58 protein-coding genes and 1 pseudogene (1 of these 59 running past the window's edge) are annotated in these 57,671 nt (G+C 38.1%); 29 read left to right on the top strand and 30 right to left on the bottom strand.

The genetic code is table 11. From position 1 onward, the window contains the following. Window positions 1-322: 322 nt before the first annotated feature. Window positions 323-1,258 (bottom strand): PHP domain-containing protein, encoded by a 936-nt coding sequence (locus tag DK846_RS05950; RefSeq protein WP_245926482.1) that lies wholly within the window; start codon window positions 1,256-1,258, stop codon window positions 323-325. A gap of 320 nt (window positions 1,259-1,578) precedes the next feature. Continuing rightward, the gene (locus DK846_RS05955) at window positions 1,579-2,208 is read right to left on the bottom strand and encodes a hypothetical protein (protein WP_146201152.1); all 630 of its coding nucleotides are present in this window, start codon (window positions 2,206-2,208) and stop codon (window positions 1,579-1,581) included. A gap of 415 nt (window positions 2,209-2,623) precedes the next feature. On the opposite strand from DK846_RS05955, the gene DK846_RS05960 reads away from it, so the two are divergent. Continuing rightward, entirely contained in the window at window positions 2,624-2,965 is a 342-nt protein-coding gene (locus DK846_RS05960; protein WP_109968025.1) for a hypothetical protein, read from the top strand. Between the two features lie 326 nt (window positions 2,966-3,291). Here DK846_RS05960 and DK846_RS05965 read toward each other — a convergent pair whose 3' ends face one another. The 6 genes from DK846_RS05965 to DK846_RS05995 form a co-directional block, all read right to left on the bottom strand. Beyond that, complete coding sequence (locus DK846_RS05965; RefSeq protein ID WP_109968026.1) at window positions 3,292-4,026, bottom strand: alpha/beta fold hydrolase; 735 nt, start codon at window positions 4,024-4,026, stop codon at window positions 3,292-3,294. A 20-nt stretch (window positions 4,027-4,046) separates the two neighbouring features. After that, window positions 4,047-4,256 carry a hypothetical protein gene (locus DK846_RS05970; protein ID WP_109968027.1) on the bottom strand — a complete coding sequence of 70 codons (210 nt, stop codon included), beginning with the start codon at window positions 4,254-4,256 and terminating at the stop codon, window positions 4,047-4,049. After that, window positions 4,256-5,125: a class I SAM-dependent methyltransferase gene (locus DK846_RS05975; protein ID WP_109968028.1), complete on the bottom strand. Its 870-nt coding sequence runs from the start codon at window positions 5,123-5,125 to the stop codon at window positions 4,256-4,258. Before DK846_RS05975 ends, DK846_RS05970 begins: the two co-directional genes overlap by 1 nt. A gap of 2 nt (window positions 5,126-5,127) precedes the next feature. Next, on the bottom strand, window positions 5,128-5,832 hold the full coding sequence (locus DK846_RS05980) for a methyltransferase family protein (protein WP_109968029.1): 705 nt from the start codon (window positions 5,830-5,832) through the stop codon (window positions 5,128-5,130). A gap of 786 nt (window positions 5,833-6,618) precedes the next feature. Beyond that, entirely contained in the window at window positions 6,619-7,245 is a 627-nt protein-coding gene (locus DK846_RS05990; RefSeq protein WP_109968031.1) for a TetR/AcrR family transcriptional regulator, read from the bottom strand. Between the two features lie 445 nt (window positions 7,246-7,690). After that, entirely contained in the window at window positions 7,691-7,990 is a 300-nt protein-coding gene (locus tag DK846_RS05995; protein ID WP_109968032.1) for a hypothetical protein, read from the bottom strand. Window positions 7,991-8,438: 448 nt separating this feature from the next. Between DK846_RS05995 and DK846_RS06000 the strand changes: the two genes are divergently transcribed. Both DK846_RS06000 and DK846_RS06005 read left to right on the top strand, forming a co-directional pair. Further along, entirely contained in the window at window positions 8,439-9,224 is a 786-nt protein-coding gene (locus DK846_RS06000) for a flavodoxin family protein (RefSeq protein ID WP_109968033.1), read from the top strand. Window positions 9,225-9,333: 109 nt separating this feature from the next. After that, window positions 9,334-10,020 carry a TetR/AcrR family transcriptional regulator gene (locus DK846_RS06005; RefSeq protein WP_109968034.1) on the top strand — a complete coding sequence of 229 codons (687 nt, stop codon included), beginning with the start codon at window positions 9,334-9,336 and terminating at the stop codon, window positions 10,018-10,020. A 283-nt stretch (window positions 10,021-10,303) separates the two neighbouring features. On the opposite strand, the gene DK846_RS06010 is transcribed toward DK846_RS06005, so the two are convergent. From DK846_RS06010 to DK846_RS06020, 3 genes are all read right to left on the bottom strand, one after another. Continuing rightward, window positions 10,304-10,846, bottom strand: coding sequence for a dihydrofolate reductase family protein (locus DK846_RS06010; RefSeq protein WP_109968035.1), 543 nt, complete (start codon window positions 10,844-10,846; stop codon window positions 10,304-10,306). 125 nt (window positions 10,847-10,971) lie between these two features. Beyond that, on the bottom strand, window positions 10,972-12,300 hold the full coding sequence (locus DK846_RS06015; RefSeq protein ID WP_109968036.1) for a serpin family protein: 1,329 nt from the start codon (window positions 12,298-12,300) through the stop codon (window positions 10,972-10,974). A 107-nt stretch (window positions 12,301-12,407) separates the two neighbouring features. Beyond that, complete coding sequence (locus tag DK846_RS06020; protein WP_245926483.1) at window positions 12,408-14,336, bottom strand: alkyl/aryl-sulfatase; 1,929 nt, start codon at window positions 14,334-14,336, stop codon at window positions 12,408-12,410. A gap of 357 nt (window positions 14,337-14,693) precedes the next feature. On the opposite strand from DK846_RS06020, the gene DK846_RS06025 reads away from it, so the two are divergent. From DK846_RS06025 to DK846_RS06070, 11 genes are all read left to right on the top strand, one after another. Continuing rightward, window positions 14,694-15,233 (top strand): RDD family protein, encoded by a 540-nt coding sequence (locus DK846_RS06025; protein ID WP_181391648.1) that lies wholly within the window; start codon window positions 14,694-14,696, stop codon window positions 15,231-15,233. A 328-nt stretch (window positions 15,234-15,561) separates the two neighbouring features. Continuing rightward, the gene (locus DK846_RS18130; RefSeq protein WP_281269817.1) at window positions 15,562-15,693 is read left to right on the top strand and encodes a hypothetical protein; all 132 of its coding nucleotides are present in this window, start codon (window positions 15,562-15,564) and stop codon (window positions 15,691-15,693) included. Between the two features lie 9 nt (window positions 15,694-15,702). Then, window positions 15,703-16,464, top strand: coding sequence for a class I SAM-dependent methyltransferase (locus DK846_RS06030; protein ID WP_109968038.1), 762 nt, complete (start codon window positions 15,703-15,705; stop codon window positions 16,462-16,464). Between the two features lie 208 nt (window positions 16,465-16,672). Further along, window positions 16,673-17,464 carry an alpha/beta fold hydrolase gene (locus DK846_RS06035; RefSeq protein WP_109968039.1) on the top strand — a complete coding sequence of 264 codons (792 nt, stop codon included), beginning with the start codon at window positions 16,673-16,675 and terminating at the stop codon, window positions 17,462-17,464. A gap of 485 nt (window positions 17,465-17,949) precedes the next feature. Continuing rightward, window positions 17,950-18,816: an alpha/beta fold hydrolase gene (locus DK846_RS06040; RefSeq protein ID WP_109968386.1), complete on the top strand. Its 867-nt coding sequence runs from the start codon at window positions 17,950-17,952 to the stop codon at window positions 18,814-18,816. A gap of 770 nt (window positions 18,817-19,586) precedes the next feature. Then, entirely contained in the window at window positions 19,587-20,345 is a 759-nt protein-coding gene (locus tag DK846_RS06045) for a class I SAM-dependent methyltransferase (RefSeq protein WP_109968040.1), read from the top strand. A 170-nt stretch (window positions 20,346-20,515) separates the two neighbouring features. After that, complete coding sequence (locus tag DK846_RS06050; RefSeq protein ID WP_109968041.1) at window positions 20,516-21,478, top strand: ABC transporter ATP-binding protein; 963 nt, start codon at window positions 20,516-20,518, stop codon at window positions 21,476-21,478. Beyond that, window positions 21,426-22,340, top strand: a complete 915-nt coding sequence (locus DK846_RS06055; protein WP_109968042.1) for an ATP-binding cassette domain-containing protein — start codon at window positions 21,426-21,428, stop codon at window positions 22,338-22,340. Before DK846_RS06050 ends, DK846_RS06055 begins: the two co-directional genes overlap by 53 nt. Before the next feature lie 82 nt (window positions 22,341-22,422). After that, window positions 22,423-23,955: an ABC transporter substrate-binding protein gene (locus DK846_RS06060; RefSeq protein ID WP_245926484.1), complete on the top strand. Its 1,533-nt coding sequence runs from the start codon at window positions 22,423-22,425 to the stop codon at window positions 23,953-23,955. 17 nt (window positions 23,956-23,972) lie between these two features. After that, window positions 23,973-24,914: an ABC transporter permease gene (locus DK846_RS06065; RefSeq protein WP_109968044.1), complete on the top strand. Its 942-nt coding sequence runs from the start codon at window positions 23,973-23,975 to the stop codon at window positions 24,912-24,914. Next, on the top strand, window positions 24,907-25,782 hold the full coding sequence (locus DK846_RS06070) for an ABC transporter permease (RefSeq protein ID WP_109968045.1): 876 nt from the start codon (window positions 24,907-24,909) through the stop codon (window positions 25,780-25,782). Before DK846_RS06065 ends, DK846_RS06070 begins: the two co-directional genes overlap by 8 nt. Before the next feature lie 244 nt (window positions 25,783-26,026). Here DK846_RS06070 and DK846_RS06075 read toward each other — a convergent pair whose 3' ends face one another. The 3 genes from DK846_RS06075 to DK846_RS18135 all read right to left on the bottom strand — a co-directional run bounded on the left by DK846_RS06075 (window position 26,027) and on the right by DK846_RS18135 (window position 28,894). Continuing rightward, on the bottom strand, window positions 26,027-26,764 hold the full coding sequence (locus DK846_RS06075) for a hypothetical protein (RefSeq protein ID WP_109968046.1): 738 nt from the start codon (window positions 26,762-26,764) through the stop codon (window positions 26,027-26,029). A gap of 561 nt (window positions 26,765-27,325) precedes the next feature. Next, window positions 27,326-27,502: a DUF1016 N-terminal domain-containing protein gene (locus tag DK846_RS18300; protein ID WP_109968047.1), complete on the bottom strand. Its 177-nt coding sequence runs from the start codon at window positions 27,500-27,502 to the stop codon at window positions 27,326-27,328. A 1,257-nt stretch (window positions 27,503-28,759) separates the two neighbouring features. After that, window positions 28,760-28,894 carry a hypothetical protein gene (locus DK846_RS18135; RefSeq protein WP_281269818.1) on the bottom strand — a complete coding sequence of 45 codons (135 nt, stop codon included), beginning with the start codon at window positions 28,892-28,894 and terminating at the stop codon, window positions 28,760-28,762. 55 nt (window positions 28,895-28,949) lie between these two features. Between DK846_RS18135 and DK846_RS17445 the strand changes: the two genes are divergently transcribed. Then, a complete protein-coding gene (locus DK846_RS17445; RefSeq protein ID WP_146201154.1) occupies window positions 28,950-30,455 on the top strand; it encodes a hypothetical protein in 1,506 nt (501 codons plus the stop codon). A gap of 330 nt (window positions 30,456-30,785) precedes the next feature. On the opposite strand, the gene DK846_RS06090 is transcribed toward DK846_RS17445, so the two are convergent. Then, window positions 30,786-31,766: a FecCD family ABC transporter permease gene (locus DK846_RS06090; RefSeq protein ID WP_109968049.1), complete on the bottom strand. Its 981-nt coding sequence runs from the start codon at window positions 31,764-31,766 to the stop codon at window positions 30,786-30,788. A gap of 47 nt (window positions 31,767-31,813) precedes the next feature. Then, complete coding sequence (locus DK846_RS06095; RefSeq protein ID WP_109968050.1) at window positions 31,814-32,935, bottom strand: ABC transporter substrate-binding protein; 1,122 nt, start codon at window positions 32,933-32,935, stop codon at window positions 31,814-31,816. A gap of 71 nt (window positions 32,936-33,006) precedes the next feature. Between DK846_RS06095 and DK846_RS06100 the strand changes: the two genes are divergently transcribed. Genes DK846_RS06100 through DK846_RS06110 form a run of 3 tightly spaced genes read left to right on the top strand, consistent with a single transcriptional unit; the run spans window position 33,007 to window position 35,549 of the window. Continuing rightward, window positions 33,007-33,705 carry an ABC transporter substrate-binding protein gene (locus tag DK846_RS06100; RefSeq protein WP_109968051.1) on the top strand — a complete coding sequence of 233 codons (699 nt, stop codon included), beginning with the start codon at window positions 33,007-33,009 and terminating at the stop codon, window positions 33,703-33,705. Between the two features lie 7 nt (window positions 33,706-33,712). Next, window positions 33,713-34,765: a FecCD family ABC transporter permease gene (locus DK846_RS06105; RefSeq protein WP_109968052.1), complete on the top strand. Its 1,053-nt coding sequence runs from the start codon at window positions 33,713-33,715 to the stop codon at window positions 34,763-34,765. Next, window positions 34,755-35,549: an ABC transporter ATP-binding protein gene (locus DK846_RS06110; protein WP_109968053.1), complete on the top strand. Its 795-nt coding sequence runs from the start codon at window positions 34,755-34,757 to the stop codon at window positions 35,547-35,549. The genes DK846_RS06105 and DK846_RS06110 overlap by 11 nt, the downstream gene beginning before the upstream one ends. 7 nt (window positions 35,550-35,556) lie before the next feature. Here the strand turns inward: DK846_RS06110 and DK846_RS06115 are convergent, their stop codons facing one another. Beyond that, entirely contained in the window at window positions 35,557-36,108 is a 552-nt protein-coding gene (locus DK846_RS06115; RefSeq protein ID WP_109968054.1) for a hypothetical protein, read from the bottom strand. A gap of 476 nt (window positions 36,109-36,584) precedes the next feature. On the opposite strand from DK846_RS06115, the gene DK846_RS18305 reads away from it, so the two are divergent. The 3 genes from DK846_RS18305 (at window position 36,585) to DK846_RS06130 (ending at window position 39,687) form a co-directional block, all read left to right on the top strand. Further along, window positions 36,585-36,749, top strand: a complete 165-nt coding sequence (locus DK846_RS18305) for a DUF6444 domain-containing protein (RefSeq protein ID WP_219970649.1) — start codon at window positions 36,585-36,587, stop codon at window positions 36,747-36,749. A gap of 118 nt (window positions 36,750-36,867) precedes the next feature. Further along, window positions 36,868-38,142 carry a PAS domain S-box protein gene (locus DK846_RS06125; protein ID WP_109968056.1) on the top strand — a complete coding sequence of 425 codons (1,275 nt, stop codon included), beginning with the start codon at window positions 36,868-36,870 and terminating at the stop codon, window positions 38,140-38,142. Window positions 38,143-38,370: 228 nt separating this feature from the next. Beyond that, window positions 38,371-39,687, top strand: coding sequence for an NHL repeat-containing protein (locus tag DK846_RS06130; RefSeq protein WP_109968057.1), 1,317 nt, complete (start codon window positions 38,371-38,373; stop codon window positions 39,685-39,687). A gap of 195 nt (window positions 39,688-39,882) precedes the next feature. Here DK846_RS06130 and DK846_RS06135 read toward each other — a convergent pair whose 3' ends face one another. Both DK846_RS06135 and DK846_RS06140 read right to left on the bottom strand, forming a co-directional pair. Further along, window positions 39,883-40,152 (bottom strand): type II toxin-antitoxin system RelE family toxin, encoded by a 270-nt coding sequence (locus tag DK846_RS06135; protein WP_109968387.1) that lies wholly within the window; start codon window positions 40,150-40,152, stop codon window positions 39,883-39,885. 1 nt (window position 40,153) lies between these two features. After that, the gene (locus DK846_RS06140; RefSeq protein ID WP_109968058.1) at window positions 40,154-40,387 is read right to left on the bottom strand and encodes a DUF7557 family protein; all 234 of its coding nucleotides are present in this window, start codon (window positions 40,385-40,387) and stop codon (window positions 40,154-40,156) included. Between the two features lie 788 nt (window positions 40,388-41,175). Between DK846_RS06140 and DK846_RS17620 the strand changes: the two genes are divergently transcribed. Together DK846_RS17620 and DK846_RS06150 are read left to right on the top strand one after the other, a co-directional pair. After that, the gene (locus DK846_RS17620) at window positions 41,176-41,349 is read left to right on the top strand and encodes a hypothetical protein (protein ID WP_181391651.1); all 174 of its coding nucleotides are present in this window, start codon (window positions 41,176-41,178) and stop codon (window positions 41,347-41,349) included. A 1,314-nt stretch (window positions 41,350-42,663) separates the two neighbouring features. After that, complete coding sequence (locus DK846_RS06150; protein ID WP_146201155.1) at window positions 42,664-43,482, top strand: hypothetical protein; 819 nt, start codon at window positions 42,664-42,666, stop codon at window positions 43,480-43,482. 197 nt (window positions 43,483-43,679) lie between these two features. Here DK846_RS06150 and DK846_RS17875 read toward each other — a convergent pair whose 3' ends face one another. Then, window positions 43,680-44,141 (bottom strand): hypothetical protein, encoded by a 462-nt coding sequence (locus tag DK846_RS17875; RefSeq protein ID WP_219970651.1) that lies wholly within the window; start codon window positions 44,139-44,141, stop codon window positions 43,680-43,682. Window positions 44,142-44,158: 17 nt separating this feature from the next. Continuing rightward, on the bottom strand, window positions 44,159-44,638 hold the full coding sequence (locus tag DK846_RS17880) for a transposase (protein ID WP_219970653.1): 480 nt from the start codon (window positions 44,636-44,638) through the stop codon (window positions 44,159-44,161). Window positions 44,639-44,663: 25 nt separating this feature from the next. Here DK846_RS17880 and DK846_RS17885 point away from each other — a divergent pair, with 25 nt between their 5' ends. Continuing rightward, entirely contained in the window at window positions 44,664-45,050 is a 387-nt protein-coding gene (locus tag DK846_RS17885; protein WP_219970655.1) for a hypothetical protein, read from the top strand. On the opposite strand, the pseudogene DK846_RS18310 reads toward DK846_RS17885, so the two are convergent. The 5 genes and pseudogenes from DK846_RS18310 to DK846_RS06180 all read right to left on the bottom strand — a co-directional run. Next, window positions 45,009-45,602 (bottom strand): annotated as a pseudogene (locus tag DK846_RS18310) (transposase); the annotation flags it as partial. The gene DK846_RS17885 and the pseudogene DK846_RS18310 overlap by 42 nt on opposite strands. A 48-nt stretch (window positions 45,603-45,650) precedes the next feature. Continuing rightward, entirely contained in the window at window positions 45,651-46,067 is a 417-nt protein-coding gene (locus DK846_RS06165) for a hypothetical protein (protein WP_109968062.1), read from the bottom strand. A gap of 520 nt (window positions 46,068-46,587) precedes the next feature. After that, window positions 46,588-48,210, bottom strand: coding sequence for a DUF2326 domain-containing protein (locus DK846_RS06170; RefSeq protein ID WP_109968063.1), 1,623 nt, complete (start codon window positions 48,208-48,210; stop codon window positions 46,588-46,590). Beyond that, the gene (locus DK846_RS17625; RefSeq protein ID WP_181391652.1) at window positions 48,200-48,400 is read right to left on the bottom strand and encodes an ABC-three component system middle component 7; all 201 of its coding nucleotides are present in this window, start codon (window positions 48,398-48,400) and stop codon (window positions 48,200-48,202) included. The genes DK846_RS06170 and DK846_RS17625 overlap by 11 nt, the downstream gene beginning before the upstream one ends. A 10-nt stretch (window positions 48,401-48,410) precedes the next feature. Next, window positions 48,411-49,217: an ABC-three component system protein gene (locus DK846_RS06180; RefSeq protein ID WP_109968065.1), complete on the bottom strand. Its 807-nt coding sequence runs from the start codon at window positions 49,215-49,217 to the stop codon at window positions 48,411-48,413. 759 nt (window positions 49,218-49,976) lie between these two features. Between DK846_RS06180 and DK846_RS06185 the strand changes: the two genes are divergently transcribed. After that, on the top strand, window positions 49,977-50,162 hold the full coding sequence (locus DK846_RS06185; RefSeq protein ID WP_109968066.1) for a hypothetical protein: 186 nt from the start codon (window positions 49,977-49,979) through the stop codon (window positions 50,160-50,162). On the opposite strand, the gene DK846_RS18140 is transcribed toward DK846_RS06185, so the two are convergent. Next, window positions 50,150-50,281 (bottom strand): hypothetical protein, encoded by a 132-nt coding sequence (locus DK846_RS18140; protein WP_281269819.1) that lies wholly within the window; start codon window positions 50,279-50,281, stop codon window positions 50,150-50,152. The two genes, DK846_RS06185 and DK846_RS18140, sit on opposite strands and share 13 nt — an antisense overlap. A gap of 34 nt (window positions 50,282-50,315) precedes the next feature. Here DK846_RS18140 and DK846_RS18315 point away from each other — a divergent pair, with 34 nt between their 5' ends. The 4 genes from DK846_RS18315 (at window position 50,316) to DK846_RS06205 (ending at window position 53,161) form a co-directional block, all read left to right on the top strand. Next, window positions 50,316-50,558, top strand: coding sequence for a methyltransferase family protein (locus DK846_RS18315; RefSeq protein ID WP_109968067.1), 243 nt, complete (start codon window positions 50,316-50,318; stop codon window positions 50,556-50,558). 681 nt (window positions 50,559-51,239) lie between these two features. Beyond that, window positions 51,240-51,635, top strand: a complete 396-nt coding sequence (locus tag DK846_RS06195; protein ID WP_109968068.1) for a DUF3795 domain-containing protein — start codon at window positions 51,240-51,242, stop codon at window positions 51,633-51,635. A gap of 193 nt (window positions 51,636-51,828) precedes the next feature. After that, window positions 51,829-52,401, top strand: coding sequence for an SRPBCC domain-containing protein (locus DK846_RS06200; protein WP_219970657.1), 573 nt, complete (start codon window positions 51,829-51,831; stop codon window positions 52,399-52,401). 175 nt (window positions 52,402-52,576) lie between these two features. Next, complete coding sequence (locus tag DK846_RS06205) at window positions 52,577-53,161, top strand: methyltransferase family protein (protein WP_109968069.1); 585 nt, start codon at window positions 52,577-52,579, stop codon at window positions 53,159-53,161. A gap of 88 nt (window positions 53,162-53,249) precedes the next feature. Here DK846_RS06205 and DK846_RS06210 read toward each other — a convergent pair whose 3' ends face one another. The 3 genes in view from DK846_RS06210 to DK846_RS06220 are tightly spaced (at most 13 nt apart) and all read right to left on the bottom strand, a layout consistent with a single transcriptional unit that may run on beyond the window. Continuing rightward, window positions 53,250-55,424: a DEAD/DEAH box helicase gene (locus DK846_RS06210; protein WP_109968070.1), complete on the bottom strand. Its 2,175-nt coding sequence runs from the start codon at window positions 55,422-55,424 to the stop codon at window positions 53,250-53,252. Between the two features lies 1 nt (window position 55,425). Beyond that, on the bottom strand, window positions 55,426-56,763 hold the full coding sequence (locus DK846_RS06215) for an ATP-binding protein (RefSeq protein WP_109968389.1): 1,338 nt from the start codon (window positions 56,761-56,763) through the stop codon (window positions 55,426-55,428). 13 nt (window positions 56,764-56,776) lie between these two features. Next, window positions 56,777-57,671: the end of a TerB N-terminal domain-containing protein gene (locus DK846_RS06220; protein ID WP_109968071.1), read on the bottom strand. It continues 1,604 nt past the right edge of the window; 895 of the gene's 2,499 nt are visible here — the last part of the coding sequence; the start codon falls outside the window, past its right edge; its stop codon occupies window positions 56,777-56,779.

The following is a 57,671-nucleotide window of genomic DNA, read 5'->3' on the forward strand; positions in this document are numbered from 1 at the left end:
GCATTTTGGTCGATTCAAACATCACTAAGAACTCATTTATTTTTTGTTAGTGGCAAAGTTGGGATGAAACAGTTTAGAAAATTCAAGCCCACAAAAATCCAGGGATATAACTGCTATATATTTCATTTTCATCTGAAACTGTGCCATTTACACATGATCCAAATATGTGTACTGAATCAGTATTGGCCCCAGAATTTTTGAGTTCTACAGACAAGTATTGGATTATTGTGGTAACTCGGTTTTGATCATGAGTAGTCCAACGGAATTTTAAGTGGCGGAGCCTTTTCCAAATGCTACAAGGAAATTTAGATTAATTATCAGGCTATTCTCTCCGCTTCTCTGAATTATCTTTTTCTTTCATTTGTACTTCCCGGTTTTTCTTACACGTTCCCGAATACCGGGAGACGATATGCTTAATCCTGTGTTTATACGCAGCACTATGTGCCCCAATCAACGAACAGGTATAGGGAACAAAACTCCAGGCAATGACTCCGGCAGTTGCTCCTTTTCGGATAAATGTCCCGGGTTTTCCACATACGATGTTTTTTCTCTTTCTTATGGCTGCAAGAAATTCTTCAGCAGTTTCAGCGGGTGCTCCGGTCAGGACACTCCCAACATCTGACAGGATATGAGCATCTGATCCCCCGGTAAATGGAATAGGATGTCTATGTGCATACCTTATTGCCTTCTGATTCAGGCTGCCGGTCATTCCCCCACAGATAACCTCGATTCCATCAATATTTTCCAGAACTCCGGGAAGCATATGTTTCTCGACACACTTGAGTATACCACGATTAATCCCAAAATACCCAAACGGATGAGCTGCTATCCGGAGGCATGAATACTCTTTGGCAAGGGTGAGGCACTCAGATACGGTGAGATTGTGAGGTACTTCTGGATTTTGTCGTCTTTTTTCACGGTTCAGATCATGAAAAAAGTCTTCCAGATCACCGGCAACATCAAAATAGATCAGAATGTGAGGGCCTTCCCGGGTTTCAAGTTCAATGCCAGGGATGACAAGGAGATCATGTTGAGATCTGAATGCTTGAACCGCTCCTTTAATCTCGTTGTGATCGGTTATTGCAACTCCAATCCGATTTCTTCTGGCATATGAGAGAAGATCAGGAATCCTGATCAGCCCGTCAGAATACCGGGTATGGAGATGCATATCAACCGGTTGGTACCCGGCTTTTATGAGAGATCTGGCATCTGGTTTTTGATAGTGAATGGATCCGGGCTCGTATGGCATTATATCCATCAATAATTCCCTTTATCCTGGCATTCCATATTCTTCGTTGTAGATATCTGGATATCACTGGTGATGAATCTTCTGCAAATAGTATGTATGAAGAAGATGGAATTTCCTTTCATTCCGGGAATTTTTATCTGGAATTGCTGTATCTCCTCGAGATATAGGCCTGGATGGGTTTTCAGATCCTGTGAAATAATGAGAAAAATCCAGAGGGCGTTTTAGAGTACAGATTTTATTCAGATGGTGGAGGGGATGGAATCATGTTTCAATATTGACTAAGAATTTCTCATATATTAACTAAGGAAAGGATGGAAGAGAATAAAAGATTAGACCGGGGTTGCATGAAACCCTAGTGTTCCTGTAGTTCCGGCCATCGCAATATCTTTGGTTCCATCAAATCCAGAGCCATTATATTGCGCTTTTACATTCAATATGATTGGATACTGTTTTCCTGCATATTTAAAGGTAGCATCGTTTGAATGGATTTCCAGTTTGCCTGTTGAAGGGGTTAATGTCCCGGTTACTGTTCCTTTAATTTTTACTGTCCATCCCTGTTCAATGAATTTGAAATCAACTGTACCTGTAACTTTGTTATCCGCAGTGATGGTAAAGTTGATGGTTGTTCCCCCTTCAAAGGGTTTTCCATCCGAAGTGGTTATTTTTTCCATTGAACTTTCAACAAAATCCCCGGCGACATTCAAGGCTGCTTTTTGCACACCGGTAGATGCTTTGTTTTTTTCCGTTATTTCTTTGGCTTTTTGTGCGAATTTTTGCTGGTCGTCAGGTGTTACTCCAAAACTGGTAAGGAGGGAGGTATCAGAGGAAGGAACATTTCCCTGATCTTTTCCGGTCTGACCAGTAACTGCTTCTGCAAACACTGATACCACCAGGGTGCTCATCAGCATGAGAAGTATCAAGGTAAATATTTGTGTTCTGATAGTTACTGGCAGTGTCATGATTTTCCTCTCCTTACAAGACGAGACCTACATCCCGACTTTGTATGCATCCTAATATTGGACATGAGGGTAAATACTCTTCAAATGAAGTGCTAATTTACAAAAAAAACCTAATTTATTTAAATTTAAAACACAGAATTTTAAGTCTGTAGTGCGTACAGAATTATTATATACTTTTGAAGATCTCCATAGGGATTTTTTATGATTATGAAGAGTTTTTATCGGTTCATACAAAAAAAATTCAAACCGGTTCGATTGAAAGATATTACACTTACTTTTTTGAAATACAACATGGATTTTTTCAATTTTCTCGAGTAAAGCTTCAGGGAGGAACGGGGGGGTATTTAGTTTTAAGTTGGGAAACAATTGAACATAAAGAATTTATACAAATTCGTATAATATTCTGTGTTACATTATGTCTAACAAATTTGAGGATAACAAAGAACACTTCTCTGCAAGAATATCAGCATACTTAGTTCAAAAGATTAAAGAAAAAGCAAAAAATGAAGGCCGTTCGGTTACATCAGTAGTCGAAGAGGCCTTTTTACAATTTTTCAAAGATGAATTGCCCGGATTATGTAAATCCTGCAAATTTATGAATGAACCACCAGACAGGTTTTGTAACCGATGTGGTAAGCCACTCGTAGAAGAAGCCTGGGAAGATTACTTTAAAAATTTCGAGGAGTTCTGGAAAAAAGATGAATATATGGAAAAACTAAAACAGATGATCAGTGATAATCAACATCCGGGAAACTAATTTTAAAAAAAATCGCATTTTTCTATTGAGAGGAAAATTAGATCAGTTCTATTCCAGGGATTACAATTACTTATAACCGCAATTATGGCCCCTCACAACCAAAAAAATTATATCAAAAATTCCAGGGTAATATTTCGAAAATAAAGTAATAAGAGGTACTGTTACGGTAGTTCTATAATAACTAATCCATAAAAGTAAAATGTTATAAAAAGGTTTTTTCAAGGAAATGAGTAACAATAACCTCTTTGGGATTCATAATTTAAATTATGGGATTTCTATCTCTGAACTAATGCTGCCATACTCAATATTCACACGATTATTTGAGTTTATTTGGATGTTTCCAGACTTTTTAAAAATACCATGACATGATCAGTAATCTGTTCAGGATCTGTTCTTGCAATCATATGATCCCCATCAAGAAGAATTAATTGAGAACGCCATATCTTTTCATGCAATTCCTGAGCCATTGAGACCGGAGTTGACCGATCAGATGTTGTATTGATGATACGAGTAGGAACATGAATTGATGACAACAGTTGAACTCCGTTAAAAGTAACCAGTGCCTTAAACAGTCTTTTAAATGACGGTATAGTCGGAGGATAAAGCAATGCTTTTTCCATAAAGCCAGGCATTATCATCGTGTTATATAATCGGTCATATACTTCCTGTGCTTCAGGTTCGTCAGATCCAGGTGAACGGGCAGCGGCTACATGAAGAATAAGACTTTTTACCTTATTTGGATACCTACTGGCAAGTGACAGGGCAATCCGAGAACCGGTGGATATTCCCAGGATATGAGCAGACCTGATATTTAAGGAATCCATGAGCGATGCTGTATCATCTGCCATCATTTCAATTGAATATTCACGATCAGGTTTATCTGATCGCCCCGAACCCCTGGTATCAAAATTAATAATCTGGTACAGCCCATGGGCCTTTTGCTTGAGTGATTCTATAAATGGGAGGATTTCACCTCCAATTCCCCAGATAACAAGAATTGGAATCCCTGTTCCATACACTTCATAATACAGTGAGATACCATTGCAGTCAATTTTGGGCATGTGAGACAACAATCCTACATTTACAATTTAAGGAATTTTTTATCAAATTGAAAGAGAATACACCCTCTTTCATCCCAGTGATTACACACATTACAATTCTTGTGATCCAGAAGGCATTTTCTGCCAGCACTTTCAAACGGGCATCCTTCACGTTTTTTGCAGACAACACAACATGTTCCTGTAGGTCTGTTTGCAAGATAATCAGGATTAAGATATGAATCAGTGTTCATCAGATAGTCACTTCCATGAATGAAAGAAAGTCACAAACACATCGATTCGCATTTTTCCCAGTAAATAGGAGTTTTTTATACTCTTCACTACTGACAATTCTGATTTCAGAAAAATTCCACTGACTCAAAAAAACTCTCTCATCATTATCAGGAATACCAAATTTCAGTGGTTCACCATTCATCTGAGTAAATTTTACAATATTTTTAGCATACTCATTTTTTTCTCCACTAACCACAGATTCTGGATAATAATCAAAAAGGATCTTACTTCCAACCGGACATCTCTGTGAGAAATATGAAAATATCCTGTGAATGGAGTCTGATGAAAGATACATAATCAGGCCTTCCATAATTACAAGGGTTTTCTTTAATTCGCTGAAGCATGTAGATGATATTGCGAGATCTAAATCTCCAGTTTCAAGATTTAACGGGATATAGGTTACATTACCGGGCAATTTTCCAAGAATTCGTGTTATTATCTCTTTTTTGAACGACTGAGTGTCTGGGTGGTCTACTTCAAAAACCTTAAAATTGTTGTCTATTTCAGGAATCCGATACGGACGGGTGTCATAACCGGCTCCGAGAATTATCAGTTGAGTAATATCGTGCGAAATGCACTCTTTAAGAACTAGATCAAAATATGAGACCCTGGCACGAATTGAGTTTCCCAGACCCGGAAATTGGTTTTCCATCTCCTGAACTTTCTGTTCTGCTTCACGTGGATGTTCTGCTGCAAACTTCAGGATCTCCGGGTTAATAAAATGAACAGCATATGGATCTGAGAATATTCTCACATCTTCAGGAAGCATTGTTTCAGCCAGACGATGCATCGCCATACCCTCAGCCATTCTGCTAGGTCTTTTCTTCATGTTTACCACATTTCCGGAATGAGACGATACCGGACATTTTTTGCATACTCTTTGTAGCCGGTCAATTCTCTCTGTAAGGTTTCATCCTCCAGGTATGTTCTAATGACAAACGCTACAACTACAACCGCTGCCGGAACGAGGGCCCAGACAGAACCCAGCATAAAACATTGGAAAATTGTGTAGGAACATACTCCAAGATAACCAGGATGACGAAGAAATCGATAAGGGCCATGAGAAATTACCAGATGACCACGTTCAGACTGAATTCGTACTGTCGTTGAAAAATAATTATTAGATAGGATACCCCATGTAAAGAGAACATTGCCAAAAATAACCATTAATGTAGAAAAAACCTGGATTGTTATCGGAATATTGCCAGACCAACCAAACCTGTGATCAAGACCCGCGATAATCCAGACAATTACTCCAAACAGGAATATAAGTATCAAAAGATAATGATCCCATTTTTTTGAATTGGTATGCTTTTTTATTCGTTCATTTGAGAGGTCTGAATTGATATATATCGAGATGAATGAGTTGGTTATTAGGAAAATCAGAATATATAGCCAGCCCATTGCCCAATAAACCGTTCCAGCGGATAAAAACAACAGGATTCCATTTGGAAGATTAAAAAAAAGTAGTATCTTTATTATTGAGAAAATACTTTTTGTATTCGCATTTCTCTTGTTATCCAGGAAATCAGTCATATCTGATACCTCCAGATGATGATGGGAGAGGTAGTTTCAGAATGAGTTTACCATATTGCCAGTTGAGATACTGGAGCAATGCACAAAGATCAGGATTTAACCGGTTAGGAATAACAATCTTAATTATATTCCAATTCTCTCTTCTCTTTATACCAGACTTTAATGTGATTTTTCTCAAAATATTTGAATTATCATTCCCTTTTGATTGCAAAACACCGTGATGGATTAAGTATCCGAGATTCCTGGTTGTTCTTTTCATAATCAGGATTAAACATAAATTAATTCTCCTGAAAATTGTAAATTTCTTAATTCTTTTAATGCAATCAGTGTTTTTTATCCATTTGATCCTATCAGTTAACATTCTTGATCGTATGTTTTCTGATGCTATAAATGTATTCATACGTTATGTTCAAGAAAAACCATAATTAATAATTACTACTACAAAAAACTTCAGAAAAATTAGCGTTTCAATTAATTACAATTTTAATCTCGAATAAATCCTATAAATCATAAAAAATATCATAACGGTAAATATTTGGGATTTTGATGGATGCAAATTGATAATTTATAAGAATTCAATACTATAATTAATTATTTATATTAAAAATGGAGTCATATTTTTAAAAAAACACCTTAGTTTGGGAAACGATGGCTGAAATTATTCCCAACACTTTAAAGTGTCATATAAATATATGCGTTACAAAGACACCGGGTTCACAGTTGTCATCTCTACATGGTATGCCATAAACAGTATAACATTAATGCTAAAAATAGAAGTGGAACCTTTTATTTCGTCTTTGACTGGGTTTTTGGAACTTTTGAGTCCACTTGGTTTTTTGTAAACATGTGAGATTCAAAGCCATCCCAAATCTTATCCGTTTTGTCCTGGGACAACCATAATGTGGATAACAGGTGTATTCCAAGATACTGACTTACTACTAAAAACGCAAAGGTTTCCGGATCAATATCATCATCCAATTGATGATTTTTTTGTTCAATCTCAATAATCTCTTTTATTGTTTGTACAAAATCCATAAGGAATTTGGAGAGTGAATTCTTCTCTATGGTACTTCGTTGAGCTAACGCAACCATCTCAAAAAAAACTCTCCGTAATTTATAGTCGTTTGAAGAGAATTTATTAAAGAGAATCTGCAAAAATTTGTTTATTGACTGATTATAATATTTCTTGTAATGAACTCGCTTAAAATCTTCTTCAATATACGTATAGACTTCTTTTACAAGGGCATCCTTATTTGGAAAGTACCAATATACTGCTCCTTTACTCACTCCAAGTCGGGTAGCAATCTCATCAATGGTAGTTAAGGCAAATCCCCGTTCTGCAATAACATCAATAGCTGCCTGAATAATCTTCCTTTTTGCATCATCTTTATAGCCAGGAATAACTTTAGGCATTCATTAAAAGGTATGGCTATAAAAACTTATAATAGAAGCAGTTAAGTTTTCGACGTAAAACGGAGAATAGGAGATGATAATAATGCTAATACGGTCAACACCACTTTTCGAAATTTTTTTATGCTAAAAACCTTGACCACTGTAATGATTCAATAATACTGTTTTTTTAGATGGGTAAAGATCCAATTTCTGTTCTTTCAAAAAGGAACCAAAATATACCAATAATAATCCAAACCGTTGGCCTGTGTCAGTAAGTTATACACTCAATCTGTATACAGATCTCATTACACTATAATGGACCAATTAAATGTCAGAAATTATGATATCCAGGAGTTTCTGAATAATTATAACATACTCCATATATCCAGGAGTAATCAAACCCAACGGCAAGACCATTACTTTAACGTATCATATCTTTGGTATCACCTCAATATAGCCTATGATTTCATGTATTCCCGGTGAGGTTTAAATTCACAAACGGACCTTGAGACAAGATTACATCTTTAAATTCATACCCGGACGTTTCTTTTTTATCCGTACTATTAAAGATGGCAGTCGTCAGGTTTTCATCTCCAATATGTAATATGTGAAATCCATCACCTTTCTCAACATACACGCTTATCGGCATATTGATGTAGATGTTTACCGTGGTATTATTTGAAAGACCCATTGAAGAGTTAATCAGATAACTCAAATTATTGTTCAGATCTATAGGTTGTTCGCCTGATACTACCCCGGCTCCCATAGATATCACAAACAGCCAGCATAAAAGGAAGATTCTTTCCATCTTGGTAAATGGGATTGATCGATATTTGTAAGTATTGATAAAATCCGGACAATGTCTTAATCATTCTTTCATTCCGTCATGTAATATCAGAACAAACCGAACCGAAGAATTTATTTCGGAAGGACGAAAATCCTTTTTTTATATAATAATTATAAATAACAGATTCTTATCCTGCACTATAGAAGACACTCTTAGAGGGGCAAAAATAATGTTTCAAGAGATATATCCCCATCATTCAGTGACTCATCCTCATACTGTCCTTAAAAAAGGACTGCTTTTATAATTGAACCTGAAATGTAGATGTCAGAGATTATTCGATTAGTCTTTCTTTATGCTATTTACTATTAGTAATATAATTACCAATAGTATTATACATACTTGCAGTAATATAGATTTAGCGATCACCATGAACCACACAGATCATCAGGCACCGGGTTCTTCCAGGATTTCCGGAACTATGAACCAATTAAAGGTTGTTGCCATCAACGCAAGTCCGCACAAAGATAATGGGAATACTGCATTGATTCTCGGTCCCTTCCTTGAAGGGATGAAGGAAGCAGGAGCTGAAGTCCAGATTTTTTATACCAACAATCTCAAGGTCAACCCATGTCGGGGTGACGTTATCTGTTTCTGCCGGAAATCCGGACGATGCATACAATCGGATGATATGGACTGGCTGGTTCCAAAAGCCCGGGATGCTGATGTACTTGTTTTTGCCTCACCAATTTATACCGACGGTGTCACCGGTCCTATGAAGATGGTCATCGACCGGCTCGTCCCCCTCATCACTATGCCAATCGAGGTCCATGAGGGTCATTGCCGGCATGTTCCCCGTGATGAAAAGGTCCGCAAAATAGTCTTTGCCTCCAATTGTGGTTTGTGGGAGAAGGACAACTTCGATCCAGCCATCGCCCATATGAAAGCAATTGCCAGAAACATAAATGCAGAATTTGTTGGGGCCTTGATCCGTCCTCATGGAATGTTAATGAACCAGGCCATGGAGTTGGGTCTCGCTGTTGACGAAATATTAAGTGCTGCCCGGCAGGCAGGTCATGAACTAGCCATTACCGGAACTATTGCAGATTCAACCCTCGATGCGATCAGCCGCGATCTGCTTCCCCGTGATCAGTACATGATACATGTGAATCATGTTTGCGCCGGGTTATGCGAACGGTTAGGAAATGAGAACTGAACCGAATTTATAGAGAGAATTAAGGGTTCCAGATCTGTATGGTCGGATGGTTATTATTAACTGATTAAAACAGACTGATCAGTGTGAATCGGTCAATTTAGAGGTGTAGATGGGAATCAGCGAACGGAAAATGCGTGAAAAAGAGGTACGTAAAAAGGCAATATTCGATGCTGCAGAGAAACTCTTCTTTGCCCGACCATATGACGCCGTCTCGATGGATGATATTGCCGAGGCACTTGAACTCTCCAAGCCCACCATCTACCTCTATTTCCAGGATAAAGAATCCCTCTATCTATCCATCGTTGAGCGTGGGTACCGGATTCTTGCAGATATGATGTACGAGTCAGTAAAAAATCTAGATAACGGCATTGAAAAGCTCGCTGCTATCGGGATGTCATACCATACCTTTGTCATAACATACCCGGATTACGACAGGGTGCTCAGTACGTATCGGTCCGGCAGGTTTGAGACTTTGGATCAGGAAAAAAGCGAAGCACTCTGCTCAGTTCACAGGGTTTTACAGGAAATATCCACGCTGAACGATGATGCAATCCAGGCCGGGATTAAAGACGGGACTATCCGGTCTGACATTGATCCGGTTGTTCTTTCCATCCTTCTTTCAACGTTTTCAACCAGTGTACACAACCTGAACTCCTGGGACATGAAGCGACTTGAATCTCAGGGGTTTTCAAAAGAACAATTTGCTGATGAGTTCATTAACATGATGTACAACATGATGGAGAACCCGGATCACCTTGTCCAGCGACGTACCAATAGAAGAAAAACTGGGCGATAGGAGATGAATACATATATTCCGGTTGAATAATTGATAATCCAGTTTAAGGAACGGAAACAAACAACTTTTTTCTACATTCCGGATATTTTTGTTTGAAATGTGAGTGGAATTCTGAAATTATAATATTCGGACAATATTCGAAAACTATTTTGAATTATTTAGCATCAACCCAAAAATTTGCCCGGGTATGTGTATTGTGAAGATCTGGCGGCTTTTCGAAAATTTAAACATTTTCTGTTTTGTTTATTTTCAAGATTGATTGGATAATGACATTCCATTCAGACTACTGATGTTGTTCATTGTTCAGAGAATACCTGAGTTCAACGATACCGGTCTGGTACTTCACAGTATCAATGAGGTCAAGGGAGATCTCTCTTGTGAGTTGACTATAAAGCGGGATGCCGTCATGCAAAATCACCGGAACGATAAACTGTCGTACTTCGTCTACCAGCCCTTCATCAATAAACCGGGAGATTATCTGCCCACCACCGACAATGAATATATCCAGGTCAGATTCTTTTTTAATGGTAGCAACAAGGTCTGATAGTGAATCGTGCCAGAACACAGTATCAATACCGGGAATCGTTTTAAGGACTCTTCGGGTGATGATATAATTCTTAACCGAAGTGAGTAATCGTTCAGGGTGAAGGAGAGATTGTTCATAGGTCCGTGCTCCCATGATTGCGTTACCGACATTTTTCATAAACTCTGTATACCCGTAATCAACAGAATCACCTGAAAATTTGTCCAGCCAGGATATATCGTCATCACGTCGTGCAATAAACCCATCCAGACTGGATGCGATGTATACAAGAACCTTACCCATACTACTAAATTCAGATCATCTTACTTAAACATTAAGATAATCAGATAACGCCGGGGATATCATATATTGAGTTTGATATCAGGTACGGAATTATTCTCTCTGATATTTTTTCCATATTGTCATCTCTATTCTGAAAAATGATTGAGACCTGCTGGGATTTCCGGGGCCATTGTAGGCGTTTGGGTAAAATCGTCGGTGGATGGGACTGCTCCTGTCGGATCCATTACCTGCCCGATAAAAAGTATAATTCCAGACTTATGATCACAGATCAAAAAAATGAATGGATGATCTACATTGAAAATGACAGAAGTTTCAGGAATATACTCTGCATTATATAAACCATTTAGAGAAGTTACTGTAGTTGAAGCAGCTTCTGTACCTTCCTCATTTACCTCTATGAAGGCTTTGTGAATAATATTATCAATAAATATATCCTGTTTTCCGATCATTCCGGAAAAATCGGCATATCTTGTGAATGGTGTAACCATCCCCATCTTTTTCAATAAGTCTGGGAGTTGATATTCTGTTTCAATCCTGTATTTTGGGAAATAAATTTTTACTTCTTTTGGCTCCATTGCATGAACAATTGAAGAAATATTTTCCATGGTCAGGAGATGTTCTGCAGCGAATATACTATCTCCTTTTGGGAGGAGAATAAGCATTGACATCTGACTTTTATCCCCAGATACATAGGGGATATCAAGAACCTGTACATCCCCGGTGTCTGTGTATTGATATTTCGGTTTAGAATCTGTCCTTTCCATCATCTGAACTTTTACTCCTTTATGGGGTTCAATTCTAAAAACCTGTTCCACGCCTTTGTTAAACCGGGTTTCCCACGAACCTTTAAAATATATGGAATTTGTGATGATAAGCCGGGTTGCTGGATTTACTGATGAAGAAGATAACAGATTTTGAATTTTATTCTCTGTTCGTGATGCGATCCATGTATTAATGATATCTCGTGATTCTCCTGATTTGTTTGCAAAATCAAGGTTCATTATATTTGCACCGTAATATTGGTTTGATATAGTGAGATATTCGGGAAGGAATGGAAATCTCTGGTTTGCCCAGAGGCCGTTTGCCATATAGAGAGTTGATCCAGAACTATTGAGATCCATTCCAGTGTATCCTTCACGAAGAACGGTATCAGAAACAGGAAAATGAAAAATATCCCTGATTTCCTTTGCCGTTCTTCCTCTGGCACCTTCGTATGTCAGAGCTCCGGCAGAGGTAATGGTGTAAGGAGAAAAGAAGATATTTTTTCCGCTGTAACCGGGATTATGTGAAATATTCAGATATAATTCACATGCAAAACGATTGTTTGCATCCACTATACTTTGAGAGGATCCAAAGCCCGAATTATTATCCTCCATTACCGGCGATTCCGGAGAACTGATGCCACGTTTTTCTACAGTCTGAAGACAACAGGCGGTTGTGATACACAGCATCATCAGAAGAAGAGAACAGTATAACCAGTTCGATGAAATGCCATATCAAGGATATAGTATCTGCCTGATACAAAGAGCTTCTTTAAAAAAAGGGTTCGGATTTAATTAAATCAGGGGGTGACGATATTAAACCCTGGATCAAAAACATCAAGCATTGAAACGAACCGGTCAAATACATCAGCATCACCGGTAGTGGTCACATCTGCTGGAGTTACTGAAGGATCAAGAGCCAGTTGTTCAAGTGTTTTACGTGGCATCTCAACAGTGACATCTGCAGTTGGAGATGATGTATCCACCCAGTATTCAAGAACTTCATTCTTTACCTGAATGAGTGCTTTATCACCGGTATCTGAAAGTTTCAGATTGATCTGGTAATCCTCATCCTTTGCTTTCTCTCCATTGACCCGGACAGAGATATAATCCAGTAACTGGGATACAGACATAGCAGCCATAATATCTGGTGAAATGCCGCTTATCTCTTTGATTGGAGTGGTTCTTCTGAGATCCTGTGCTCCGGAGAGGTATGCATTCCTGGCTGTTCCCGAAACTTCCTGGTATCCAAGCTGCTCAAGTGCTGCTGCCTCCATCTCCCTGGCCTTCATATTTGTCGGATCAGCAAATACCAGATAATTTGCAATACTTGCTACCAGTTCATACTTACCGACATCATAATCCTGTTGCAGATGTCCCATTGCCGCATCTGCTCCTCCCATGTATTGAGTTATCTCTTCTGCATACTCTTCCGGAGGAAGACGATTGAGGTTTATGGGATTTGCATCATAAAATCCAAGATATTTCTGGTATGTAGCCTTGACTCCCATATACATCTGACCATAAAATCCGTAGGTATACCAGAACTCCCTCAGTGAATCAGGAGGTTGGATCATGTTTGAGATCTCATCCATGGTGTATCCCTTATTGATGAGATTCAGAGTTTGATCATTAACGTATTTGTACAAATCACGCTGGTTTTCAAGAATCTCTATAACTTTGTCGTTACCGAATCGTGGCCAGTGATGAGAACTAAACATGACTTCAGCCTTATCACCATACAATTGTCTGACTTCATCGAGAGATCGTGCCCAGGCAAGTGAATCACGGACCTGTGCTCCCCGAAGAGTGAGGAGATTATGAAAGGTTGCCGTACAATCTTCAGATACCAGAAGGGCATTCTTCTGTGGGAACCAGATATCAAGTTCAACCGGTGCCTCGGTATCTTCAGACAGATGGAACTCCATGTTCACTCCATCTATCGAAACCTTCTGCCCGGTGTGCGTAATATCCAGGGTCGGGGAAATAAGAGATGCTGTTCCAACTGAGGGACTCTTTCCAAGACCTATGTCAATGTTTCCTTTGGCATCCTTGGGTAATTGTATTCCATACTGGTAGGTAGCCCTGCGTTGCATGGCATTTCCAGCATAGACATTCTCGCTTAAAGCGTGGTCCATGAAGTGTTCAGGAGCAATGATCTGGACATCCCCGTTTGCTACTTGTTCAGCAGAGACAACTCCCTTTACTCCCTGGTAGTGGTCTGCGTGAGGATGCGAATAGATTACCGCTTTGACCGGATAGTGTCCGAGTGTTTTGTTCACCAGGTCCATTGCAGCTTTTGCGGTTTCGACTGAGATCATGGGATCAACGATAATCCAGCCGGTATTACCTTTGATAAAGCTCATTGATGTGACATCATATCCCCTGACCTGGTATATGTCGTCGGTTACATTGAACAACCCGTTAATGTTGTTGAGCATAAATTGCCGATAGAGTAACGGATTTATCGTATCCGGTCTGGTTCCATTGGCAATGGCCTTGTATGCCTCCATATCCCATGCAGTTATACCGGGATAGGGAGACGGAATAATCAGGGGATTATCTGTTGCTACAAACCCTTTGTTTGCGAAGATAAAATCCTCTTGATTGTTATTCCATGCAGGAGTGTTGTTTTTCTCTTCCTGAACGGCGATAGTGTATTTCGTTGCATCATTCCGATCATCAGCATATACTGCCCCACATACAAGAATGAGACAGAATAATCCCATACAAACCCATTTGAATGTCATACGTGATATCGAAAAATTTAGCATCATTGAAGATAAATGAATCGAAATGTGCTCCATATTATCGGTAGATTTCTATAAAATCCATAAAATTCTAATTTTGTATTCTGACACGATAAAACGTAAATGTGTTAGCTTACTATCAATGCTGCCCACTGTATTTTTCTTTTTTTACTTTTTCAAAAGTGATAATTGTGTTTGTGCAGTTTAATGATGCAAAAGTGAAATTATTCTGCCCGGTTTTGAAAAACAATCAGTGATACCGTATTAACTAAATTACTGACGCTTCACTAACAAATATATATAGATTGGGATATGTACAATGTGAATTGTGATTGTATGGTAAATTATTGCCCGACATGTGGAAAAGAGATTGAGTATAAAGAAGCCGAAATCTGTCCGAATTGCGGAGTGAGAATTCCAAATCAGGTCAGCACGGAGAGAGCACCATATGCCGGATTTTTAATCAGATTAGTTGCTGCACTCATTGATTCTATAATAGTGTTTATCCCAGTCTGCATTATTGAATTTTTATTAACCAGTATGTTTTTTGTACATCATTTTGAAAGAGGGTTTCATCCACCCTTTTTCCCAATGGGAATACCCATGATTATTATTGGTATTATTATTGGGTGGATCTATTATGCAGTACAAGAAAGTTCAACCTACCAGGCAACTCTTGGAAAGAGAGCAGTGGGTGTGAAAGTTGTTAATGAGAGTTTTGAACAAATTACACTCAGTCAGGCAACGGTCAGATTCATTATAAAGGAGATTCCAATTCTCAACCTGATATCGTATATAGTTCTCATCGTTGATGAAAAGAAACAGGGGTTGCATGATAAGGCAGCACGGACATTTGTAGTATATCGAGAGAATTAACTGATTCAGGGGAATCTCCGGACTCCCTTATTTCATAGAATAACATATACCCAGAGTCATGTCAGAGTATATTCTGCAGACCGTGGGCAATAGAGTCATTTCAATAGTCCGGGTGGATAAATCCACTATTCATTTTTTTTTGATCTCCACTTTTCAACCCTTACTGAAGATATCTCTGATCTTTTCAAGATAGTTAAATTCCTCAAGCCTCTGGAAAAATACCCGGCATTCTTTGGACATCTGTTTGAGTCCCGGTTCAAAATGATAGAGAGAATTTGTCAACCCACCGAATCACATGATCATCGCCGGTGATAGGACTTTTTTGTTGATGGACACACCACCGGGTGGATACCCACACCCGCTTGCCGCCATACTCAACCCGCTCTCTCACATGATTATAGAGGTACAGATGACCAGAATCGTTTCATCTATTGAAAATCGTCATTATGCTTCAGGATAACATGTGTATATGCAGCCTGCCACCCAAGGAGCAGATCAAGAATGGTTTGAGAACGAATCCTTCTGGGAAGACCTCTATCCGGTATTATTTCCTGATGAACTGTTTGAACAGGCTCAGGAAGAGATGGAGAAGATCCTGGATCTTATTGATCACCCTGTACACTCGGTTCTCGATCTCTGCTGTGGTCCGGGACGATTTGCAGGACTGTTAGCCAGAGAGGGATTTCAGGTAACCGGTGTCGATAAGTCTCCATTTCTTCTCGAAATAGCAAAGAGAGAATGTGCAGATACAGGAAATATCGAATGGGTTCTTTCTGATATGAGGGAGTTTGTCAGACAGGAGTCATATGATCTGGTCCTCAATCTCTACACTTCTTTTGGATATTTCAAAGATCCTGCAGACGATCTCCTGGTTCTGAAAAATATTGCCCAAAGTCTCCGGCCAGGTGGTTCGTTTGTCATTGAAGTGATGGGAAAAGAGGTTATTGCCAAGGAATTTGAAGAAATTATGGCATCAAAGACTGAAGACGGCCTGTTTATCCAGTCTCATGAGATCCTGGAGAACTGGAACAGGATCAGGAACGAATGGACCCTTATCAGAGGCGGGAATATCAGAACCTTCACGTTTGAACACAGTCTCTATGCGGCAAGTGACCTCATCAGACTCTGTGAAATGGCAGGGTTTTCAGATATACAGGTATTTGGTGATTTTGATGGGAGACCCTATGATCATTGTGCTACGCTATTGATCATCACCGGGAGAAAAAGATAGAGGAGATCAGTCACAGGTTTACTCATCTGGTGGAAAGGCCCCCTCATTCAGAAAGTGAATAACAAATGGAGTATATAATCATCCGAAAACACCACATCACCTCTACCGGTTTAGTTCTCCCAAAATCCAAATATCTGCAACCAGAACCCGGGTATACCGGACCGGTTGAATACCATTATTATCCCAAACGATAATTCAAAAAAAGAATATGACGGAGATCCTCACTCAGGACAATATCCCTCTCAGGTATGTCATCCAGGGAAGTGGGCCGACTATCGTCTTTGTCCTCGGATATGGGATGACACTGGACGAATGGCCGGGTCGAATGATATCAACCCTTGCCACATCGTTCCGGGTTATTCTCTACAATCACCGGGGAGTTTCAGGGGTGATGAACCCGTCGGTAAAGTTCACTATCCCCCAGGGTGCTCGGGATCTTTATGATCTGGTCTCCGAGCTGGCAGATGGTCCGGTTCATATTGTAGGCTATTCCATGGGAGGGATGATTGGGCTTGAATTTGCGATCCGGTACCCGGATTTGCTGGACCACCTTGTTCTCATTAGTTCTGACTGTGGTGGATCAGAGTGTATCACCCGGGATGACAGGGTTACTGAAGAGATGGGAAAGGAACTCCCGGATATTGAGGCATATCTTGAACGGGCCGGTCGTCTCCTTTTGACCGAATCGTTCCGGAAAAAGCACCCTGATCCGATGAGCTGGTTTGTGGACCACGGCGAAGTAGCGGATCCACGATCTGTTATAGAGCAGTATGAGGCTTTTGAGACCTGGGAAGGAGTATATTCAAATCTCCATGAAATCAGGAAACCAGTTCTCGTGATTACTGGTGATCGGGATATTGTGACTCCGCCACAGAATGGAGCGATCATTGCTGATGCTATTCCGGGAGCAGAACTTGTCGTTGTCGAAGATGCAGGTCATGGGGTGATATTTCAGGAGCCGGTCAGGGTTGGTAATATAATCTCCCGGTTCCTTTCGTGAACGGGCACGAATCGGGCTTATGTATCGTGCATGGCATACTATTTTTGAATGATTGTAATGAAACGGAGCTCAATCTAACGTGTATTATTGAATTTCTATTCGGAATACAAGATACACATTCAAAACGTTTAGGCCACTCCTGAAAATCTCAAAAATCCCGGAGTCTCTGTATACCTATTCATCATACTATTCTCAAATCTCACTGGATCACAAAAATTTCATGCCGATAACTCTTATTTTTAAAATTATAAGAAATTAAACTGAAAGATCGAAGCCACAACGAGGAGATATAGGAGAGAATAACAAAAAATGATCTCCATTATTGACAATCTCATCTTCATCCTTGATATGTGTTCCAGATATTTTCTGCTTTTAACAGACCTGATTTATATTAGAAAACAAATTCTCACCTGTTTGAAAAGGGTATATGGGAGATGCTCATTCCCTATCAGTTATGATAATACCTTATCATGAGAATCTTCAGTATGGCAACACCCTCGTGGCTGAATATCGATGAGTATCCATTCGGGTCACATTCTTTTCAGGTTCCTGCAGGACAGATGCATTATCTTGATGAAGGAAGAGGGAAATCAATTGTTTTTGTCCATGGCAATCCTTCATGGTCATTTCAGTTCAGAAATGTTATCAGGCAACTATCTCAAAAATATCGATGTATTGCCCCGGATTTTATAGGGTTTGGCCTGTCTGATAAACCGGGATTATGGACATACCTGCCACGTGATCATGCTGAAAATCTCAATCTTTTATTGGAAAGTCTGGACCTTTCAGATATCACTCTGGTTGTAGGTGACTGGGGTGGACCAATAGGATTATCCTATGCCATTAATCATCCGGAAAAAGTCACGAATATTGTTATTACGAATACATGGATGTGGCCGGTTGATCAGGATCTCCATTTTATTCTGTTCAGTTCCTTTGTTGGTGGTCGTATTGGGAAGTGGCTGATTAAGTGGCGGAATTTTTTTGCTCAGGATATTGTACGGCATGCTTTCGGGGATAAAAGGAGATTGACAAAAGAGATTCACCGTCATTACCTGAAGCCGTTTGAAAAAAAGGGAGACAGAACCGGAACATGGGTGTTTCCCAGGGAGATTATCGGTTCAACTGAATGGCTGCGGTCGTTGTGGAACAATGTTAAGCGGCTCAAATCAAAGAAGGTTCTCATTGTCTGGGGGATGAAGGATATTGCATTCAGAGAAAAAGAACTGAACACATGGTCATTAACGTTCCCAAACGCACGGATCGTACGATACCAGGATGCCGGCCATTTTATTGCAGAAGAGAAACCAGAAGAATTTGCCAGGGAGATAGAAGAACTCATCGGAATGTAATACCGCAATTTATCCCCGAATTCTGCTTTAATTTCACGGAGGGATCGTTATCAGTTATTATTTGGAAATTAGCCTGGGCTCTGGTGTCCCTTGTCCCTTTTTTACGTACCAATTTCCTGAGGGAATAGACATCTCCTATGTAGTGATGAGGGTCACTCGAGTTGATGTTGGATGAGGAAATATCACAGAATGTTTAAAAAATTCAGAGGATGCGATATCCCATATACAATTGCAATTGGCGATGTTGAGCACCTGGTTTTTCCAGATAATATATGTGATGCAGTAGTTTTCATACACCTTCTTAGAATACTACCAAATCCATGGATACGCCGTCAAGTATGAAGAAAATAAATTCAGATATAATTATTTATGTTATAGATCAACATGAAAAAAGTTAGCCGAGGTTTAGTTCAAAGAATCTCATACCATACCGAGGTCTTATTCTCACAATTCTGTCTGTTTTTCTTACTTGTAGGATTTGAATTCTGATTATCCACATTCTGGGAGTTCCATGGAAACGCCCATTACATTTTTTACTCTGGTTTTGATGATCTTCAGGTAAAGATTTCACCCGCACTCGTACATTTTAATAAAAAAAACCCAGATACATGAGATCTTGCGATTCAATACTGTATATGGAATACAAGAGTAAGTCAGTTTAAAAGTCCAATCTAAAAAAAATATTTTATATTCCTGTCATTGCCACAAATAATATCACACAAATAAATCAAATAGTATAACAATATGCATCCCAAATATATATTATACTCATGAATTCAGAAATAGTATCTCCAGATGAAGTTAAAACCAGGATTAAAACCTACTGGAATGAACGAAGTGAAACATTTGATCAGGATGTCGGACATGGAGCAGATGAAACTGAATCTGCTCTCTGGAAGAAATATCTCTCATCCATAATCGGCACACATCCTCAAAAAATCCTGGATGTTGGCACCGGTACCGGAATGATCGCCCTGAATATGGCAGAAATCGGACATACTGTTACCGGTATTGATCTTGGAGAAAAGATGCTGGCAATTGCAAAAAAGAAAGCAGAGACCAGAAATCTTGATGTCTGTTTTACCTCCGGAGATGCTGAGAACCCGCAGTTTCCAGATAATTCATTTGATTGTGTTATCTGTCGCCATCTTCTCTGGACTCTCCCCCATCCAGACAAGGCTATCAGAGAATGGGCTCGTATCACCAGGCCCGGAGGAGTTGTTATTGCAATTGACGGGCATGCACAGCCCATAAATTACTTCCCACAACCTGATGAGAATCAGCCTGTAACATCAGACCGGGAAAAACTATGGCATCAGATGTATTGCCAGGAAGTTGTTAACTCGCTGCCATATCGGGAAAACCTGACTATAGATGCGATAAAACAACTCTTTACATCACAAAATCTGATTGATGTCAGATCAGAATACATCCTGGAGATTTCAGAGTATCAGAAAAAACTCATGGAAGGCAGCACGTCAAATGATCATGCAGAAGTTCAGATAATCTACGGTCGAGTGAAAGAATAGGGGTATTTGACCCTCTTTCTTATTATAAAAACATGAATCGTGAAATTAAAGGTTTCCTGATATCCATGATTTTTGAGAACCCATACAACCAATGTGATACCATAATTTTTCAGGACCAAAACCACGCCGGATAATTCATTTTACAGTAGGTATTTCTTGAAATTTTTTACATGAAACCAATCCTTGAGATATCAGATCTCTCAGTCTCATTTCCTGGAAATGATGGCGTCCTTTCTGCGATAGATAATATCAATCTTACTATCAGAAAAGGTGAAACCCTGGCTGTAATTGGGGAAAGCGGGAGCGGAAAATCTATTCTAGGCCTCTCGATAATGAGGCTTCTTCCTGCCAATGCCCGGATTACCGGAAGTGTTCTCTTCACCGGGACTGACCTTCTCTCAATTCCTCACTCTGAAATCGAGGCTATCCGTGGTAGTAAAATCGCCTGGATACCTCAAAACCCAAAAACGAGTTTTAACCCGTCAATGAAGATGTGGAAACAGATCGCAGAACCAGCGGTTGTTCATCTGGGTAAATCCTGGACACACGCCCGTATCCAGGCTGTAAAACAATTAGAAACATACAGCATTTTTCCACCAGAGTTTTGGGCTGAGGAATATCCGGTAACGTATAGTGGCGGGATGCTCCAGAGGGCAACAATTGCCATGGGAACCTCAACAAATCCGGATGTACTTATTGCAGATGAACCAACGAAAGGAATCGACAGGATAACCAAGAAAGACATTATTGAGAAGTTTGCCAGGTTAAAAAAGACTGGAGTTACCCTCATGCTCATCACCCATGACCTGGATTTTGCAACAGAACTGGCTGATCGAATAGTTGTGATATACTGCGGCCAGATTGTAGAAATTTCAGATGCAGGATGTTTTTTAAAATCTCCTCTTCATCCCTACTCCCGGGGATTGGTTCATTCTCTTCCCCAGAATGGTCTCTTTCCAATACCCGGGACTGCTCCTCCAATGCATATGCGGTTTTCAGGATGCAGGTTTAGAGAACGTTGTGCAGACAGGTCGGATCAATGTGATTGTGATATCGGGTTAAACCAGTCAGGAGATGGATATGTCAGATGCATCCAGTGTGATAATTGGGATCGGACTAAAAAAACTGTATGAATCGGGCATAGTTTCAAGAAAAAGAACGTATGCAGTCAATGGTGTCGATATAGCGATTCGACATGGTGAGACATATGTGCTTGTTGGTGAGAGCGGGAGTGGGAAGACAACTCTTGGAAGAGTCCTCCTCCTTCTCATTCAACCAACAGACGGGGAAATAATCTGCAATGGTGTCAATATTACCCATAAAACCCATTATGAGATGATACCATTTCGAAAGAAAATGCAGATTATCCCCCAGCATCCGGAAGATGCCTTTAACCCGCGATGGAAAGTCAGCCGTTCTATCCTTGAACCATATTATCTGCACCCTGAATCGTTTCACCTTCAGTCGAAAACTGAATTATTAACCGGTTTATTGCAACAGACCGGGTTGGATCCTGAATATGTGAACCGGTATCCTCACCAGTTATCAGGGGGAGAACTTCAGCGTGCAGCAATAGCCCGAGTTATTGCTTTAAAACCTGAATTTATCATCTGCGATGAACCAACTTCCATGCTCGATGTTTCTGTCCAGGCCTCGATAGTACATTTGCTTAAAGATATCCAGAAAAAAACAGGAGTTTCTCTCTTATTTATTACTCATGACATACAACTTGCCAGAGTCGTGGGAGACCGCGTTGGAGTTATGTACAAAGGACAGATCGTTGAAGAAGGCTCCGATACTCTTACTAATCCACTCCATCCGTACACTCACGCACTTACAACGAATTCTCTTCCAGGAGAAAAGTCTTATGAAGCACGTTATGAATCCGGATGTACGTGGCGTTCAGTATGCCCTAAAGCAGATGATATCTGCCATACAATGCCGGGGTTACAGACATGCGGTCCTGTAAAAATACGGTGCCATCATCCCACTTGATGAGAAAATATTTCATATTAGTTATTACGAATTTCAAATAAATATACATTTATATGAATCATCCCCATCTTGTATTATGAAGATGGCTAAACTTCTTACCTTCTTTTGTCTAGTCCTTCTTCTTTTCTGCAATACCATGGTACTTGCAGAAGGAGGAGGAAAAACTCTTGACATTGCAGCCCCATGGGATGCAAAAACCACGGACCCTCATGTAAATGGAGCTATTGCCCAACGAATGGGCGTAACCGAGACGCTCGTTGACATAAATGATGAAGCCCTGATTTCACCCGGACTTGCCACGTCCTGGGATGTTTCAGGCGATCAGAAGACATGGACTTTCCACTTACGCGATGGCGTGAAATTTCATGATGGAACTCCTTTTACTGCACAGGCGATGAAGAAGTCTCTTGAAGATTCTCTTAAAAAGTCACAGACCTTTTCAAGTGTCCCGATTCAGGAGATTCAGGCAGTCGATGACAAGACATTAAAAATTGTACTCAAGTCCTCTTTCCCATCTTTACCTGCATATATGGCAAAGGGTGAGAGTGCAGCATTATCTGAAGCCTCTATCGATCAAGGGGATATCTCTATACCGTACTCTACCGGTCCGTTTAAATTCAGTTCCTACACCCCGAAAGAGAAGTATGTCGGTGTAAAGAACCCTGATTACTGGGGAAAAATCCCATCGGTTGATGAAGTTGTGTATCATGTCGTTCCTGAGGCAGAAACCAGATCTATGATGCTGAAAGGAGGAGATGTGCAGATCGCCCAGATTCTTTCTCCTGATATCACTGAAGGGTATAAATCTTCAGGATCATTCACCATTAATACTGAACCTATCTCAAGAGACAGGATTCTCTCATACAACTGTGAATCCGGCCCGTTCGCAGATACAGCTGTTCGCAAGGCTATGAATTATGCAATCAACCGACAGGATCTCATAAACTATGTTCTCGAAGGAGTTGGCGAATCGGCCACCAGTCTCTTTCCGCCAACCTTCTACTGGGGAAATAAGGACATCAAGGCATATCCATATGACCCGGAAAAAGCCAAATCGATGCTAGCCGAAGCAGGCTGGAAAGATAGTAATAATGATGGTATTCTTGACAAAGATGGCAAGAAGTTTTCCATAACGTTAGTAACGTATCCTGAACGTGCTGAGCTTCCGCAGATGGCTGAGATTATTCAGGATGAATTGAAGAAGATTGGAATAGATGTTCAGGTAAAATCAGTTGATATTGATACTTCTGAAACTCTGAAGAACAGTGGTGACTTTGATATGTATCTCGGAGGGCGATCTCTTATGAATGCCCCGGATCCAGACTGGATCCTGATGGCAGATTATCACTCTTCAGGTACATTTAACAACGGATACGGCCCTTACCACTGGAAGAGTGAGAAACTGGACAGTCTGCTTGGTGAAGCCAGGTCACTTACTGATCAGGCAGCACGTAAGAAGATCTATGATCAGGTACAGGAGATCATCAATGATGAGGCACCGGTTTCAGTATTAAGTTACTATGTGAACCAGGATGTCACATCAAATAGCGTAAAAGGATACCGGATGCACCCGACAGAGTTTGCCTTCCATCTGGAAGATGTATCCTTGTCATAACTTTTTTTTGTTCTATCATGCGAACATACATTCTCTTTCGGGTCCTTCAGACTATTCCGGTTTTAATCGGCATTTCATTTGTTGTTTTTGCTCTGCTTCTCTATTCTCCCGGGGATCCGGCAGTAATTAACCTTCGGGCAATTATGAATACAGAACACCCACCTGAGGAAGCTGTTGCTGCAATGAGGATCGAAATGAATCTGGATAAACCATGGTATATCCAGTATTGGTCCTGGCTTGCACGAGTTTCAACAGGTGATCTCGGGTATTCATATCAAAGTCGGAGAAGCACTGTTGAAGAAGTAGGTAATGCATTCCCTGTAACCTTTCTCCTTTCTACCCTGGCTATGTTTTTTTCCTGTATTGTTGCAATTCCGCTTGGAATCCTCTCAGGAATGCGTCAAAACTCCTGTATTGATCATATAACCAGGGCAGTATCCATAATTGGCCTCTCAATTCCTGATTTCTTCATAGGAATTATCGGGATTATGGTGTTTGCTGTTTACCTGAACTGGGTTCCTGTTGCAGGATATGAAGGATTTGAATATCTTATTCTTCCTGCAATTGCCCTCGCAGTCGGGATGTGTGCAATCACAATACGTCTGATGAGAACCAGCATGGCAGAAGTACTTGAAGAGGATTATATCAGAACTGCAAAATCAAAGGGTATTTCACAGCGATTAGTAGTACAGCGGCATGCACTCAAAAATGCAATCATTCCCGTCATCACGTATATGGGCACACAATACGGATGGTTGTTTGGAGGTTCCATGATCATTGAATCGTTATTTGCGATTCCCGGTCTTGGAAGACTTTTTGTTGAATCTGCCTCTACAAGGGATATAATGGTTCTTCAGGGCTGTGTTCTTGTCTTTGCATTGGTTTTTGTCTTTCTCAATCTCGGTGTTGACATCTTGCAGTATATTCTCGATCCACGGGTGAGACAGGAGTATGAATAATCAATTTTTGATAAGTCCAATTAGGGACAATTTTCACGAGTACCAGGCAAAGATACAACAAAGACCACTCCTGCTGACCGGACTGATAATCCTTGTTTTCATGTGTCTCATAGCAATTTTTGCTCCCTTTGTTGCCCCTCATAATCCTGATGAACAATCACTCAAAAACCGGTTTATGGGTCCCTGTCTGGAATACCCGCTTGGAACAGATCAGTTTGGGAGATGCATTTTAAGCCGGGTTATTTATGGATCACAGACTTCTCTTGCAGTTGCAGTAATAACCACAACAATTGTGGTGGCCATTGGGTTATTAGTTGGATTGTATGCAGGATATTACCGGAGACTGGACGGTCTGCTCATGAGATTTACTGATATTATGCTTGCATTCCCGTCCATGGTTATTACCCTCGCCCTTGTTGGAATCCTTGGGCCAAGTGTCCCGACAATTATCCTTGCTCTTGCAATTCCGGGATGGGCTAAGTATGCACGAGTGGTTCGGTCAACGACAATATCACTAAAAACAAGTGGGTTTGTGACTAGTGCCCGGGCACTCGGAGCAGGAGACAGACATATTATTTTCAATCATATCCTGCCAAATTCTCTGGCTCCTATCATGGAGATTGCAACACTTGGACTAGGCGGGAAGATTATCTCAATCGCTGGTTTAGGTTTTTTAGGGCTCGGGATTCAGCCTCCTACTGCTGAATGGGGGACAATTATGAACCAGGGACTTGCGTATATAGGTAAAGCTCCGCTCATCACCCTGTCGGCCGGGGTAATGATAGTGCTGTTTGTTCTCTCAACCAACCTCATAGGGAGTGAAATCAGGGATTTAATGGATCCAAAAACTGATTCGGTTATATTCTGATAAATGTTGCTCTCTCGGATGTATATCAGAGGTGGTCACCTGTCCGGAGATTGCTGTTTGGCTTTAAGCCTCAGGCTTTCACCTTGAGTTCAGATACTCAAGATGCCTACAATTTGCAGTTTATTTCTCCAGATTTTCACCGGAAACATATTTTCCAATGATCGGGATGGGTTTAAAAAAATCTGTATTCAAAAAAAGTTAGGATTACGATGAGGTACACTACGTAGATGAGATCGTTGTACTGTCACTCCACTTCGACAATAGCGTTCATATCATAAGGATTGGTTCTCACTGCTAGTGAATAGAGATAGGGATAATGAAGAGACAAATATTCCATATAACTAATCCACTCCTTTGTCAGGGCCTGGTAAACCCGGTTGATATCTCCGGTCAGATGAGCACGGTCAGAAACAGTGAGGTTGCTTAAATTTTTCCTATATCCAAGTTCTGCTGTCAGATGAAACGCTGCCATGAGAAGTGATGTAAAACTCTGGTGTTCGAGCATGACCGGATTCTCCATTAGTCGCAATAGAAAATTACGATTTTCCTGCAAGAAATCATGCATCTCTTTCAGATCAATCACTTCAGAGTTCAGTTCAAAGTGGTGACTTTCAGCGGCACGTATCATTGAATGTCCATCCGGCACTTCCTTTCCATTAAGAATAAATGACTTGCCAAAATTAGAAGCATTTTTATCGGCAGGAACAATTCGTTTTAGTAATTCATTCCCTACCTCTGTAAAAAAAATGCCAATAACAATATTAAGTTTCTCAAGTCGCTCATTTTTCGCTCGTCTTGCCAGTAATCCATTGATTACCAGTGTGACAAAAAGAACATTGATAAATAAAAATCCGGCTGAATTAAAGATATATTCAATCGTTCCTGGAAGATTATCGATCAGAGTAATTTTTAATATATATACAAGGACAGAACATGACACCAGGATAAGTCCTAATCGTACTTGCCATGCCAATTTGAACATATGAATTACTTGTTTTTTTAAGGGATTACCCTTTCACAGGATTTGCCGGATAGAAAGAACGAGAATGATTGGTCTTACCATGTCCCTGGAGAAATATTGCAGATTGGTTATCCTGACGATGACACCGCAATACCTATTCCTGCTAGGAGGAATGCCCCCAAACCCACGCTAATCTACTCATCGATTGTTCAATATGATATTTTCCAGTAATCTTCATTTAAAATAGAGATTCCTCTTTTATTTATACGATATTTCAAACTATGATGTATCCTGGGTTGAATCACTTCCCCGGGTATCGTTGATTGGACAAGACGTATTCCGGGTGCCTGGGTTTATTGAGGGTGGTGAGTTCGAACATTCTTGGAGTCATTGTCACCAAGAAATGCAAATACAATACCGATTTTAAGCAGGAATTGCTGAATATGAGATATGGGCATCTTCGAGATCTTTTTCTTTAGTTTCTACGGAGAGGATTAGGAAATCGAAGATGGAGGGATCCTTTAGGGTTTGACGAGCAAGTCAGGACTGGACTAGAGGAAGAGTGAGAGCAAAATTCGTTGTTTATGTTCCTTCCCGAAGGTGAAGACCGGATTCTCGCTGATGGACGAGGATGTTTCTACTCCACCCATGTTCAATGGCTTTTTTTATGTAATATATCCTGATATCAAGATCTTTCACATATTGTAGGAGGGTAATGGTATGGCACCAGGAAATTATGCAAGCACCTCTTGCACAAATTAAAGGTCAGGGTTAGATACAGCAAATGACTGCATGAAAAAATGGGGTTAAATCTGGGATGCTATCTGGTTATGAGATTTACCAGCATAAACCGTTCAGTAGTTTCAGATAACTAAGAGCGCTGCATACTTATTTATCGTTATTTGGACAGATAATCGACTAATAATTGAAATTATTCTCTTTTTATTCACTACAGGTTTTGATACCTTAAAAATTTGATTGATGTTTTACATCAGGTTTACTGATTTACTTTATTGCAACGCATACTATTATTATGTAATAATTTGAGTGTCTTCTTGTTCAAGAATAGAATATAAACAGGTGTAAGGCGTTGTTGATCTTTTGTTTTATACCGGGGCTCATGTCTGATACTTTTTTGACATTTTTGTGCATTATTTTCTTTAGTTGGTTATATTTCCTTATCTATGGCCCGTATATGTTAGTTATCGTATTCATTCTGGGAGAGGTAACAAGATCAAACCCTTTACAACTGATCTATATTTTTTTCAGTCTTTTCTTCTTAGTTGGTCTGTTAATAAATATTACATACCGGATTAAAGGTTGGAATCACTTTGCAATGTGGAGAACTTTGACATCAGCAAAGTTGATCTGGAATATCAATTCCCTGACTCAGCAGATAAAAAACTGTTGGCCTCAATATATCCTCATATTTTTAATTTCCAGTACAATTATTGCCATTTTTTTATATGGCGAAGGTTTGATCAGGCGAATTTTTGACGCATCTGTTCGTTATCTGGAACCATTAACAAGTATATACTCCTCGATTGGTCAGATTATATTGCCGTTCATTGCAGTTTTGGGCTTTTTCTTTCTCATTTCTTTTGTAATTGAATTAGTGAACTCAATTAATGCAAACGAAAACCTGCATGACAAGAAGTATCTCCAAAATATCAATCTCATATTCCTGGTATCTCCAGTTATCTTTCTCATTCTGATTGGGATTTTTATTCCTAATCCGGTTCAAATAATACTTTCCAATATATTCGGGCAGATTTCAGCAATTTCTCGATTTATTTTTATTAATATTGAGATCATCTTTCTGGTAATGATCCTGATTCTCATCATTCAATGGATCAATAAACGGCGTTATATCACAAAAATTGAAGAATTTATTGTAATACAAGATGATAAAAAACAGGATTTCTGTGATATTGATGATGGAATTAAAAATGAGATCGGGAGAATAAAAAAGTTATATCTGGATATCGGGGCTTTTAGAGATATTGAGAGCATTGCTCAGGGAGATTTTCGGATGTTTCGAATGACTGATGATCCTATCGTTGCTAGTCTGTCATCGATCACCGGAACGGTAAAACTGGGATCAACCTTATCAATTCCGGTGACTTTTTTTACATCCCTCACAAACAGCATAATCTGTGCCCCCCGGATTTCAGGAGTATTAACAAAGCAGGGCACTTCATGGCAGATGTACTCTTCGTATCAGGACAGGTGGAAATCATATACATGGAGAGTAACAGATGATGATATAAAAAAAATTACGGATGTATGCACACAAAAAAAAACTGATACCCAAGGTCAGCAACAACCTGCAACTCCTGTAGAACAATCAACCGGAAATTTATTCTTTTCTGTGTATCTTAACAATTATCCAATATCTCTCGAACTTCCAGTAAATTTTCAGTTGAAAAAAGGAAACCTTCCTTCAGATCCTCCTAATCAATCAGATAACCCTAAAACTGAAACAGATAAAAAAGATACAGCAACTGACACCAAACCTGTCTCAAGCACCCTCACATCAGAGGATCATTCCAAGATTGTTGAAACTTTAACCGCAAAAATTATCATAGATCTTTCAGATCCGGGAACACCAAGATGGGAAGCATATATCTACTATAACCGAGGACTCAAGTCATACCGACAAGCTCTTCGAGAAGGAAATAGTAAAGAGATAAAGGATACGCATCTGAAAGAAGCCTTCTCTAATTTTATCAAAGCAGTCACGTTTGATGACTCATATGCTGTCGCATATTATGGAATGGGCCTTATTCTTCACGAATATTCTTCTGATACCTATTACCCATTGATTTCATATTTGTTTAAAAAATCAATTTTCCTAAATCCTGGGTTTTGGCAGGCAAAATATGCAAAGATGATCATCGATATTAAAAAGCACTTAAGAAGCCCCTATCAAAGGCAAGATGATTTTAAATTTAATGATTTAAAGGATTATATTTCAGAAATTTCCGATTTTTTTACCTTTTTAACAACTGAAGCAAACCAGAACAGTGGCATTTCTTGTTCTATAACGTTTGAGGATCTAAACAAAGTATTTGGTGAAATCTTACAATATTCATGCAACCTGGAATTAGATGATCTTGTTGATATTGATAATAACTATTTTAATAGGTTTATTATTGAATTCATTTTTTCTCTAAAACAGTATTATGAAGATATTCGAAAGGTTCCTGATTTAGATGAGATTATAGAGGACTGTAATAATCTAATCAAAAATGATCCTGATTATCCTGCGTTTTATTATTGGAGAGGGATTGCGCAATGCCAAAAATCTGTAGAGAATATGAACTATGATAAAAACTCTGGTTCACAGAGCATTATTTCATTTCAAAAAGCAATTGCTCTTCATAAGAAACAGTATATCCTTTCGGGAATGAATGAGGATCTGTACTTTGACATCCAGGATAATAATCTCATGTATCGCTCCTGTATCCAGGATACATATTTGCATCTCTCTGTTTCTGAATACATACAAAAGAATGGTGGGAATTACTGGAGACAGGAGACTGACTATTTCAATAAGATCAAGGAATTATCCTCTTATATTAATGCCGGGTTAATTATGCCAGAATATTCTTCTAAGGAATTATGGTCTAAGGTAAAGATAATACATAAAAAATATTCAAAACAGAAATGCCAATCTAATGAATTAAATAGTGAGAAACAAGGCTTTTGATCAAAATTCAATACATAATATGATTTTTTCTTTTCCTATTCCTGTCAAAAGAATCTATACATGGAAATCATGTATGAATCATTAAATTACTTGTACTTCTCATCATCTTAAATTCAAATCTATATTACCGGGGAATCAATTCTGAATTATTTTAATCATATATACAATCAAATACTGTTAGTGGAGCAGAATGAACCGACATCACCAACTCATTAATCCTTCTCCCTGGTTTTTTACCATTTATAGTTACTATTTTGCCAGTATCTGAGTTTTCCGATTTCTTCGAACAAAACCTCACTCACAACCTAATATCAAAGTAAAACACATCTTTTAGATCCCTCTGGCTCTCCATATTACAAAGACAAAAAAAGGAGTACCGATTAGTCCTGTGACAATGCCAATTGGCATCTCACCAGGGATTATCGTTCTAATTGCTAGATCAACTAACAGAAGATAAATAGCTCCACCAACCAAGGAAAAAGGGAGAAGTAATATGTGGTCATTTCCTGTTACCATTCGACAAATATGGGGTATGACAAGTCCAATCCATCCGATAACACCACAAAGAGCAACTGAAACCGCAATGATAATCGTGGTCGTGATAATGAAAAGAGTCTTAAGCAGACGAGTATCCTGCCCCAGCATGTTCGCCGTTTCTTCACCATATGCAAGAATATTTAGTTGCCACCTCATCAGATAGAGAAGAATAATCGCGACAAAAAACAGGGGAAGGACAAGCCCTACTTCACCAAGGGAAACACGACTGAACGATCCCAACAACCAGAAAGTGATGAACGGCATAACGGTGAACGGATCTGCTATCCATTTAATAAGTGCAGTCAATGATCCACATAATGTTCCTATTGCCATACCTGCAATAACTGTGGTAAACCGGTCAATCCCCCATGTGATACTCGCTACAAGAAGACCACCAAAAAATGCACAGATTGTGGTAATGAAAATATCCCCGGTAAAAAGAATTGCAAGAGCTGCTCCAAAGGCTGACCCGGAACTGATACCAAGAATATATGGCGAAACAAGGGGGTTGCGATATACGGCCTGTAACGTTACCCCACACCCAGACAAAGCTGCCCCGACAACGAGAACCATTACTGTTCTTGGTAATCTCAAATTCAGAATCAAATCTGTGTATTGATTTGAAAAGTAATCAGGATTGAATACCCCATATACAGCACCTGCAGTCTCTATTGGAGGTATCCAAATCCTACCAGCACAAACAGAAATACATCCAAGTACCATACATACAAAAAACAGGATAATACACTCATAATGCCTTGAACTTGTTCTCATGGCTGCTCAAGTAGATAAGAACAATAAATATTGGATTTTTCACACATTTATGAGTTTGAACTATATGAACCACGTAATATTTTTTCAATCTGAAGATCATTTAAAGAATAATTAAAGAATTCCTTAAAATACTCCCGAAGAATATCTGAAAGATTGACATCTGAAAACCGATCAGGATACACTGTTTTTGCAAGCCACATCGAATAAAACACTGCTGATTCAGCATTCGGACGGCTCCACTTAAAAATTCCCTGCGGCTGAACATACACCCGGTGATTCCGTACTGCATTAATAGGAGCCCATCGTTTATCTGAATAAATTTCATCAGGACTTCCGGAGTCGATAATAATAACATCAGGATTCCATGCAAGGATCTGTTCCATGGTAACCTCGCTTTGGGATGGAGTGATTTTTTCGACAGTATTATTTGGTGATTCTAATATCGCAGCATTTTTACAGCCTGCAACATTCAACCGCTCCTGAAGGAATGTATCATTGCCATATGTCATCATGTGACTTGTATCATATCCACAAAAGACCTTTAGTCGGGTATCATCAGGGATAGAGGCAACCCGAGTGGACACAAAATCATTAATTCTATGTATAAATGTTTCATACTGCTCAGCTTTGTCAGTCTGATTAAAAACAAGTCCAATAAATTTGACCTGATCAACGATCTGCTTAAAACTATCTCCTTGAGTATTTTTTATCACAACCACGGGTATTTTTGCTCTCTTTTTTATGAGCTGACCATCAAGAGGCGGACAGAGAACCATATCCACACCTGTAATAGTAAGGATTTCATAATCTACCTCTCCGGTAGCTCCACGGACATCAGTTAAATTCAATAAAGATGGATCGATTTCCTGAAGCAGAAGAGATTGTTTCATACCCGGTGTGGTGGCAGCAATCCTGTCACTTACTCCTAGTATATATGGAATTTGTGCTATCGGGCCGGAAAAAAGAGCAACTTTTTGAGGACATGCTGGGATTTGCACCACAGTGCCACTCATATCTGTGATATTTCTAAATGAGGAAGAATTTGTATGGAGGTTAGAATTTACAGGATCATCTAATCCAGGAGTACTGTTTAGATCAGAATGAGATATACATCCTCCTGATAGAGTAAAAATACATACAATCAGGACAATCGGGATGAAACTTCTCATAGATCTTATTTTATAATTAATAATGTTAAAATCTTTGATACATCTTTGAAATTGAGCTTTGGAATGAAACTATGGTAGTATATCTCGCACTTGATGATACCGATATGCCTGATTCCATTGGAACAGGACGATTAGCCCGGTTTATTGCTGATGAAATGGGGAAAAAATACCCGGTTCTCTGCGTTACAAGACATCAATTCTATGTTCACCCTGATATTCCTTATACTTCCCATAACAGTGGGGCTGTCATTCATTTTGCAGATATTCCACCAGAATCTGAGTCGCAGTTTTGTGATGAAGCAATCGCTCTCATGAGGGAGAAATTTATTTTAGGAAGTGATCCAGGGCTTTGTTTTGCACGACACGAGCAGATAATTGCACCAGTCATTACCTTTGGACAAGATGCAAAAACAAAAGTTCTGACTCAGGATCAGGCCAGGAAATTAGCTTATAATTTAAATATATTTCTTATTGGTCTAGGAGGGACCAATGGTGGAATCATAGGGGCATTGGCAGGGGTTGGCCTTGCAGCAACAGGATGTGATGGTCGATTTTTGCTTGTGGGTACTATTCGTAGTCGTGAGGGAGATCAAGAAGTCAAGGAGATTTTGAAGACTGGTATCGAAGAGGTACTTACAATAGATGGACGTGTTGTCACGGATGGAATGATTAGAATTCGAAAATTTCCTCAACCAGTTAGAATTATGGGAAGACCGGTGTTACTTGTGGAGGAATTAGAGGGTGAATTGATCGCAGTAAAACGGGACTGAGGGAATAATGAGATGTCAAGAAGAACCTCAATTATATCAAAGAAAGATAACCAGGTTTTCTGATGGATTCTCTATTTTTTTGCTTGTTATTCTTATTTTTCTGATTGCTATTTCGGTTTTTTGTGGTAAGTATCAGGCAAGCCCATTTGATGCACTGTATCAAGTCATTCAAGGCAACAGTGTGTCAGGAGATTTAACAGGAATTGAAACTGTTTTTTGGGAAATTCGTGTTCCAAGGATTATTGCCGCAGTACTCGTTGGAACAGGATTGGCAATATCTGGAGCGGTATTACAGGGAATATTTAACAATCCTATTGTTTCACCACAATTTCTCGGAATTACAAGTGGAGCCGCTTTTGGAGCAGCCGTAGCTTTATTATTAAGTTTTAGCTTTGCAACAGCTGGTATTTTCGCTTTTTTAGGAGGAGTTCTTGCAGTTGTATTTGTGATACTTATCAATAGACTATTTTCATTTCAAACAATTACGGGCCTTGTACTTGCCGGGATCATTGTAGAAAGTATATTTCAATCAGGTATTGGGTTGATTAAATATCTAGCAGATCCAGGAGGTCGTCTTCCCTCATTGATGTATTGGATGATGGGATCGTTCAATCATGTTACATCTGATGGATTGCTTATTGCCGGACCTGTATTGATGATTTTGATAATGTTCCTCTACTCAATCAGGTGGCAGATAAACCTTCTTTGTTTTGGTGAAGAAACGGCAAATAATCTGGGGGTTCCAGCTTCTCTCCTCTATGTTATAATCTTACTTGCAGTATCTCTGATAACAGCCGCATCAATCTCGCTTGCAGGCCCAATCGGGTGGATTGGACTTGTTATCCCTAATATTATTCGATCTCTATCTGGTCTGGATCACCTGTTGAGTATCCCCAGAAGTGCACTCCTTGGGGGATCGTATCTTCTCATAATGGACACCATTGCAAGAACAGCAGCACCAACTGAGATACCTGTGGGTATTCTAACAGCTCTCATCGGTGTTCCTTTTTTTCTATTTATTCTAAAATCTCAACACAGGGTTCATAATTATGGAAATTGAAATTAATAATCTGTCTTTTTCATATTCACAAAAGGTGAAACCCGCCTTATCAGATATTTCTCTTTTGATACCTTCTGGGCGTCTTGTATACCTCATTGGCCCTAATGGTTCAGGAAAATCAACTCTTCTTCGATGTATTGGTGGATTGGTAAAACCATTATCAGGTTATGTAAAAATACAAGGCAGAGAGATATTTGCATTCAGTAAGAAAGAAAGAGCACAGTTGATAGGATTTGTTCCCCAACAAGAGATTCCTGTCTTTTCATTCAAGGTTCGGGATGTAGTTGTAACCGGAAGGGTATCAAGGCATAGTATTTTTGGATTACCATCAGCATCAGACTACCAAATAGCAGATAAAGCACTTTTTGAAGTTGGAATAGCGCACCTTTCCGAACGAGTATGTTCAGAGATCAGCGGAGGAGAATGGCAACTCGTTATGATTGCAAGAGCCCTTTCACAAGATCCGAGAATTTTACTTCTTGATGAACCTACTTCCCATCTTGATCTAGCTAATCAGATGAAGGTCTTATCAGTTATAAAAAAACTTGTTTTAAATGGATATACATGTATTTTGGTCTCCCATAATCCAGACCAGGTATTTCTCATTGATGGATTTGTTGCTGCTATGAAAGAGGGACATCTGATCTATTCAGGGCTTGCTGTTGATGTGATAATTCCAGAAATAATGCAGGAAATTTACGATATTCCTGTTATGGTAGCTGGTCAGACAAATGGATTAGTCAGGGGTATCTGTGTTCCATTACTACCAGATGAAAAGGAGTAAAATAGGTTTAAACCGTCAAAGACCAGGATCCAATAGGAGTGGAATCTGACTCTTTAAAGAGTTGTATAACCCATTTTCCAGATGGTGATATTGCCTGGTTTGTTGATTGTTTCGATCCAGTACCTCCACCTCCTCCACCACCACATCCACTTTGAGTTATGTCCTCGACAATAAAGAAAACCGGCTTGTTTCTTTTTATTAGATAAATCGAGTCTCCAGGCTTTAATGTGAGATTCGGATTTGTCGAACTGCAAAGTGCCACATCCTGGCTGACACCATTAGGATCAGTCAGGTTAACAGTAAAACTCTGAATAGGAATAGCCAAAGCGACATTATCTTTGGACTCTTTGAGTGTTAGATCAAATGCAGTAACCGAACCAGAAGTATCTGATACTGTGGTTACGTTAAAATCCGGGGCATCTTTCAGACTTTCTGAAGATGAATCTGCGAAAACAAATGAAGTAAAGGAAAGACAGACTACAAGAGTTAAGAGAACAAATCTCCGGAAAATCTGATATACCGTTTCATTTTTCAGGCAATTATAATGAAAACTTTTCATTTCTACCTCTTCATAAAATAGATATATAAAATTAGCTGTAAAGGTCATTTACGTAATTTTAATTATAATATTATATATGTTACGCTTATTTATTCGATTTTTCTTACAGAGAGTCATAGTAACCGATATTATTGCGTCAATTTTTCGACATTTTTTAATCGATAGAGGGTATATTCAAAGCAAAAAAACATTTTTTACGTGTACACGTTCATCAGTTGTAACTATTAAATGACCACCCTTGAAAAATATTTTAAAATTACGTAATATTTTTTTACTATTCAGCCGTCCTCAGCACCCCCAACCCACTCATCCATCATTCTCCTCAAATATCATTTATTTGGTTGAAAAATCAGAAAATCACCGAAAGATCGCAGTATAATGAGAGTAAATGCTCTTTTAACAGAATGGAAATACCTGAAGAGATTTAATCCAAATTTTCTGAATGTCCTCCTGAAATCGTTACATATATTTACTATTTGCACGAAAAAATCGATACATTAGAAATTAGGGTATCGGAACTTGAATCCCGGTTATATCTCAACAGTACCAATTCTGGTAAACCTCCATCATCGGATGGGTACACCCGTAAAAACCGTCCAACCTCCCTTCGTAAGCATAGGTATATATATCGAATAATTTGAGATATCACAAATCATTATCGAATCAAGATGACAGAATATGTCTTGTTGGATAGTCGTATCATTTGAACATTCTTGAGTCTGTGGAATTTTTACTCAGAGAATGTATTGAAGTTTTGTTATGTCATCAGCCCATAATTCAGGGGATATTCCGATTAAAACGCTGTTACCACTTATCGCTGGTGGAACATTTCTTGGTATGACCATCTATGAATCGGTAAAAGATATCGTTCTCCCTGAAATCAGCAAATGGCAATCCCATCTCATAACTATAGCGGTATCGGTCATACTCGTCACTTTTTTGACATACATACTCCTGAAAAAACAGAACAACCTTCAGAGACAGATATTCCTGACTCGGCAAAATGCAGAATCGGCATTGAAACACCTCGCTTCAATAGTAGAGTCAAGCGATGATGCCATCGTGAGTATGACACAGGATGGGAAGATCATATCCTGGAATCCCGGTGCTGAACGAATGTTTGGAATATCTGCAGATGAGATGATACATCAGACATTTAATCTTCTTCTCCCCCCGGATATGCCAAGTCGTATCCCGGATATCATAAAACAGGCAGGTCTTGGAAGATCAACTCGTCATACAGATGGAGTGTTTATTAAAAAAGATGGAACACACATTCATCTTTCGCTGACTATAACTCCAATATTCAATGCTCGGGAATACTCCGGAATGATTTCACTCATCGCTCGGGATATTTCTGAACAAATGAAGAGAGAAGAGATGCTAAAGACGCTCAATTTAAAACAACAACTTCTCTCATCCATCACCCGACATGATATCAATAACCGGTTGCATATCCTTTTGGGATATTGCTCAATACTTGAAGAAAAGATATCTGATCCGGAGATAAGCCGACTTATTTCAGTCATAGAAGAACAATCGAACAGTATTAACCAACAGGTCCTGTTCATGAAAGACTACGAGTCCCTGGGAATAAAATCTCCGGCCTGGGACTGGGCAGATGAGATCTTTTCACGAGCAACGACATCATTTTCGAAAGATCCTATCGTCTTTGAGATATCACTAGACCATCTGGAAATTTATGCAGATCCTCTGATTGAAAAAGCCATTTACAATATCTGTGAAAATGCTATCAGATATGGGAAAAAAATCACCTCCATTCATACATGGTTTTCCTATGACGAGGATATATGCACCTGGATTATAGAGGACGACGGAATCGGTGTTCAGGAAGAGTTTAAAGAGAAAATATTTGAGAGAGGATTTGGACAAAATACCGGTCTCGGACTGTTTCTGGTCCGTGAAATTCTGGCAATTACCAATATTCAGATCACAGAGACAGGTAACGCAGGCAAAGGTGCCCGGTTTGAAATGACAATACCATCTGGTTCCTGGCGGATTGGCAAGCACTGAATAGGCATTAGCCACATAATCGGGCCTGGATCTCTCTATGATGTATCTCTCTGGCACATTGTAATGGGTAGTATATCCATATCCGGTTCCTTTGATACCGTTTTATACAGGAATGCCAAGAACAAAACCCAGAATATTATTTATTTTCTAATGGCCAGGGTCAAAGATCTTTTTTTCCCTGTGAGATGAGTAACATCTTTCCCGTTCCCCCCCTGATATTATCATCATATGAATGCTGAACATTCACGATGGAAATCCGGGTTTACAATCGGATTACTCCTGACAGTGATTTTTTCATTCACGATTGGGGTGGCAGATCAGAATTCCTCATCGTTTCTTGATATGACCTTTAATAGTCCAAATGGATACGCCCTCTGGCATACGCACAATGCCAGTCAGGACCGGAATCTTGAGATGGCTATCCAACAGAACGGGAATATCCTTGTTGGTGGCTATACGAATAATACGAACCAGAAAGATATCCAGGTACTCAGATATTATCCAAATGGGACTTTGGATTCCGGGTTTGGGAAGGGAGGGTGGTTAACCTATTCAGGTGCTGCGGGCAAGGACGACTATGCTTTTGGTATAGCTCTTGATGCGAAGAATAACATTCTCGTCTCTGGTAGAGAAGACAATGGAAATAACGCCGATATTCTATTGCTGCGGTATACTCCGGACGGGATACGTGATTCTTCATTCGGTGTTAACGGAACGGTTACCTATAGAGGGAGTGGTAATGGCACTGATTCCGGCCGGGGGCTTGTCGTCCAGAAGGACGGGAAGATTGTTGTGTGCGGCGAGGTGAATGTAAGTTCGCACAAGGAGCTTGCTGTTCTCCGGTATACTCCGGAGGGAAAACTCGACCCTGATTTCGCCTCTTCCGGAGTCTTTACTCTTTCGAATATGAGTGGGGCAGAGAGTTATGGATTTGCAGTCGCTCTCGATCAGAATGAGCATATTCTGGTGACCGGATCTTCTCATGAAGACGGAACAGATAGGATTGTTCTGGTGAAACTTGATGAAAACGGTCTCCTTGATTCTTCGTTTGGATCAGGTGGAACAGTTGTCTGGAATGGACAGCAAGGAGGGCCCGACTATGGAAACTGGGTGAGTGTCACCGCAGAAGATAATATCCTGGTGACGGGAGTTGAGACTGACACTTCCGGGTCTTTTGATATTGTGCTCATTCGGTATCATTCGGATGGAACGCTGGACACAACGTTCGGCACCGATGGGGTTGCCCGGTTTGGATATTCCGGATATCAGTATGCCTGGGGTCAAACCCGGATGCCTGATGGGAGAATCATCGTCGCCGGGGCTTCATTGGTTGGCACCCATGTAACACCGGTGCTTATTGGCTTTACCAAGGATGGAAAACTCGATACCTCTTTTGGTTCAAATGGGGTGGTTTCATTTGAGACAATTGGTATTGGTCGTCTATATGCAGTTCATGAGGATGATAAGGGAGGTCTTGTTGCATGTGGGTATATTACCGAGAGTGATACTGATCTGAGACTTCTTCTCAGAATGAATCCGGAATAATCTTTTTTTTAGACCTGTGGGCTTGATTCCCGGTGGGTTGTCTGAGGATAAACTGTGATGTCAAGCGAGTGTGAGAAATAAAGGAAGAACCTGGCCGATGTCTGGGAGATCTTTCGATTTGGTTAACCGAATCATTCATGAGTGTGTGATCTTTTGCTTGTGAGCCCTTCTGTTATGTTAAAGTGAAATACCAGATCAATATTTTCGATACACGTGTTTTCTATGACCTGCATCAAGGACTATGATAACCATGGTATCATCTTCGATCTTGAGGATGACACGGAATATCCCTACCCGTAAGGAGTAGCGTCTAGCTCCATCCGGGCTTTTGAGTTTTTTTAAAAATAGTAAAGGATTTTCGAGGTGGCAAAGGTCTTCGAGTCTCTGATAAATAGTGAGCCGATATTCTTTGGGTATCTGTTTGAATCCCTGTTCAGCAGAATGGGAAAATACGAGAGTAAATATTTTATTCGTCTCCCAGTCTTCTTTTTAATTCATCAAGGGTGTATGTTTTTCCATTTTTATATTCAGTTTCTGCCTGTTGTATTCGTGCCCATTCTTCTGGAGTAATATCATCTTCAGTATTGGAAAGCACGATAAGTCGCTCGATAACCTCTGCATATGTTTCATTGGGATACGCTTTCAGATGATCAAGAGCGTGGATGGTTGATTCAGGGATCTGGATAGTTGAGGAGGACATAGACATGTGATATTTGGATTGGGTAGTAATGAATATAATGGAAATCCGTATTTATGAAGAGGGGATCAGTACTCTTCGTCTAACGGTATTGCACGTCAGTTATATGTACACCAGATAATAAAAAAATGCCCGAATTCCAGGATATCTGAAACTATGTACGTGTCATCACGGGTACAATTGTAATTCTGGTTTCAATATCTCACCGGGTATATGAGTTTCCCAGCAAGAACCAGAGGTATAAATTCAAATCAGCCACAATAGCGGATTCTCATATTACTTTCCGGTATATTAGAGATCATTGCATTCAGATCCAGGAAACTGGGGACTGGTTTTGGACAATAGGTCTCTGAAACCCGAACAGATGACAACTTGAACAGAGGCACGTGATCTGTTCACCAATAAGTGAATTCTGATCCACCGGTTCATGGTAACCGGACCATCTCACTACATTCACGTTTACTGGATAGGTTTATAGCGAGTTCTTCAGGCAATGCTGACTGATGTAATCATATATCACCGGGGCAAGTCCGGGGATGGTTTGGGCGAATATATCCGGTCTGTTCAATGATGGCTTGCCCGTTCCAGACCGGGACAAGGGCTGTGTGCTTAATTCACCTCGGTTCACCTGAATGGGGGGGTCTTCTTTGTTACTGCCACCTCCCGGGGTTTAGTTACCTGCCCGGTTTTGGTTGATTGGGCTGAAGGATATGACCGGAGCCTGGTTTTGGGGGTGAGTTCGAATTGTCAGAAGGGTTTCCCGGATGTATTGATAGCGAGTTCTTCTGACAATGCCGACTGGTGAGGGGATAGTTCAGAGGATGAGTCAGGGTATGCCACATAGTCCGGGAGATGAGAAGGGTAAAACCGGGGATGGTTCGGGGATTAATTCACCACGGTTCACTGGATTGGGAGTTCTCTTTTGTATGATACTGCTCCCTTCCGGTGAGATAGTCCGGGGGTGAGGCACCTGCCCGGGATTGGCTGATTGGGGTGAGAGGTAATCCGGGTGCCTGATTTCATGTGGTGAGTCTGAACGGTCAGAATGGTTTCCCGGATGTATTGATAGCGAGTTCTTCTGACAATGTCGACTGTTGAGGGGATATTTCAGAGGATTGATCAGGGTATGCAGAATAGTCCGGGTAGATGAGAGGGGAAAACCCGGGGATGTTTCGGGTGAATATATCCGGTCTGTTGAATGATGATTTGTCTGGTCCAAACCAATAGGTTTATGCTATCACGGGACTAGGGTTCAGTGCTCATTTCACCACGGTCCACTTGAGGGTGAATTTTCAATTATTATGATGTTGGCCCTCTCCCGGTGTGATAACCCGGGGGTGAGTTACCTGCCCGGGATTGGTTGATTGGGGGGAAAGGTATGGCCGGTGCCTGAGTTTGGATGGGGAGATGGAATTGGAAGACGGGTTTCAGGACGGATGGAGAGACAATTTCAGCAAGTATCTTCTTAATTTTCTCGCGACACTTTGAGCCGGCAATATCAAAATATTTTATTTAACCGCTCCATGTCCTCCTGCATTCGGATGAGAACAACACTGGTCCCATAACCGTTAATGATACCATATAATTTTTCGAAAAATTAAAGGGCTGATTGAATTTGTCTATCGACCTTATACCGGTTCTGAATATCCAGAGTCTTTTTCATCTTCTTGTGTAGATAAACTAGTTCAGCGGTGACATCCACAAATTGTTGGAGAGGTGCTGGATTTAAAGAGTCCGGTAAGGTGCGATCATAGCATCCTTGACCTGCTCGGTCTGATGATCTATGTGCTGTTTGTATCGGTATGCCGAAAATATCGATAATCCATATCGTTTTGCGATATCGGAGATCGAAATATCAGCACGGATGTCAGAGCCGATCCGTTTATGCTCGTAATGGTTATAGCATTTTCATGGTTTTACCACGAATTAACTCCCGAATTATCCAAACCCTGCATTGTGATATCTTTCGATAAGAGATAAAAGGAAGCGAAAAATGAATAATATTCAAGTGATGATGCCTTATAATTTTACTGCCATCAGTAAACTATCATAAATAATAGTTTCCAGTATTTGCTTTTTTACTATCAATTTTTCAAACGTGTTCATTGTCGTCTTTTGGAGAAAATAACCCAGATTAAAGATTCTCTCATAATCATAATTCATTTTTTAGCATACTATTATGAGTAAAATCAACTAAGAGAGATTTAATGAAAACATAGAGAGATATCATTCTAGCAAATATATATATATAAAACAGTGAAATTTATTTAATTAATATTATGACATCCGATCAAACCGAAGAAACACCAGAATTAATGACATTTCTATCAAACATTTCCCATTTTATTACATCTAATCAAAAATCATTAATTGATTGGGAACCATATTTTCAACGATTCACTTTTTCAGATATTTATAAGAAATGTCCGCGAGTTTATCAAAGTCAATATTTTGGTGATAATGATTATGAATGGAGGTTAACAGAAGCACTAAAGATGGCATATCTAAAAAATCCCACATATGCCCACTCAATGATAATAGCAATGATTCAAGAAGAAATAAAACCCAATGACCAATTATTACAAAATAATCCCTTCATCGAGGAGGTATTAAGTAAGGGAGGAACTCCAATAAATATGATTGTTCCATTATCCCAATCAAATAAATATATCAAAATTTCTCCTTTACCTAATCCTTTTTACGAGGAATTAGTTGAAAATATTTGTAAAACATACAATTGTGGAATATACATCGCAACCGAAATTCTTTCTAGAAAACTCATTGAAAATTTGGTTATTGATGTTTTACGTAAGAAATATGGAACTACTAGGCTTGATTTATATTATATTACTGCAAACCGCAGATTTCAACCATTCTCCACTCTTGTGAATAATTTTGAAATCAACATATCTGATTTTCATTACATTATTCCCTCACTTGATAGAGATTTCATTAACAAGATAAACAAATTTCGAGACAGTGGAAACAGTGCAGCACATAATCTTGAATTCCAAGGTGTAAAGGATAAATTGGACAAAAATAACCTAGATTTAGAATCTGTTGTAAAAACCCTTTTGAGATTACTTAGTTCCCTTTAATATATTGATCAGGGTTTATTCTCTTTCTTTAATTACTCATGCCGTGATCCTACACTATTACCATGAGAGAATAGTTAAAACCATAATTTACCACTTTGATTTCAAACACCACTGATATCATCCGCTATAGTGACCTATTTTTTCCTTAATTTCATCGAGAAACTGTATATGACAGTCACTATTTTTTCGTCAAAACTTCATGTAATCACCCAATTATAGTCCGAAATCATCGTGTTGATGGCATCAAAATTGGAGTGAATGAACCTTTTTGTCTTCCTCATCCACGAATTAATCGTAACTGTCAAATTTGATAGCGTCGTTTTGATGAATTTCGTTGACGTATGCTTCAGTTCCGGGATCTCAAATCGGATCAGTGAGACAAATACCTGTGTGATAAATCCAATGATTAACACCCCATAAATACTGTTATCGGTCCAGACACGTAATGGTTTGATATCAATCTCATTTTTGAGAGAGTTGAATATCTTCTCAATCGAGTCCTTTTTCCGATAGGTCAGAAGGGCTTCAGTAAGTGTCAAATTCTTACTCGATTTTAGACAGAAGAATCCTTCTCTCCCTGTGATGAACTTTCCTTCAAGAAGCTTGACGGTATCATCTTCGGAGAGTTCAATCAGCTTTGTCTGGATGGAGTAGTCCACCTCCACAAGAAGATTGTTTATTCTGAATCGTTTTGGAAGAGCCTTATTCTTGTCAATACTCTCCTGAATGGCCTTTGTTCTTTTATCTCACTGACGATTTTTCTGGCTCTGTATTCTAACTGCTCTTTCTGCAACTTTTCTGAGACGTAGAGATAATTAGTACTGTTAGGCTTCTCTATTTTAATTCCGCGAATCCCTGAATCTTTTTCAATAACCTGAGGATTATAGGTTTCAAACTCAGCGATTATCTTGTCATCGCTCTTGTTGAGCTTCTTTCCGGTGACGTACTGAAGATTATCTGCCTGGATAATCTGAGTATTAGCGACACTGTTGGCTCCTTTATCGAATATTACCAGAGATCCTTCTCTCAGCCGGTTCCTTGACTGCCGATATGTCTTCGTGAAGTGGGTCTGATCATTGAGATTGCCAGGTTCGATTGTCATCCCAATAGGGATATTTACCGGGTCAGAAAGGTCTGTAACACCAACATTGTCCATACTTTCCAAGCCGGGTCTCATTGCTATGAAGTACTATGCTGGTCCAATCCATGTTGATGTTGGTATGCTCAAAATCATACCTCAAAAAGAGTACATCCTGGATATCAGAGATGATTTCTTCCCGATTAACACCAAGGATTTCAAGGACACGGTAAAGAGTTCTTTCGCTGAAGGAAGGGAGGGAAAATTCAGCAAGCACTTCAGGCCAGTTGATCCAGTCATGAGACCTCTTTATGCTGAAGTTATCCGTCAATTTGTAACAGATGAGGGCTCGAAGGAGATGATTGATATCGATACCCCTCGTCTTGTGTTTTCCGAAGATTTCGCAAAAGTTCAGGACTTCATACAACTTATTAGCCCCCTCCTCAACTTACCACTCAGCGGCCTGTTTAATTCTCTTCTTTATGTCTGAATCAGTTAATAGTAAGAGTCCCAGTAAAAGTACATTCAATGCTACGGTTTTTTGAACTGATTTTTTTGTATAACAATGTAAAGACTCCCAAGAAAGAGCCTTTTTAACGAATTTGAATAAATCTTCAATTTTTGAGCGTATTGAGATCCATTCAGTAGGGTCATTAAGAAATTCAAACAATTTTCTGAGTAAATGTTGAATTTTTTCAATGTGCTCATGTACTCTGCTTGAATTAAACCAAATAATTGATGAATTAAATAAATTTTTTAGTTTTTTGATGTTGAGATTCTTTTTAGGCAAGATAAGCGGTAATATCCTATGATTTAAAAGTGGTTCAGCATAATTTTCATATGCGTAGTATCCTCGGTCAAGGATTACACAATCGATCTCTTTCAAAATTCGTCTTCTCATCAATTCAATAATGATTTCAGGAAATATTTTAGAATCATGTGGAGAACCTGAATGCAACAAAAAAGCTAATGGCAATAATGATTTTGAATCAATTGCTAGTGTTAGTTTATATCCAATATAATACCCTTTTGAAGGCGAATACCCCCAGGAATATGGTACTGAACCAAGTTTTGATTTTGTGTATTTCCTTCAGAACCAATTCAATTCAATAGATAATGCAGAACCATCAATTATGATTCTTTGTGGCTCTTTAGTTCTTTTCTTCGGTTTTATTGAGTTCAATATTCCATTGGTTAAAGCAACAAATTGCTCATCTGAAAATTGACTCGAAAACCGGTAAATCCAATCAGCTGATGGAACCGTCCGAATATTTAGAAATTTACGTAATTGAGGACGTTTCTTAATTTCACTTATGGCATACGTGATGTCTAAAGAGAAAAACATCGAAACAAAAATTATTGATAGGTATATTCGAGCAAGAGGAACTGGATTTATCTCAGCTTTAGAGATTTCTTGTCCCACCCTGCGCTTATCGAAATTTCGGATAACCGTTTCAAGCAATAACCATTTATGGTCTTTAGGATCAACTATTAATGGAGATTTCATTGTTATAACCAAATAATAAACCTCCTTCTTGTACCGTAGATCTTTCGGTTTGAGTCTCTTCTTTTATTGAAAATAAGGGATATTTGAATGTACTTTTTATGTTCCCGTGAAATTTTCAAAGTATCTACAAAATTGGGTTAGATTTACTCTCTGATTTTGAGTCTCCTTTGGAGGGGGCTAAACTTATCAACGAGGAAAATAGTACCGATAGGAAAGGATATATTTTCATTAGGCGCTAGTTCATTAGTTCTTAGTTTTGTTTGCATTTTAGTCGATTCAAACATCACTAAGGACGCATTTATTTCTTGTTAGTGGCAAAGTTGGGTTAGAATAATCCGACTGATATTGCCATAAATTCAAGGTGTTTTTTACCAATCGGTGATAACTAACAAGTTTGAAGAAATGATTATTATAAAAGCAAATGCAGGATATTATAATTTAACCATTCTCATAAAAAAATATTTGTAATATTAGCTGTTTAGCTCAAATTAATATAATAAAAAATGCCACTAAAAAATACTTATTTCTTTTCTTCATTCCACTTTAAGGGATATAACGTATTTTCATATGATAATTGTAAAACTTTCTTAATATTCAATATTTTTTGGGTTTTTTCATTATAATTGTTAATACTATCTGTGGAAATAAAAATTTGTTTCGTTTGATTATAATATAATTCTATAATTTTTTCAAATGAAGAAGTTTGAATATTTTTAAACAACATTGAATCATGAATTATTATGGATAAAGGTGTTAATGAAAATATTGCAAGATCTAAAATTATTATACCAGTATAAGCTTTACCAGTACCTGTGTCGCTTTCATTATTGAAGGAATATTTATTATCTTTTAAATCCAAACTTGGGGGAAATTGATGATTATCGTAAATCTGGTTGTTTATATTACCCATTTTAGTATTTAATTGGAGCATAATATCCGATTGAATTTTTAATTTTATATCGGATAAGAGTATAATATTTTGGGATAAATCATCTTGAATTGAATTTTTATCAATATATATGTTAATAATCTCGAAATTTTTTATTTTCTGTTGTGATAAATCAATTAATTTTTCAATAGCTAACCTGGAAACATTATTCTCATTATATGTAATTAGATTATCAAATTCAGCATTTTGTTGAAGAATTTCGTTATCTAAATTTTTAATTCGTTCATTTAATATTTTTTCTCTTTCTTTCAGTTGATCTTTAAGTATATTAGAAATGTTATTATGAAAAGTATCTATCAATTTTAATTTATCTAAATTTATATCTGGAAAAAACTCAGCCAAATTAGATAATTTCCCCCTTATTTTTTTATCTTGAGTAGTTAAGTTTATTACAATCGAGTTTAATTCACTTTTTAAAATATTTCGTTTTATATGTAACTGACTTATCTTATTTTTAAGTGATAATAATTCATCAGATAATAAAACATCAAGATTGGTCCTATTTTTTTCTAAATTATTTGTTATATCCAATATTTCTGTTTCAATTTTCTCATTTCGTTTTATTGCATCTTCATATATTTTTTTAGTAATACCATCAGGAATAATATCATATTTGGTTGCATCTTTAAATGTTTGTTTTTTCTTAGTTAAATAATCAATTTTTTTATCATGACTATTAATATTATCATACATATTAAATAATTTTAATAGTCTTGTTATTGCTTTTTTATCCGGTTCTTTATCAATATTTATAGGTTTATTTAAATCGTATTTTTTCCCCCAAATTCTTGAATATGGACCTATCACTTCTCTAAATGAAAGATATATTAAATGTTCCAATTCATATTTTTCTTTTAGAAATTCACGGAAATTTTGGATACTAATTTCCTCTATTAAATTTTTATTTTTATCATAAATTTTTACAATATTGTGTTTGTCACTTTCACGAGAAAAATAATAATAGACATGTGAAAATTTGAATGTAAAATATACTATGTGATGACCCAAATGTTTAATGGCACCACCATTTTTTTTTAAAAAAGATTCACCACCAAACACAAAGTCAATGATCATTAAAAAAGTAGTTTTGCCAATGGAGTTAGTAGCTTTTTCATCACCTAATATTACATTCAACCCCTCATGAAATGTAATTAATTCATTCTTAAACAATTGACATCGAATTTCAACTAACAAGTCTTATCACCCTACTTTTAGATAAAAATTCAATTTTATCTAAAATAAAAAGAATATCTAAACAAAATATAAACTCATTTATATTCGTAAATTTAGATTCAGTTATATCGTATAAAACATTAATATTTAATTCTGCCTTATTTAATTCTTCAATAATATATGGCAATTTCCAAATAACACTCTCTTTCACACTAATGACCTTATTCGGAAACATATTCAAAAACCTCACAATTTTGAATAAAAAATGATATTATTATTTTACAAGTATCAACGCTACCAGTATTATTTGATTCCAGTTTTATCCAATCAGCCATTTGATTATAAATATCTTCTTGGTTTTTAGTTGAAGGAAGAAGTGAATAATAAAATAATTTAATTTGTTGAGAAATAATTTTAAATTTACCAGGCGATAATTTGTCGATTTCTGAGAAAAGGTGTTTAATTAGTAAAAAATAACTTGTAATATTGAACTTAATTTGATTTTTTAGAATAAAATTAAAATCAAAATCTAATTTTTGATCAATTTTTAATGCTGTATAATCCAATCCAATGTCACATTCATCCCAATTTTTTTCATTAAGTGAATTTATGACATCAATTATTTCTTTTTCTAAAAAAGATTTCCCACATAATTTATGAAATCTATCTTTTATTATTAAATCTTGTTTTATTTTCTTCAATGATTCATATTCTTCAATAGTTTTGGATTTATCATATTTTGTATGGCAATTACTACATAATAAAATAACATTATCTAAATCATTAGGATTAGTGCTCAGTTTTTCTACATTCTGTAATATTTTTTTATCATTTTCAGATGGATGTAAAGGATAAATATGAGCGACTTCATAATTTTTTAATTTTCTTGACTTTTTTTCATTCATTAAACTAGTATGACAAATCGGACACATACCATCTACTTGAGAATATAGAATTATTTGGTTATTTTCAGAGTATTCTTTTCTCTCCTCCTTAATGTCTTCATTCTTATCTAGATCAACTACCATTTCCTTCTCGATTATCCATTAGATATTCTTATCCAATAGAAAGGATATTATTTTCAAGTATTTATATTTATCATTTTAATTTACAGTCAAATTTTCAATCAACTTTCATCATAGCATTAATATAGTATTAATAGATATCGTGAAATGATTAAATTTAAATAATCACAGATATGATTAAATAAATAATTTCAAGAACAATTTAAAAAAATCATTTATTGATGAAATTGAGTTATTGTACAAACTTCATAAATATTTTTCATGCTTATCCTTCATATAGAATGATTTTTTAACCATATGATAACCATAACCTGATCAGCGGAGAAGAGGTACACTACAAAATTTGAAGGTAGCAAATTTTTAACGAAATTAAAATTTGACTCTAAAATGATGTTTTCATGTAGTGTCTGCTGACACTCTACGCAATTGCTCCGATCTTAAGTTCTTTTTTTGATTGAATCTCATATAATCAAATTTTAAAAAGTGTAGTGTGTACCAACTTATCTGATCAGGCCATAAATATTAATTAACTATTGACTCAAATTTTCGTACAATTAATTTTCTAATCTTAAGAACCGAAAAATTTCCCAATCATTCCTCCAAGCAGAAGGTTCCGCTCGCTTTTCTCGGACATCCCATCGGTTAAACTAAGATCTAATAAATATTTTTGATTATGACCGAAAAAAATCCGAAAGATACGATCAAAAAACCCACACCTGCCTATGATTATTCTGGTACCGGAACCTACGGTACAGCTGATCTATGATCCTCTCTCCAGCATTCACCTCATCGTATACCCCCATCTGGTATCTCACTCTCATCCTATGGCTTCTCAGTGAACTCTACCTGATATACCGGGACCGGAACACCACAAAAAGCAGGACCGGGGATCCCGGAGATATATCGGGATTGCTGTCATCACCGGAATGGCACTCTCATGCTTCATAGGATTCAACCCGATCTTCTGGATCCAGATTGATCCTGATACCATCATGGGTATCAGCATCGCCATCATGTGGGCCGGAATCATCATCAGGTTCGTTGCAATCCGGACACTGGGCTGTCATTTCCGGACCATCATTCCATCAGGAATGACCTACTATTGCAAAGACCGGAATATACCACTACATCAGACACCCGGCCTATCCCGGATCCATCATCAGTGCAACCGGCGTCACCCTGGCTTTTCAGAATATTCTCATTCCCATTATTGTTGTGGGAGTTCTTATACCCGCAGTTCTTCTCAGGATATCATATGAGGAAGCAGCCTTCTGTGATCATCTGGGACCGGCTTATGAAGAATACATGAAAGAGACCTGGAGACTGATACCCTTCATCTACTGAGATATCGTAGTAAAAATCAGCATTTTTAAAAATAATCGATAAGAACCAGGATTAATTCTAAACGTGGAACTAAAAACGTTTCATAGGAGTAAACAACCGTTCTGGATTGCTCCAGAGCGTTTGCACTATACCATAGCCAGAGAACTCCGGATAGTTCATCCTGATTAATGGCATCATAACCTCCCAAGTCCCGGGAACCTGAACACCCCGGATCTTTTCTCAGCTTTTGATACTCCTCTCCCTGCCTTTCCCAGATTCACGGTTCTTGAGCCTGAAGAAATCCGACCACCCTGATAGGTCAGTAGCAGGGAACCAATCCAGGAACTTTGTTTAAGAGCGGGACAAAAACCCTATTCCTTCCCCGGAGCGGGAGGCCCCGCTCACCATTCCCGGACATATAACAGAAAATACTAAGATCTAATAAATTATTTTTATTATTACTAAGAGAGAGCGGGAAGATTAGAGTATAGAGCACGTATCCACCCACATGATCTCGTATCTCTGTATACCCGGATCTCCCGCTCTCCCGCCCGGAGATCAAACAACCACAGACACATTGAGAGATCACACAACAAGCTAATAATAAAAAGCGGATTCTTCCCGCTCAAACCATACCTCTCCCGCTCTCAACGAACTGAAAGATTCACTACCAAAGACCCCATACGATTACCATAACCAACCATGATCCAGCCGGACCTGATCGCTCCATGTGGTATGAACTGTGCATTATGTCTGGCCTATCAGCGTCCGAAAAATAAATGCCTGGGATGCAGGGATGACACCCCCAAAAAAGCTAAAACCCGTCAGACATGCATCATCAAAACCTGTGAAACCATCCAAAGCAGCTCATCTCATTTCTGCTATGACTGCCCTGATAAACCATGCAAGCGACTCAGACAACTGGACACCCGGTACCGGACAAAATACGCAATGTCCATGATAGACAACCTGAATGAGATCAAAGAAAAGGGCATGAACTCATTTTTAGAAAGTCAGACTGCAAAGTACACCTGCCCGACATGTGGCGGTCTCATCTGTGTACACCGTGGGCAATGCCTGACCTGTAAAAAGGAATGAGATCGTATCTCACTAACCGTACCGGACCCTTGGCGGTTCCTTTCTTCCTGCCATCAAGGATCTCCTGATAACCCTCTCTCTATCAAAGGAGTCCTGATCTCTTCGGACATGATCCTGTACCCAGGGTTCTTAGACTTTAGTAACTGCCAGATATGAGACACTACATAAAGACGCAAAAAGATTATCAGAAGTAATGGCTACAACTTTTAGTTTTAGAGAGACTGATTCTGGAAAGGAATTCTTTTATCCCCATATACAGATCATCTACTCATTGGTCCTTAATAATCTCATGAGAACTGAAGGGATATTTGTGAAAGAAATCAGAACTGAAATAGTGATAAAGGCCAGCCCGGTTAAAATATGGAAGATCCTAACAAACTTTGAAAGGTATCCTACATGGAATCCATTCATTATTTCGATTCAGGGAACCCTTGCTGCCGGGAATATCATCCAGGTAGAACTGGCCCCACCTGATGCAAAACGGATGAAAATGAAACCCAGAGTCCTCAGGGTTATTCCAAATCAGGAATTTCGTTGGTTGGGACGAATACTAATTCCCGGAATATTTGATGGAGAACACATCTTTGAATTACGGGACAATAAAAACGAAACCACAACCGTTATTCAAAGAGAGATATTTACCGGAATCCTTGTTCCATTTCTCAAAAAATTGTTAGATGATAATACCAGACGGGGGTTCGAATCAATGAATAGTGAATTGAAAAAGATTTGTGAAGCAAATAGTGAGGGAATTCCTGGAAACTAGAAATTTCCAACGATTATACTTATTTTTCAGGTTTATGTTCAAATTGCCTTTTTCAAAATCTCATATTTCGAAGATAATCTCATTCTATGTAGTACAGATCCGAAGGACAGGACCATACAGCAAATACCGGCCCCCATAATTATTCTTATCCCGGAGCCTACGGTACAACAGATTTATGATCATCTCTCCAGCATTCACCTCGTCATATACCCCCATCTGGTATCTCACCCTCATCCTGTGGATACTCAGCGAACTCTACCTCATATACCGGGACCGGAACACCACAAAGCAGCAGGACCGGGGAACCCGGAGATATATCGGGATTGCTGTCATCACCGGAATGGCACTCTCATGTTTCGTAGGATTCAACCCGGTCTTTCGGATCCAGATCGATCCTGATACCATCATGGGTATCAGCATCGCTATCATGTGGGCCGGAATCATCATCCGATTCCTGGCAATCCTGACACTGGGCCGTCATTTCCGGACCATCATTCACATCAGGGATGACCATACCATTGTAAAGACCGGAATATACCACTACATCAGACACCCGGCCTATCTCGGATCCATCATCAGTGCAGCCGGCGTCACCATGATATTTCAGAATATTCTCATTCCCGTCATTGTTGTGGGAGTACTCATACCCGCAGTTCTTCTCAGGATATCATATGAGGAAGCAGCCCTCTGTGATCATCTGGGATCGGATTATGAAGAATACATGAAAGAAACCTGGAGATTAATACCCTTAATCTATTGAAAGATCGTAGTGCAAATCAGCATGTTTTGAAATAATCGAATTCAACAGAGAATAATTTAATCGTAGAATCGAAGTTTGGTTGAACTCTTCAGATTACAGGAATGTCATCGATCCAATTATCAGAATAATACTTATATGCAGTCGATTTTACTAATAAATCATAGGGTAAATAATGATCATATTTCTCTCTACCCATAATTTCTCCTTTTTTAACAATATCGTATATATCCGGAGTATTATCTATAAGGCTAGAATAAGCTTCAATAATTTCATTAGGGGTTTTATTTTTTATTTTAAATGCGATATGATTTCTATCCATAATATCTAAATTCAAAAAATATTTCCCCAAAGTGTATAATGTATTATGTTGGGAAGAGCCAGTCCATGTAAACCAGTAAGTATAATCTGAGTTAGTAACAAAATTACTAGTATACAGGCCAGCTTCCTTAGCAGATAATCGGGCAGTTGATAGAATCATCTTGCCAGTTTCTGTTAAATATGATGGATTTTTTGATGACAGTAATATTTCTTTCATTTTTTGTCGAATTCGTTTATGTATATCCGGAATAATGGGAGTTATGAAAAGTGGGTCTTTTTTTCCAGATGAGTGTTCTACCCACATCTTCTTTTGATTTAAATCAACTTCCTTAATTCTCCATCGAATACCTGCTAAAAGAATAAATTCATCAGATTTGTAATTTGGTGAAAAACCCACACTCCCAATAGGGTGCCCTTCATTTATAACATCTATCTCGACAGAACTTGAAAAGGCAGAATAGAAATCGAAATTCTTTACTATTTTTTCTCCTAATAATCCTAATATTAAATAATTATCATCAGTTTGGTCGATGAGGTCATGTTTACCCATTTCCTTCAATAATGCAACAAACTCCTTTTGGTCAATATTTTTAAAGGACCCATTCACGAGAAGGATTTTATGAATGTTCTCGGCAGTTATTCCTCCTTTTTCAGTAATAACACTCATTATCTGTTGAATAAGCGTTGAATAATGAGGGGCACTTATCTTTGGCGGCTCACACCATTTTTCGAATAGAAGTTCTGATGTTGCAAGTCCATGAAGAAAAAAAGGATAGATTTGATCAACTATATCAGGTTTTTCTGATATCTGTTCGCTTAAATATATAACCATTTGATGAGATTTTCCCTCACCTCTTCCACTTCGTCCAAGTCTTTGTACAAGAGAATTAACACTCCAACAAGGGCCGACCTGTCCAACACGAGAAATATTTCCTACATCAATGCCCATCTCAAGAGTACTTGAACAAAAAACTGTAATCCAGGGTTTCTCCTTTAAATTTTTTTCCGTACTTTCTCTAAATTCTTTTGAAAGAGAACCATGATGAATTTCAAAAAGATTTGGTAGATTTTTTCTCTCTAAATATCGAATTGATTCATCAGTTATACTCTCTAAATGAGATTTAGTATTAATGAAAACTAACCCATTGCGCCCATAAAAATCGTTGATAATATCTGGAACAACTGGGTTGACATTTATTTCATCATTCATTTCTTGATAAACAGGATCACCCTGTTCATCTAGAAGATATGAACGTACTAGGAAATCAATTCCTTTTTCCTCCGATTCATTTTGAATTATCTCAATTGTTTTTTCATTCCCTGGCAACATCCAAGTTTTTGCAAGGTTAAAATCTCCTATTGTTGCAGATAATCCAATAATCCGGATTTTATTTTTATTTAATTGTGAAATTCTAGAGATAAGACTTTTTAAATGAGCACCTCTTTCTGTACCAATAAAAGAATGCATTTCATCGATTACTATGAACTTAACTTCGTTAAAAATACTTTGAACCTCATTAGAATGACGAATAAACAGAGCTTCAATGGATTCAGGAGTTATTAGAAGGATACCGGATGGATTTTTTATAAATTTTCTCTTTTTACTTTGATCTACGTCACCATGCCATCTAAAAACTGGAATATCTGAAAGATTACATAGATGCTCTACTCTCTCAAATTGATCATTAATAAGTGCCTTCAATGGACCAATGTAAATTGCACTGAGAGAATTTGAACCGGAATCGATAATTTGAGACAAAATGGGTAGGAATGCAGCTTCCGTTTTTCCAGAGGCTGTACTAGCCGAAATAATGAGATTGTTTGAGGTATTGTATAACGAATTGATGGAATCTCTTTGGATCGGCTTTAAAGTTTTCCATTGCATATCATATAATTTTTTTTGGATTAAAGGATTTAATAATTGAAATGAAGTATTTATTACCATATTATGTCTGTTTATTTAAACTAAAATGTTTTAATTCATTATCTGAAGGTTTTTCTAATTCTTCTTCAGAAATATCTTCTAGATCAGGATCCTTTGATACCTGTAAATCAGATAATTTGATAAGTTTATTTAATTCTACTTCTGGATTCTGCTCTAATATAGATAATATTTTTACATATCCAATTATAATATCACGTGGTGTTAAGAAAAATTCAGAACCCAATTGTTCTGAACAATATTTCTGATATTGGGCTATTCCATCATCAGAAATGAGATACTTTGTATTATCACCCAATGCATACACATGACGAATTTTCCGAAGTAATTCTAAATTTTCGTCAAATGTAAACTTTTGCAGTTCGATAACCGGACCAGAAAAATCTTTTAACCCTTCATCAATAAATTTACTCTTTTTTAAACGGGATTCAAATGCTCCATAACTTATTAAACCTCGTTTGGTGTCATAAATAAATTTATCAAATCCTGCAAAAAAGAAACCAATTCCTTCTGAAACCCCTTGTTCACTTTCGTTATATATTTGGAGAATTATTTCGTAATTGGAATTTCGAGCTATTGAATTATTTAATCGATGAGAAAGAACCCCCATTTCATCCAAGCAAATTATTAGACCTTTATATCCAGCCATTTGAACAAATTTAGCCCACAACTTAAGGTAATCATAAATATTCTGATCTGAAATAATATTTTTTACACCTAAATCATCTTTTGCATCTGTTTTGTTTGAATATTCACCTGATAACCAACGGATTGCTGATGCCATAAGAATATCATCTTCTTTATAAAATCCTTCATAATATCTGCTTATAGCAATAGTAAAATCGAATCCATTGACATATGCTTGTAACGGTGTCAATTCTTGACGAATATGACGAATAATTTCATCCTGACTCTTTCCTAATTGCTTATCATTGAAATCGATATCGGAAATCCATCTTTCGACAATACTTGCTAATGCACCCCCATTTGGTTTTGTTTTTATGGCCATATTTTGCATTAAGGTCGCATATAACATTCTCGCTTGACTATTTGATCCATGAAGGCGTTTATCGATTGTAATATCAGTTTGAAGAACAACGAGATCTTTTTCTAAAGCTAACATCCGACATAAATTAAGAAAAAAACTTTTTCCTGAACCATATGGTCCAATAATAAAGCGAGCCGCAGATCCATTTTTGCTTATATTATCAATATCTTTTAAAATAGCAAGAATTTCTTCTTTTCTTCCAACCTGTATATGTTGAAGTCCAATTCGTGGAGATACTCCAGCTTGTAAAGCTTTAATAATTGCATTACGTTCATTTTGCCTGATTGTTACCATATTTGTCTCCAAATTATACTTTATCTACAATAATTTTTGAAAGTAATTCTGGATTTGCAAAAATTCCATTATCATCTTCAATGACAACATAATCATCATAATGAGTAATAGACCACATATTTAGCGCATCTATCACATGGTTTATTCCAAATAAATTATTTTCTTTTACAAATGCATGAAAACTTTTATTTGACCATTTCAAATTATTTAATAGGGCTTCCAATACTGGATAATATTGTTTTTCCAGTGAACATATTACAGAATAGTCGATATAATGTTGTAGCAATTCATATTTCATCAAATCGGTTTTATTTATTAGATTTAACTTTCTTTCAACAGGTTTTTTATCTTGGTTATTATTAAAAACACCATCGAGAATTACTACAATTTCATCATCTTTATCAATTATTACATTATTTTCTTCGGAATTTATAATGGGCACCGAATAATTAGATTGAATTAACTCACCCTTATCCAATGAAACGGAGGTTTTTATCGATATTAGTGAAGAACTTTCATCTTGGATATTCAATTTAATCAAACGATTTTGAATTAAAATTTCTACTTCAGACTTAGGAATATCCATAGATTCTAAAACTTGACTTAAAGAGGCAATTTCTAAGTCATGAATAACATTATCTGCAATAATAATATCTACAATATAGGATGCAATAATTTCTCTTTTATGAAAAGGAACCTTATCTTTCACTCGTTTTAAGATAAAATTTATATTAGGAGGATGAGATATCAAAATTTTTTGATACAATCTAATACATTCAAGATCATGAGAATTTAATATAAATTTGTTTGTCACATAATCAGAAAGATAATTTAATTCTTCAGAAGTAATTTTTTTGTCTGCATGAGCTATATGCATACCGAGTTCTATAAAAAAAACTGCCGTATTA

It is taken from the genome of Methanospirillum lacunae, from assembly GCF_003173355.1.
GTDB classification, from domain to species: Archaea; Halobacteriota; Methanomicrobia; order Methanomicrobiales; family Methanospirillaceae; genus Methanospirillum; species Methanospirillum lacunae.

Bases quoted from the DNA above. Each gene is read 5' to 3' on its own strand.
- DK846_RS05955 (WP_146201152.1), bottom strand. From the start codon at position 2,208: ATGACACTGCCAGTAACTATCAGAACACAAATATTTACCTTGATACTT.
- DK846_RS06060 (WP_245926484.1), top strand. From the start codon at position 22,423: ATGGCTAAACTTCTTACCTTCTTTTGTCTAGTCCTTCTTCTTTTCTGC.
- DK846_RS17885 (WP_219970655.1), top strand. From the start codon at position 44,664: ATGAAGTACTATGCTGGTCCAATCCATGTTGATGTTGGTATGCTCAAA.
- DK846_RS06130 (WP_109968057.1), top strand. From the start codon at position 38,371: ATGAATGCTGAACATTCACGATGGAAATCCGGGTTTACAATCGGATTA.
- DK846_RS06185 (WP_109968066.1), top strand. From the start codon at position 49,977: ATGATCCTCTCTCCAGCATTCACCTCATCGTATACCCCCATCTGGTAT.
- DK846_RS05960 (WP_109968025.1), top strand. From the start codon at position 2,624: ATGTCTAACAAATTTGAGGATAACAAAGAACACTTCTCTGCAAGAATA.
- DK846_RS06065 (WP_109968044.1), top strand. From the start codon at position 23,973: ATGCGAACATACATTCTCTTTCGGGTCCTTCAGACTATTCCGGTTTTA.
- DK846_RS06140 (WP_109968058.1), bottom strand. From the start codon at position 40,387: ATGTCCTCCTCAACTATCCAGATCCCTGAATCAACCATCCACGCTCTT.
- DK846_RS05980 (WP_109968029.1), bottom strand. From the start codon at position 5,832: ATGACTGATTTCCTGGATAACAAGAGAAATGCGAATACAAAAAGTATT.
- DK846_RS06010 (WP_109968035.1), bottom strand. From the start codon at position 10,846: ATGGGTAAGGTTCTTGTATACATCGCATCCAGTCTGGATGGGTTTATT.
- DK846_RS18135 (WP_281269818.1), bottom strand. From the start codon at position 28,894: ATGCTGTTTGTGAGGGATGTAAAAAAAGTCACCGGAATTGATAAGGTT.
- DK846_RS06045 (WP_109968040.1), top strand. From the start codon at position 19,587: ATGAATTCAGAAATAGTATCTCCAGATGAAGTTAAAACCAGGATTAAA.
- DK846_RS06040 (WP_109968386.1), top strand. From the start codon at position 17,950: ATGGCAACACCCTCGTGGCTGAATATCGATGAGTATCCATTCGGGTCA.
- DK846_RS06210 (WP_109968070.1), bottom strand. From the start codon at position 55,424: ATGGTAATAAATACTTCATTTCAATTATTAAATCCTTTAATCCAAAAA.
- DK846_RS17445 (WP_146201154.1), top strand. From the start codon at position 28,950: ATGTACTCTTCGTATCAGGACAGGTGGAAATCATATACATGGAGAGTA.
- DK846_RS06215 (WP_109968389.1), bottom strand. From the start codon at position 56,763: ATGGTAACAATCAGGCAAAATGAACGTAATGCAATTATTAAAGCTTTA.
- DK846_RS06020 (WP_245926483.1), bottom strand. From the start codon at position 14,336: ATGGGATTATTCTGTCTCATTCTTGTATGTGGGGCAGTATATGCTGAT.
- DK846_RS06200 (WP_219970657.1), top strand. From the start codon at position 51,829: ATGGCTACAACTTTTAGTTTTAGAGAGACTGATTCTGGAAAGGAATTC.
- DK846_RS06090 (WP_109968049.1), bottom strand. From the start codon at position 31,766: ATGAGAACAAGTTCAAGGCATTATGAGTGTATTATCCTGTTTTTTGTA.
- DK846_RS06180 (WP_109968065.1), bottom strand. From the start codon at position 49,217: ATGGTAGTTGATCTAGATAAGAATGAAGACATTAAGGAGGAGAGAAAA.
- DK846_RS06035 (WP_109968039.1), top strand. From the start codon at position 16,673: ATGACGGAGATCCTCACTCAGGACAATATCCCTCTCAGGTATGTCATC.
- DK846_RS06095 (WP_109968050.1), bottom strand. From the start codon at position 32,935: ATGAGAAGTTTCATCCCGATTGTCCTGATTGTATGTATTTTTACTCTA.
- DK846_RS06030 (WP_109968038.1), top strand. From the start codon at position 15,703: ATGCAGCCTGCCACCCAAGGAGCAGATCAAGAATGGTTTGAGAACGAA.
- DK846_RS06050 (WP_109968041.1), top strand. From the start codon at position 20,516: ATGAAACCAATCCTTGAGATATCAGATCTCTCAGTCTCATTTCCTGGA.
- DK846_RS06115 (WP_109968054.1), bottom strand. From the start codon at position 36,108: ATGAAAAGTTTTCATTATAATTGCCTGAAAAATGAAACGGTATATCAG.
- DK846_RS06000 (WP_109968033.1), top strand. From the start codon at position 8,439: ATGAACCACACAGATCATCAGGCACCGGGTTCTTCCAGGATTTCCGGA.
- DK846_RS05990 (WP_109968031.1), bottom strand. From the start codon at position 7,245: ATGCCTAAAGTTATTCCTGGCTATAAAGATGATGCAAAAAGGAAGATT.
- DK846_RS06125 (WP_109968056.1), top strand. From the start codon at position 36,868: ATGTCATCAGCCCATAATTCAGGGGATATTCCGATTAAAACGCTGTTA.
- DK846_RS06100 (WP_109968051.1), top strand. From the start codon at position 33,007: ATGGTAGTATATCTCGCACTTGATGATACCGATATGCCTGATTCCATT.
- DK846_RS06110 (WP_109968053.1), top strand. From the start codon at position 34,755: ATGGAAATTGAAATTAATAATCTGTCTTTTTCATATTCACAAAAGGTG.
- DK846_RS06005 (WP_109968034.1), top strand. From the start codon at position 9,334: ATGGGAATCAGCGAACGGAAAATGCGTGAAAAAGAGGTACGTAAAAAG.
- DK846_RS06075 (WP_109968046.1), bottom strand. From the start codon at position 26,764: ATGTTCAAATTGGCATGGCAAGTACGATTAGGACTTATCCTGGTGTCA.
- DK846_RS06205 (WP_109968069.1), top strand. From the start codon at position 52,577: ATGATCATCTCTCCAGCATTCACCTCGTCATATACCCCCATCTGGTAT.
- DK846_RS17880 (WP_219970653.1), bottom strand. From the start codon at position 44,638: ATGGACAATGTTGGTGTTACAGACCTTTCTGACCCGGTAAATATCCCT.
- DK846_RS06165 (WP_109968062.1), bottom strand. From the start codon at position 46,067: ATGAAATCTCCATTAATAGTTGATCCTAAAGACCATAAATGGTTATTG.
- DK846_RS05950 (WP_245926482.1), bottom strand. From the start codon at position 1,258: ATGGATATAATGCCATACGAGCCCGGATCCATTCACTATCAAAAACCA.
- DK846_RS17620 (WP_181391651.1), top strand. From the start codon at position 41,176: ATGCCGACTGGTGAGGGGATAGTTCAGAGGATGAGTCAGGGTATGCCA.
- DK846_RS06150 (WP_146201155.1), top strand. From the start codon at position 42,664: ATGACATCCGATCAAACCGAAGAAACACCAGAATTAATGACATTTCTA.
- DK846_RS06195 (WP_109968068.1), top strand. From the start codon at position 51,240: ATGATCCAGCCGGACCTGATCGCTCCATGTGGTATGAACTGTGCATTA.
- DK846_RS06055 (WP_109968042.1), top strand. From the start codon at position 21,426: ATGTCAGATGCATCCAGTGTGATAATTGGGATCGGACTAAAAAAACTG.
- DK846_RS05970 (WP_109968027.1), bottom strand. From the start codon at position 4,256: ATGAACACTGATTCATATCTTAATCCTGATTATCTTGCAAACAGACCT.
- DK846_RS18140 (WP_281269819.1), bottom strand. From the start codon at position 50,281: ATGACAGCCCAGTGTCCGGATTGCAACGAACCTGATGATGATTCCGGC.
- DK846_RS06105 (WP_109968052.1), top strand. From the start codon at position 33,713: ATGAGATGTCAAGAAGAACCTCAATTATATCAAAGAAAGATAACCAGG.
- DK846_RS05995 (WP_109968032.1), bottom strand. From the start codon at position 7,990: ATGGGAGCCGGGGTAGTATCAGGCGAACAACCTATAGATCTGAACAAT.
- DK846_RS18130 (WP_281269817.1), top strand. From the start codon at position 15,562: ATGGACACACCACCGGGTGGATACCCACACCCGCTTGCCGCCATACTC.
- DK846_RS06070 (WP_109968045.1), top strand. From the start codon at position 24,907: ATGAATAATCAATTTTTGATAAGTCCAATTAGGGACAATTTTCACGAG.
- DK846_RS06025 (WP_181391648.1), top strand. From the start codon at position 14,694: ATGGTAAATTATTGCCCGACATGTGGAAAAGAGATTGAGTATAAAGAA.
- DK846_RS05965 (WP_109968026.1), bottom strand. From the start codon at position 4,026: ATGCCCAAAATTGACTGCAATGGTATCTCACTGTATTATGAAGTGTAT.
- DK846_RS05975 (WP_109968028.1), bottom strand. From the start codon at position 5,125: ATGAAGAAAAGACCTAGCAGAATGGCTGAGGGTATGGCGATGCATCGT.
- DK846_RS06015 (WP_109968036.1), bottom strand. From the start codon at position 12,300: ATGATGCTGTGTATCACAACCGCCTGTTGTCTTCAGACTGTAGAAAAA.